The 57,671-nt window shown below is 46.5% G+C and carries 43 protein-coding genes (1 of these 43 only partly in view); 39 read left to right on the top strand and 4 right to left on the bottom strand.

The window, feature by feature from the left end:
* Nucleotides 1–159, top strand: partial view of a YolD-like family protein gene (locus tag MHH46_RS23585; protein ID WP_076191864.1) — the 3' portion only. Its footprint begins 135 nt before the window's first position; only the last 159 of its 294 coding nucleotides appear in the window; its start codon lies beyond the left edge, outside the window; it ends in the stop codon at nt 157–159.
* 125 nt (nt 160–284) lie between these two features.
* On the top strand, nt 285–1,364 hold the full coding sequence (locus MHH46_RS23580; RefSeq protein WP_081387825.1) for a DUF4238 domain-containing protein: 1,080 nt from the start codon (nt 285–287) through the stop codon (nt 1,362–1,364).
* 220 nt (nt 1,365–1,584) lie between these two features.
* Here MHH46_RS23580 and MHH46_RS23575 read toward each other — a convergent pair whose 3' ends face one another.
* The gene (locus MHH46_RS23575) at nt 1,585–2,778 is read right to left on the bottom strand and encodes a transposase (protein ID WP_076191862.1); all 1,194 of its coding nucleotides are present in this window, start codon (nt 2,776–2,778) and stop codon (nt 1,585–1,587) included.
* A gap of 590 nt (nt 2,779–3,368) precedes the next feature.
* Here MHH46_RS23575 and MHH46_RS23570 point away from each other — a divergent pair.
* Nucleotides 3,369–4,961, top strand: a complete 1,593-nt coding sequence (locus MHH46_RS23570) for a sensor domain-containing diguanylate cyclase (protein WP_076191859.1) — start codon at nt 3,369–3,371, stop codon at nt 4,959–4,961.
* A 262-nt stretch (nt 4,962–5,223) separates the two neighbouring features.
* On the opposite strand, the gene MHH46_RS23565 is transcribed toward MHH46_RS23570, so the two are convergent.
* A complete protein-coding gene (locus MHH46_RS23565; protein ID WP_036683328.1) occupies nt 5,224–5,892 on the bottom strand; it encodes a hypothetical protein in 669 nt (222 codons plus the stop codon).
* A gap of 303 nt (nt 5,893–6,195) precedes the next feature.
* On the opposite strand from MHH46_RS23565, the gene MHH46_RS23560 reads away from it, so the two are divergent.
* From MHH46_RS23560 to MHH46_RS23525, 8 genes are all read left to right on the top strand, one after another.
* On the top strand, nt 6,196–6,564 hold the full coding sequence (locus MHH46_RS23560; protein ID WP_036683325.1) for a BlaI/MecI/CopY family transcriptional regulator: 369 nt from the start codon (nt 6,196–6,198) through the stop codon (nt 6,562–6,564).
* A 1-nt stretch (nt 6,565) separates the two neighbouring features.
* Nucleotides 6,566–7,690: a M56 family metallopeptidase gene (locus tag MHH46_RS23555; protein ID WP_076191857.1), complete on the top strand. Its 1,125-nt coding sequence runs from the start codon at nt 6,566–6,568 to the stop codon at nt 7,688–7,690.
* A 224-nt stretch (nt 7,691–7,914) separates the two neighbouring features.
* Nucleotides 7,915–8,361 (top strand): RNA polymerase sigma factor, encoded by a 447-nt coding sequence (locus tag MHH46_RS23550; RefSeq protein WP_076191854.1) that lies wholly within the window; start codon nt 7,915–7,917, stop codon nt 8,359–8,361.
* A gap of 178 nt (nt 8,362–8,539) precedes the next feature.
* A complete protein-coding gene (locus MHH46_RS23545; RefSeq protein WP_256715948.1) occupies nt 8,540–8,674 on the top strand; it encodes a hypothetical protein in 135 nt (44 codons plus the stop codon).
* A gap of 105 nt (nt 8,675–8,779) precedes the next feature.
* On the top strand, nt 8,780–9,097 hold the full coding sequence (locus MHH46_RS23540; protein ID WP_405132520.1) for a hypothetical protein: 318 nt from the start codon (nt 8,780–8,782) through the stop codon (nt 9,095–9,097).
* 62 nt (nt 9,098–9,159) lie between these two features.
* Complete coding sequence (locus tag MHH46_RS23535; RefSeq protein ID WP_076191848.1) at nt 9,160–9,582, top strand: hypothetical protein; 423 nt, start codon at nt 9,160–9,162, stop codon at nt 9,580–9,582.
* The gene (locus MHH46_RS23530) at nt 9,576–9,836 is read left to right on the top strand and encodes a hypothetical protein (protein ID WP_305954154.1); all 261 of its coding nucleotides are present in this window, start codon (nt 9,576–9,578) and stop codon (nt 9,834–9,836) included. The genes MHH46_RS23535 and MHH46_RS23530 overlap by 7 nt, the downstream gene beginning before the upstream one ends.
* Before the next feature lie 191 nt (nt 9,837–10,027).
* Nucleotides 10,028–10,300: a helix-turn-helix transcriptional regulator gene (locus tag MHH46_RS23525; protein WP_076128874.1), complete on the top strand. Its 273-nt coding sequence runs from the start codon at nt 10,028–10,030 to the stop codon at nt 10,298–10,300.
* 141 nt (nt 10,301–10,441) lie between these two features.
* Here MHH46_RS23525 and MHH46_RS23520 read toward each other — a convergent pair whose 3' ends face one another.
* Entirely contained in the window at nt 10,442–10,729 is a 288-nt protein-coding gene (locus MHH46_RS23520) for a hypothetical protein (protein WP_036683320.1), read from the bottom strand.
* Between the two features lie 200 nt (nt 10,730–10,929).
* Between MHH46_RS23520 and MHH46_RS23515 the strand changes: the two genes are divergently transcribed.
* From MHH46_RS23515 to MHH46_RS23455, 13 genes are all read left to right on the top strand, one after another.
* The gene (locus MHH46_RS23515) at nt 10,930–12,738 is read left to right on the top strand and encodes a sensor histidine kinase (protein WP_076191845.1); all 1,809 of its coding nucleotides are present in this window, start codon (nt 10,930–10,932) and stop codon (nt 12,736–12,738) included.
* 3 nt (nt 12,739–12,741) lie between these two features.
* The gene (locus MHH46_RS23510) at nt 12,742–14,373 is read left to right on the top strand and encodes a response regulator (protein ID WP_076191843.1); all 1,632 of its coding nucleotides are present in this window, start codon (nt 12,742–12,744) and stop codon (nt 14,371–14,373) included.
* Between the two features lie 172 nt (nt 14,374–14,545).
* Nucleotides 14,546–15,928: an ABC transporter substrate-binding protein gene (locus MHH46_RS23505; RefSeq protein ID WP_036683312.1), complete on the top strand. Its 1,383-nt coding sequence runs from the start codon at nt 14,546–14,548 to the stop codon at nt 15,926–15,928.
* Between the two features lie 104 nt (nt 15,929–16,032).
* Nucleotides 16,033–16,935: a carbohydrate ABC transporter permease gene (locus MHH46_RS23500; protein ID WP_036683309.1), complete on the top strand. Its 903-nt coding sequence runs from the start codon at nt 16,033–16,035 to the stop codon at nt 16,933–16,935.
* A 14-nt stretch (nt 16,936–16,949) separates the two neighbouring features.
* Nucleotides 16,950–17,786: a carbohydrate ABC transporter permease gene (locus tag MHH46_RS23495; protein ID WP_036683306.1), complete on the top strand. Its 837-nt coding sequence runs from the start codon at nt 16,950–16,952 to the stop codon at nt 17,784–17,786.
* Nucleotides 17,787–17,842: 56 nt separating this feature from the next.
* The gene (locus MHH46_RS23490) at nt 17,843–18,853 is read left to right on the top strand and encodes a glycoside hydrolase family 130 protein (protein WP_143762734.1); all 1,011 of its coding nucleotides are present in this window, start codon (nt 17,843–17,845) and stop codon (nt 18,851–18,853) included.
* A 381-nt stretch (nt 18,854–19,234) separates the two neighbouring features.
* The gene (locus MHH46_RS23485; protein WP_076191837.1) at nt 19,235–21,193 is read left to right on the top strand and encodes a carbohydrate-binding protein; all 1,959 of its coding nucleotides are present in this window, start codon (nt 19,235–19,237) and stop codon (nt 21,191–21,193) included.
* Between the two features lie 88 nt (nt 21,194–21,281).
* The gene (locus MHH46_RS23480; protein WP_256717194.1) at nt 21,282–21,740 is read left to right on the top strand and encodes a TIGR00366 family protein; all 459 of its coding nucleotides are present in this window, start codon (nt 21,282–21,284) and stop codon (nt 21,738–21,740) included.
* A gap of 390 nt (nt 21,741–22,130) precedes the next feature.
* Complete coding sequence (locus MHH46_RS23475) at nt 22,131–24,053, top strand: BglG family transcription antiterminator (RefSeq protein ID WP_076191835.1); 1,923 nt, start codon at nt 22,131–22,133, stop codon at nt 24,051–24,053.
* Between the two features lie 28 nt (nt 24,054–24,081).
* Nucleotides 24,082–24,420, top strand: a complete 339-nt coding sequence (locus MHH46_RS23470) for a PTS lactose/cellobiose transporter subunit IIA (RefSeq protein WP_038572728.1) — start codon at nt 24,082–24,084, stop codon at nt 24,418–24,420.
* A 1-nt stretch (nt 24,421) separates the two neighbouring features.
* Nucleotides 24,422–24,727 carry a PTS sugar transporter subunit IIB gene (locus MHH46_RS23465; RefSeq protein WP_036683292.1) on the top strand — a complete coding sequence of 102 codons (306 nt, stop codon included), beginning with the start codon at nt 24,422–24,424 and terminating at the stop codon, nt 24,725–24,727.
* Nucleotides 24,728–24,730: 3 nt separating this feature from the next.
* A complete protein-coding gene (locus MHH46_RS23460; protein WP_076128887.1) occupies nt 24,731–26,029 on the top strand; it encodes a PTS sugar transporter subunit IIC in 1,299 nt (432 codons plus the stop codon).
* A gap of 18 nt (nt 26,030–26,047) precedes the next feature.
* A complete protein-coding gene (locus MHH46_RS23455) occupies nt 26,048–27,508 on the top strand; it encodes a glycoside hydrolase family 1 protein (protein WP_076191832.1) in 1,461 nt (486 codons plus the stop codon).
* Nucleotides 27,509–27,666: 158 nt separating this feature from the next.
* On the opposite strand, the gene MHH46_RS23450 is transcribed toward MHH46_RS23455, so the two are convergent.
* Nucleotides 27,667–28,320, bottom strand: coding sequence for a GntR family transcriptional regulator (locus tag MHH46_RS23450; RefSeq protein WP_076128891.1), 654 nt, complete (start codon nt 28,318–28,320; stop codon nt 27,667–27,669).
* Between the two features lie 219 nt (nt 28,321–28,539).
* On the opposite strand from MHH46_RS23450, the gene uxuA reads away from it, so the two are divergent.
* From uxuA to MHH46_RS23375, 15 genes are all read left to right on the top strand, one after another.
* Nucleotides 28,540–29,616: a mannonate dehydratase gene (gene uxuA / locus MHH46_RS23445; protein WP_076191830.1), complete on the top strand. Its 1,077-nt coding sequence runs from the start codon at nt 28,540–28,542 to the stop codon at nt 29,614–29,616.
* Nucleotides 29,617–31,227 carry a mannitol dehydrogenase family protein gene (locus tag MHH46_RS23440; protein WP_076191827.1) on the top strand — a complete coding sequence of 537 codons (1,611 nt, stop codon included), beginning with the start codon at nt 29,617–29,619 and terminating at the stop codon, nt 31,225–31,227.
* 221 nt (nt 31,228–31,448) lie between these two features.
* A complete protein-coding gene (locus MHH46_RS23435) occupies nt 31,449–32,828 on the top strand; it encodes a sugar ABC transporter substrate-binding protein (RefSeq protein ID WP_076128897.1) in 1,380 nt (459 codons plus the stop codon).
* Between the two features lie 150 nt (nt 32,829–32,978).
* Nucleotides 32,979–38,060 carry a pectinesterase family protein gene (locus MHH46_RS23430; RefSeq protein ID WP_076191824.1) on the top strand — a complete coding sequence of 1,694 codons (5,082 nt, stop codon included), beginning with the start codon at nt 32,979–32,981 and terminating at the stop codon, nt 38,058–38,060.
* A gap of 81 nt (nt 38,061–38,141) precedes the next feature.
* Nucleotides 38,142–39,890: an S-layer homology domain-containing protein gene (locus MHH46_RS23425; RefSeq protein WP_076191822.1), complete on the top strand. Its 1,749-nt coding sequence runs from the start codon at nt 38,142–38,144 to the stop codon at nt 39,888–39,890.
* A gap of 38 nt (nt 39,891–39,928) precedes the next feature.
* Nucleotides 39,929–46,666: a pectinesterase family protein gene (locus MHH46_RS23420; RefSeq protein ID WP_076191819.1), complete on the top strand. Its 6,738-nt coding sequence runs from the start codon at nt 39,929–39,931 to the stop codon at nt 46,664–46,666.
* 154 nt (nt 46,667–46,820) lie between these two features.
* Nucleotides 46,821–48,623: a sensor histidine kinase gene (locus tag MHH46_RS23415; RefSeq protein WP_076191817.1), complete on the top strand. Its 1,803-nt coding sequence runs from the start codon at nt 46,821–46,823 to the stop codon at nt 48,621–48,623.
* Nucleotides 48,616–49,887, top strand: coding sequence for a response regulator (locus MHH46_RS23410; protein WP_076191815.1), 1,272 nt, complete (start codon nt 48,616–48,618; stop codon nt 49,885–49,887). The genes MHH46_RS23415 and MHH46_RS23410 overlap by 8 nt, the downstream gene beginning before the upstream one ends.
* Before the next feature lie 164 nt (nt 49,888–50,051).
* Entirely contained in the window at nt 50,052–50,996 is a 945-nt protein-coding gene (locus tag MHH46_RS23405) for a carbohydrate ABC transporter permease (RefSeq protein ID WP_076128908.1), read from the top strand.
* A complete protein-coding gene (locus MHH46_RS23400) occupies nt 50,989–51,828 on the top strand; it encodes a carbohydrate ABC transporter permease (RefSeq protein ID WP_076128910.1) in 840 nt (279 codons plus the stop codon). Before MHH46_RS23405 ends, MHH46_RS23400 begins: the two co-directional genes overlap by 8 nt.
* Nucleotides 51,829–51,858: 30 nt before the next feature.
* Nucleotides 51,859–53,418: a glycoside hydrolase 43 family protein gene (locus tag MHH46_RS23395; RefSeq protein ID WP_076191812.1), complete on the top strand. Its 1,560-nt coding sequence runs from the start codon at nt 51,859–51,861 to the stop codon at nt 53,416–53,418.
* Between the two features lie 46 nt (nt 53,419–53,464).
* Nucleotides 53,465–54,448 (top strand): glycoside hydrolase family 43 protein, encoded by a 984-nt coding sequence (locus tag MHH46_RS23390; protein WP_076191810.1) that lies wholly within the window; start codon nt 53,465–53,467, stop codon nt 54,446–54,448.
* Nucleotides 54,449–54,648: 200 nt separating this feature from the next.
* The gene (locus MHH46_RS23385) at nt 54,649–56,694 is read left to right on the top strand and encodes a carbohydrate-binding protein (RefSeq protein WP_076191807.1); all 2,046 of its coding nucleotides are present in this window, start codon (nt 54,649–54,651) and stop codon (nt 56,692–56,694) included.
* A gap of 40 nt (nt 56,695–56,734) precedes the next feature.
* Nucleotides 56,735–57,013 (top strand): hypothetical protein, encoded by a 279-nt coding sequence (locus MHH46_RS23380; protein ID WP_076191805.1) that lies wholly within the window; start codon nt 56,735–56,737, stop codon nt 57,011–57,013.
* 169 nt (nt 57,014–57,182) lie between these two features.
* Nucleotides 57,183–57,515, top strand: a complete 333-nt coding sequence (locus MHH46_RS23375; RefSeq protein ID WP_405132519.1) for a hypothetical protein — start codon at nt 57,183–57,185, stop codon at nt 57,513–57,515.
* Nucleotides 57,516–57,671: the final 156 nt, after the last annotated feature.

Genomic DNA, 57,671 nt, shown 5'->3' with positions numbered 1-57,671 from the left:
TGGTTAAAAGTATTTTATCCTAATTATGATAGAGTGCTACACGGTATCGTAATGACTGTAGATTATCAGTTACAACGAATTGAATTGAGAACTATTGGAGATCAATCAGAATGGATAAAAATAGAGGATATCTTAAACGTAATTGAATCGAAGGGCTAGGCCTTAGTTTGTAATTTTGGGTTGATATAGAATTGTAGTTGAAGCAACTGAAGATGATGATTTGACATTAATGGTAGGTGATTAAATGGGTGAAATAGTGAAAAATCAACATTATATTCCACAGAATGTTCTTAAACATTTTGCTGATAAGGGTAAAGTTTCTGAAGTGTTGGTTGAAAAAAAATGCCGATCCGTACCAAATCCCTTATCGAAATTCTATGTCAGAACGCTTTACAAATGAGCATTCACAATTAGCGACCAACGCAATAGAAAACTTTTTTCAAAAAATTGAGGATGACTTTGGGCCAGCTATTGTTGAAGTATTACGTTTACTAAGGCAGGTTGATTGTGGTGAGGGGAAATTAAGTAGTGTTGAAGAGTATATCCGTTCCTACCTTAATGCAATAATAATTTATTACTATCGAAGTGGTGCGTTATTGTATGAATTTGAACATGAGACTACAAGTAAAGAGAATCGGATTTCAACGATGCTTAACAAATTATCGAATACGAATTACATAAACAATCTTAGCGAAACTATCAGAAAATATTATGATTTTGCTATTATTAGAAGCAAATCTGGGAATTTCTTAATCAGCGATCAGTACATCTCTACAGCTGCATTAAGAATTAAAAGTAGATTCTCTGATATTAGTAATAGACATTTAGGACTTATTGAGGTTCTAATATTAGTACCTCTTTCCAATGAGTATTATGCAATTTTCTATCATGGACATAAACCAGAATATATTCGACCTCAATCCATAAATTATCTTACTGACGAACAAGTACTCGAAATTAACAAAGTTATCATAAATAATTCCTATAAAAAATGTGTTGGGAAAGAAAAGAGTACACTTCAAGAGGCCCTACCTTATTTTGAATGGCGATCTCCTTCTGCAATTTATATTGGCCACAACTCTGGCAAAGTAAGTGGATCAACACTAAAAAATGAAGTCTTCTTTTATGAGAAGGAGAAGAGAGCTTGGGAGCTTTTTACTGATCCTATGCATTTTAGAGACTTCAATAATTTGGGCAGAAATGACTATTGTGGTTGTGGGAGTAATAAAAAGTTTAAGCTATGCTGTTTTGAATATTATGTGGAAGTCAAACGAATATGGAGAACTATTAATGATAAAAATCTAGTATTTAAAATCGGAGTACATCCACGTGCGCAAGTTGAAGAAAGTATATTTTCATTTTGAGTTGAGAAAAGTGAAATCAAGTATACTTTTATTGATAGGCGTAAGTTTATGGTTCTGATCTTTTAATTAAGCGTTGAGTTTTATGATCTTATACCTATTTGAGCATTTTGCATAATTCAATTTTCGATTCTAAGGTCGTAGTCTAACCACTTCCAAAGCCCCGTTTTGTGATTTCGGTTATAAATGGTCAGACGGGCAGAATTTCGGAGAATCATAAATTTTAAGCGGCGTTTTGGACTCGTTGCTTCGCAATGGCAAGTGCAGCAGCAAGTAACACAATCGCATTTAAATATTGGTGGGTTGTTACCTTTTGAATCCCCCAGACATGGAGCTGGTCTGCGGTTAAATAGGTCTTCATTCGAGAATTACAGCGTTCTACACTGGTCCGTTTATTGTAAAGCTCCTTCCAGCCTCGGCTTTCTCGATGCGGTAGAGCGTAACGTCTAAGATCCGTTTGGCTGTCAACTTTGACCACCATTCCATAATTAGAGGACGAACAAGCGGCCATGCCTAAAGGACAATTCACATGTCCTGTCGCATGTGGACAACGGAATTTCAAAGATGTCTTCTCTTGCCCCCAATACGTCATGGGAAAGCCCATCGAACAACAGGGCGTACCTTTGCGCGTAATTCCTGCTGGCGGTTCCTTTTCATTCCGTGGATTCAGCGGAATAATGGCTTGTGCCTTGACGTTCCGGGCTCCCTCGTAGTTTTTCATTTGGTCGTAGCCCGCATCCAGCATGAAGAATTTCACTTTGGATTTTGCAGCAGCCAGCGTCGTGAGTGCAGGCCCTTCGTCTCCGTCGTTCACATGGGCAGGGGTTACCTTCAGTGCCATCGGAAGTTCACTTTTGGCATCGACGGCCAGATGCAGCTTATAGCCAAACCACTTGATTTTATTGCCGAAGGTGTCAAACTTTGCACCCCAGTTGGCATTGCCAGTGAGCTCGCTTTTTCGCTTGGGTTCTTTTTTCTCGTAAGCGTGAATGGATGCGCTGTCGATGGCGACATGAGTGCCGTCGATGATTCCAGCTTCTTGGCACTGAGTCACAAGATCCTCAAACAACTGCTGGGCAAGGCTTTTCTGAGTCAACTCGGTAAAAACCCGGCTTAGAGTGGAAATCGAAGGGGCAGGGATGTCTAGCCGAAGTCCACATTGGTAACGGAAACGAAGGTCAAACTCCAGTCTGCGTGCGAGGCCAGTGAACGTATCGATGTTCTCCAAGGGAGCCGCGAGTAAGGCACGAAGAATGCCTTGCCGACAGTGCCCCTCCGCTCCTCGGGGTGAAGGTTTTCTCAATTCTCTCGCATAAGGACGCAGGTCGAGAGCGCTGAAAAAGATGGGAAGACGTTCTTTGGAATCCATTTTTTGAAGCTCTTCAAAGGAAAATAGACTTTCTTGGAGAATATACAAAGGGGGCTTCCTCCTCTTGAGTGTTTTGGTTTCGTCACCAAAAAACTTCTCCAAGTTGGGGTGAAGTCCTTTTTTATATCCAAAATTCCTTTGTGTAGCAAGGACTTAGATTAATGCAAAATGCTCAAATACATGCCCTGCTTAATTTTCTTCCGCATTTCCCTTGCGAATCTGAAATCTTCCTTATAACGAATGGGTAGGGTCCATAGATTGTCCCCTTACCGTCTTTGGAAGTGAAATGAGCAGGATCGTAAGGCTCTGCTCATATTTTTCTGCTAACATTTTTGCTAACATGGCTGCATATCCAAATATCTGAACGCAGAGAGTGTGGAACACAAAAAAGGTTCTGTATATCTGGGAATCACATTCAAACACACAGGACTCAGGGTAATAACACTCCTTTTCAGAGCTTGTCTAATCACAAGCTCTGGAGGGAGTTTTTTAATATGTAAGATTTCATGAACCGCCGTATATCAAACGGTACGTACAGTGAAATGAGAGATCCGAGCCCATTGATTACTGTCGAATAACATCTTAATTTGTTGTATTATTGATTAATCTAGTTTTCAAGAACCAAGGAGGGTTAAAGTTTGCTTACACTGAGAAGAGCCGACCCGGGTCAAAGTAAAAAGCTCAGTCTTACATCGCTGCTTACGGGCTTGGTTACGCTGGTGGTTCTACTAACCTCAAGCATCCTTCTGATTGGCTCTTACGAGTCCAAAAAACAGTCCTTGATGGAGACTACACTCCATCTGAATTACTACAACGCTGACCGAATGACCAAAACAATGGATTCCTTATTTCAGTCCATGCGCAGCAGTTTGGAATACAGTGCTGACACACTCTCCGATGACGAAACCTCAACGCCGAAGCAAGTGGATGATAATTTGGAACTGATGCGCAATAGTAGCAATTACTTCAATTCTATCGCCGTGCTCGATGCCGACGGGCTGATCCGCAATGTAGTACCGGCTAGTTTGGGGTCAGTAGGAAACCATATTACTTCTAAGGTCGGTTTGGAAGCTCTGGCGTTAAAAAAACCTTACATATCCTCCCCCTACATGACCCAAACCACCAATAGACTAATCGTTTTTATGAGTCAGCCGATTTTTAGCAAGAATGGTACATATCGCGGTATTTTGAGCGGCACATTTTATCTGCAGGAGAACAATATTTTGTCTATGATTTTTGGCGACAATAACGTGGACGATTCTGGCTCCTATTATTATATTGTGGATTCCAGCGGGCATCTGTTGTACCACCCGGATAAGCAGCTCATTGGGGAGGATGTCAGCAATAACAAGGTTGTGCAGAAACTCATGAATGGGGAGAGTGGGGAACAGCAAGTGCGTAACACCCGTGACGTTGAAATGCTTGCCGGATACTCCAGCGTTCCAGCCAACGGATGGGGAATTGTGGTCGTTTCGCCGATTAGTGTCATCCATCATCAACTGATGGGGCACCTTCGGACCATTCTCTGGTATTCGTTGTTTCCGTTCATTATCCTCCTGATGGGCGTCATTCTCGTAGCACGCAAGCTGGCCCGGCCTTTTGTGTACCTGGCAAATCTGGTGAGCAGGATGGGCAAGGAGAAGATTGAATTGCCAGAAGCGAAGCCGCAATGGAGCCGAGAGGCAGATCTGCTGACCAAGGCTGTGTTGCTTGCCGTGACGGATATTCAGAAGCAGACGGATCAACTGACCCAAGAGGCTACGACGGATGCTCTGACCGGTTTAATGAACCGGAGATCGTTAGAGTATACGATGAGTCAGTGGATTGACTCAGGACAACCGTTTTCGCTCATTGTACTGGATGTAGACAAATTCAAACTCGTGAACGACACTTACGGTCATCTCATCGGCGACGAAGTGCTGAAACATGTAGCCAAAGTTATAGTTACCTCGGTTCGTCCAGACGATGTTTGCTACCGCTACGGCGGTGAAGAGTTCATCATCTTGCTAGCCCACACAAGACCTGAGGAAGCTTTCATCATAGCTGAAAGAGTCCGGCGGGCAATGGAACAAAGCAGGGGGCCAATCGAGACACAGGTTACAATCTCTCTAGGAATCGCCCATTATCCTTTTCATACATTGGAGCGGGAGGGGCTGCTGGAGAAGGCGGATCAGGCGTTATACTTGGCCAAGAGCAGGGGAAGAAACCAGACTATGGTCGCTGATGTTTGAAACAATGGCTCGAAATATAGAAGCATATAAACCTCCTTTGCTATATCTGACTAAATCAGATGAAGTAGAAGGAGGTTTTGTCAATGGCTATACGTTTAACAAAAGTTAAAAAGGCAGCAATAGCAATAATGGAAGAAGCATTAAACAGTCTATCAATTAGAAGAAAGCGAATAACCTCAATGAACAAGCAGTCCTTGATTACCCATACATATCAATCTACGTTTCAAACATCTACCCGACACTACAGAATCAGATGATGAGTTTAGCCGTCAACTACGCTCATTTGCGCATATCCTGTTGTGCTGTACGTGCTAGCCCGAGCCCCATATGCAGTGTTTGAATTCAGTTTAGTGAGATATAGTTTTCCACCTTGCGGTAAGTTATTTGCATAACCTACATCCGAACCAGTGTTAAGATTTGTGAAACCGGCATTATAGCTTGTCCCTGGTAAAGAATCACCTATCATTGTGACTCTATTAGCGCTGGAATAAAAGGTGTAAAACGGTAGTGACGCTCCAGAATTTGAGGGTTCAAATAAGTAGACAAACCCAACATAATTCGCGGCTAGGGTATGAAAATCATAAGTTTGAGGCTTAGTTAACTGTTCTTTTCGTACATCTTCTTTCAATTTAGGAACATCCCAACCTGGAAAAAGGTCCGAAAATTCTGGAAGTTCTACTAACATTCCATCGGGCAACTCATAGCCAACCTGACCATCAACAGTCCAAGAAGTACTGTATATTATAGAATTCCTTGCATTCAAGATGTCGTCTTTCCATTCCGTAGGAGCTGCGTCAACATCCTGATAAGCGAGCTTCTCTTCCGACAGGGAAGCGAAGTAGTTCTGCTGATTACTTGCAAGCGCAAAGCTTGGAGTGAGGAGGAGGAGGAGAGCCAGGGCCGAGAAAACAAAGAGAGATTTCTTTTTCATTAATTAGTAGCCTCCATTCTAAAATTGGGAATTTGGTTTTTCGTTCAACGTGAAAGTATTCGTTAATTGTTCATCGGAATTGCCTCCGTTTCATTAGTGTTAAACTATGAAAATGCTTCTTCATAATATATATGTCTTAATGTATCGAATTGGGGACAAAGATTTTCAAAAATATCCCAATATTGTTTTTGTGGGTGATAAATAGGATAAAATATTTCTATTTTATAGATTTGACATGAATTCAAGACAAATGTAGAATATCATTGTAGACAGTTGTCTTAAAGGAGTTGATTAATAGAAATAATGAGAAAATTGCCAGATGCAGAGTTTGATATCATGAAAGTTGTGTGGGCCAATGATTCACCTATAACGACTAATGTTATTATGCAACAGCTTGGAAATGATAGGAAATGGAAAGCGCAAACGGTCATTTCTCTTATGTTACGGTTGGTTGAGCGTGGCTTTATTCGAACTGAAAAAAAGGGAAAAGAGCGCACTTATTTCCCTTTAATTAACAAAGAGGAGTACCTGAAATTTGAAACAGGCGACTTTATGGAGCGTTTTCATGCGAATTCATTCGTTAGCTTGGTTGCTACGCTATATGCTAGTAACAAAGTAAAGGACAGTGACCTCGATCAATTGGAAAATTGGCTGAAAGATAAGAGGGAGTGATATGCAGGGATTTTTAGTTACCGTGCTCCAATGCTCTGTATCTATGTCATTGCTGACGCTTGTGTACGCGGCAATACAGCCCTTTATATCCAAACGATATGTCGCAAAGTGGAATTATAGGGTTTGGCTGCTGCTTGCGGTAGGCTGGATATTCCCCTTTCGTCCACAGATTGACCTATTAGTTCTCCCTGTGACCATGCCGGATCTTCCTGCAACGCTTGTTCCATCCATAATCCGTACTGTCCCCTTAATGGACTTTGGGGATAGGGGGGATGCTTGGGCAACAATCTCTTTATGGTGGGTGCTTACAGCGATTTGGGGGTGCGGTATTGTAATCATAATACTGTATCATGCTCTACGGCATAGTCGTTTTATGAAGACGGTACGTCGTTGGAGTGATCCTGTAACCGATGCGAAGGTTCAAGGGATTTTAGACAGTGTAAGGTCGGAACTCGGGATTAAAAAGCATATAGGTTTATGCGTATGTGAAAGCGTTACAAGTCCTATGTTCATTGGCTTTATACAGCCTGTCATTTTACTGCCGCGAGTGAAACTATCAGATGATGAAGTGTATCTAATTCTAAAGCATGAGTTGATTCATCTTAAACGGCATGACCTCTGGTGCAAGGCCATGATCTTGATTGCAACCTCGTTTCATTGGTTCAATCCAGTTGTCTATCTTATGGCAAAAGCGGCAGCGGAACAATGTGAAATCTCTTGTGACGCATTGGTTTTACAAAACGCAGATCATCAACGGCGAATACAATATGGGGAAATCATTATTACTGTTGCGAGGAATGGGGCGAAGCTCCAAACAGCATTATCAAGTAATTTTTATGGAGGGAAAAAAGGTTTGAAAAATCGCATTTCTTCAATCATGGACCTAAAAGAGAAGAAAAATGGTGTTCTATTCCTTTGTGTGGCGCTGATAGCAATTATATGGATAGGGTCCGCGTTAACCGTTTCAGCTAACGCAGATGAACCTCAAGCATCTACTACTACCGAAGTTGTTACTTCGTCGTATGACAGAAATGACAATATTGATAGCGATAGTGAAATTGTTAATGAGGTAACACGCCTCAAAGAGCTATTGCGCCGCTATGCAAATAACCTAGGATATAAATGATGAATAGGAAGAAGGCAACCTTTTAGAGGGTTGCTTTTTTATTTTTAATTTTTTTTGAAAAAGTGTTCCTATTATCTGTTTATAGGGTAGTATTGAAATACCAATATTTATATGTTTATATAAAATTATAACTAAAGTAGATTGTATTTCATAAAAAGGAAATGGTGGTGAGAAGGCGGTGCTAAATGATAATCAACGTCGCACCATAAAAGTATTATACGGAAATGTATAGTTCATTGTTGGCATATGCACAAAGCAAGTTGAATGACCGCACACTGGCCGAAGAAGCCGTTCAGGACACATTTAGAATCGCATGTGCTAAAGCCGACAAATTTCTATTTTGTTCCAATCCGAAAGGCTGGCTATTTAATACATTAAAGAATGTTATTAAAAACAAAGTTCGCAGTCGGGCATACCTTAAAAATATAGTAGTAACTTCATTCGAAATAGATGAAAACGTTATCTTTGAGGATAGTGACGTACTTGATGTTGACTTTATATTTTCTGACTTAACCAATATTGAAGACTATAAATTACTTAAAAAAATTACTCTGGAGAAGTATTCAATGATGGAGGCGGCTAATGAAATTGGGATTTCTGTAGAGGCCTGTAAAAAACGGGTTCAGCGAGTAAAGAAGAAGTTAAAAAAAGTTTTGAAAAACATAGTTTAACCAGCCAGCAATCATGAAAATAATATAAGTGTTCTGGCGCAAAAAAACAGTGGCGCAGCAAGTATTGTATTCAACCTTGTTATGCAGGAGAGGTTACGGCTATCGTGGAGCTGCTTAATAAGCAGAGAAATGGATAGGACCGGTAACATTTGTTCATCATCTGAAGGATGCGTTCATTATGCCTGGTGTACATGATAACCATGTATTTTTTACCGGTTACATGTCCATGCACCGTGGAGTGGATCTGACGAATGTCGCTACAATCCAAGAGGCTTTAGAGTTGCTAAAACAAGAGGCAAAAAAAACCTTATAGCAAAATGTATACGCTTACGGGTGGAGTGAAGAGTGTTGGGGCGAGCTTCCGGGGCAAAGCTTATTAGACGAAGCTTTTACTGACAGGGCTGTAATCGCCATTAATTTGACGAAAAGCTATTGTTGGATGAACAAGCTTGCCCAGGATAAGTATCAGTTTCTCCCTAACCAATGCAGCGCGGAATCACGCGCCCGTCTCCTTCATGACATGATGCAGGATCAGGAATTAGTCAGACAAGAGTTTTTGGACTTTGTCCGAATGCTTGCTAAGCGGGGTGTAACTTCGATAAAAGATATAGGCTTTGACAGGCATAGCGGTTTGCTGCCGGTCCTTGAAGAGCTGGAAGCAGCGGGAGAGCTGCCGTTGCAGGTCCATTTCGCGCTTGGATGCTTATATGGCTGCTGTGGCCGGAAAAGAAAATGAAAGCCGGTTTTATAATTACAAGTCCATGCTTGAGGCCAATGTTCCGATTACGATGGGTAGAAATGGAAACGGTTAAACTTAAAATAAAATGGTCCCTTCCTCATAGTTATACATTGATTTTTCTGATTATCGTGGCTATTGCCGGATTAACCTGGATTGTCCCGAGCGGCCAATTTGACCGCCAGGAAGTGCTGGTGGATGGTTCCTCGAGAACAGCCATCATCCCGGGAACCTATCATACCGTTCCTAAAATCAGTGAGCAAGGGGATTTGAGACAAGGATTTGCCCAAATTGCCAGTGCGCCGTTGGAGGGAATCATCAATGCTGCTGATGTCGTCGCCTTCGTCCTGATTGTAGGGGGAGCTTTTAGAATTATTCTGCAGACGGGGGCGATTGACCGGGCACTGATGGCTTTAGCCGGAAGACTCAAAAGTGATTCCGATAGCCATGGTGATTTTCAGCGGTATTCCAAAATGATATTCTAAACCGCCAACACTTCATCAAGGAGAACGATGGGATAGAAGTAAGTTTCTCGAATCGGGATAAATTAATTATTGGCGGCTTCATCTTTACTTTGGGGCTTATTGTCTGGGGAATACTGAGCAAAGGCTGGTATATGACCGAGATCGGAGCGCTTTTCTTTGCACTTGGTATTTTTTCGGGGATTGTAACCCGGGTGAGTCAAAAGGAAATTGCCGAGAATTTTGTTAAAGGTTGCGGAGAATTTATCTACGTGTGAGTTGTAATTCATCTTGTCAGCGTTTGTAACGATTTTTGGCACAAGTATCTTAGTCCTGATGGTCAAGAAACCCTTGATTTATCAGGGCTTTTTTAATGGTTTTCCTTGAGTATTATTAAAGATACTCTAAATGGCTAAAACTGATTTTAGGTTCAAAAGCTCGTGGATCAATTGTTGGCACAAATCGTAGTGTGGAGGTACAACTACGAAAAATACATAATCTTAATCAAACGGATTTTGCTAATAAAATCGGTGTTTCTCAAGGCAGCCTTAGTGATTTGGAATCTGGAAAAGGTAAGCCGGCAGTAGAGACGGTTTTCTCAATTTGCTCTGAGTTCGGTTGTTCTTATGAATGGCTTTTAACCGGGAAGGAGCATTCAACTATTGGTGAATTAAGTGGTACAGTAGTGGAGTTATTGCAGACTGTTAAGGGGCTTAACCCTAGAGAACAGCTAGAACTGTGACAGATCGCAAAAATTAAGCGTGATTTACTGTAAAGATGATCAAGCGGAAATAAAAACGTAAAATTGAAATTTTGACGTAGTTTTACATCTTCACATCCAGATGTCGAAGCAGCAAATGGAAGCAGTATATTGTTACCAGACCTATACATGGAATACCACATGAAGCAGACCAGATTGCCCGCCGCCATAATAAGTGAACACTGCGTTGCCGCCAGTATTCAGTTGGGGCAGGACTTCGCTCAACGTTCCCCCCATCTCTGTTTCATGCTTCATAGAATCGCCCTTGAAACCGTCAGTTTGGCTAATTGTATTATTTTTTACGTATGAGGCAACAAAATCAGTGAGCTCTGCTACTGTTGGATCGTTCAACATTTGCCGCAGAAAGGCATCAAACGGAATGGACTGACCGTCACAAGCATAATTACTCAATCGCGCAGCTTCCCGTCAACTTGAGCCATGATTAGTGAATTCGCACCATGTTATGCGGAGGGCCCCCTGCCTATTGATAATAAGGGACGGAATCCGCTAAATAATCATGCTCTGTCTTGACACCGGACTGGAGCAGCCATATGGTACAAGTGACAAGAACATACAAACATAGGGAGATTCATGCTCAAGAAGGGGGAACTATGAATACATTCACAGCCTATGGCCGTACGATCCGGCAGCAGATCGCCGGCAGGTATTACCGGATATCCATCAAACAGAGGATTCTGTTTTCGTTCATCGTGCTGATTACGCTGTCCATCGGTGCAATGGGCAGCTTCTCGTATTGGATTGCCGCGCAGGAGATCGAGGATAATGCCTACGCCGGCAGCCGGGAGACCGTAAGCAAGACGGCACAGCTGCTGGATTCCCGCCTGAATGATGTGGCGCTGTCTGTGCAGTCCCTGATGCTGAGCGATGCGTACCGCAAGATGATGCTCGATGTGTTCAGCCATGATGTGTCGAATTACTATGTCCATCTGTCGGATCTGCAATATGTGCTCTCCCAGGTAACGTTCAATCAGCCGATCATCGAAAACGTGCTGATCGTTACCCCGATTGGCGATTTCTATTCCACTACGCAGATCCGGGCGCAGGATAACTCGTTCTACGGCTCGGAATTATATGATCTGAGCAAGGAGCGGCCGGGCGGCTACTGGGCCAAAGGACATTATGACCGGTTGTTCACGGGCAGCCAGCGGGTGGTCTCTTTCGTAGTCCGGGGGATTTATGAATACCCTTACACGCCGATCAGCAATGTATTTATTGTGGTCAATATCAGGGAGAGCCGGATAGATGAGCTGCTGAATACAGGCGGAGAACAAGCAGGGAGAAATTATTATCTGGTGAGCGGGGAAGGAGAGGCGGTGGTGGAGTCCCGCTGGCCGTTCCGGGGCAGGTTCCCCTGGAAGCCGGTGCTTGCCGAAGCCGGGAAAGCGGCCGATCCGCAGGACCACTACTACAGCTATGGCGGCAAGAAGTATCTGGTTAATTATACAAGCTCAGCGGTATCACCCGACTGGATCATCTCCGGCATGCAGTCGCGGGACCAGCTGCTGGGCAAGCTGCAGCGGGTGCAGCGCATTACCCTCTATGTCATCGTTGTTTTCCTGCTGGCCACCTGGCTGATCTCCAACCAGCTGACATCTGTGCTGCTGAAGCCCCTGTTCAAGCTGCGGCGGCTGATGCGCAGAGTCGAAGAGAACCAGCTCAGCGTGGTGTATGAGAGCCGTTATGAGGACGAGGTTGCCCAGGTCGGCTTTCAGTTCAACCGGATGATGTCAGAGATTAAGACGCTGATCGCGGATGTGAAGACCAAGGAGGAGGACAAGCGGCATGCAGAGATCCGCGCGCTTACGGCCCAGATGGAGCCGCACTTTCTGTACAATACACTCAATACCATCTATTGCAAATCGGTCATGGGGGAGAATGACGATGTAAATGAGATGATCCTGTCGTTGTCGCAGATGTTCCAGATCGGGCTCAGCGGCGGCAAGGATCTGATTACCCTTGCGGATGAGCTGTCCCACGTGCGGCAGTATTTCGCTATTCAGCAGAAATGCTATGAAGGTCTGTTCGAATACACGGTGACGGTAGAGGATGAGGCACTGCTTACCTGTCTGATGCCCAAGATTATCCTGCAGCCGGTGGTGGAGAACAGCATCCAGCATGGATTCAGCGACCGGACTTTAGGAGGCAGGATAGACATCACGGTCAGCCGGGAGCAGGGGCTGCTGCATATTTGCATTACCGACAATGGACGGGGACTTGATGCTGTACGGGTCAAGCAGGGGATGCTCAGTGCTCCGCAGTCGAGGAAAGGTTATGCCCTGTTCAACATCAGGCACCGGCTGGCGCTGTATTACGGGGACGAAGCCCGTATGGATGTGGGCGGCGAACCAAGTAAGGGATCACGGACGGATCTGTGGATTCCCTCAGAAGAGGAGAGATGAAGGATGGACCGGAAGCTGGAGCTGGAAAGGTTCAAATTATGTGTAATCGACGATATTAAAAGTGTGGTGGAGATGGTCTCGAGCAAGCCGCCATGGCAGGAGCACGGTATTGAGGTAGTCGGTACAGCGCTGGACGGTGAAGCGGGGCTGCAGATTATCCGCGAGACCCGGCCGGACATTGTGCTGACTGATATCCGGATGCCAAGAATGGACGGCCTGCAGATGACCCGGGCGATTCTGGAGGAACTGCCGGACTGCAAGATTATTATCCTCAGCGCCTACTCGGAGTTCTCTTATGCCCAGGAAGCCATCCGACTAGGGGCGCTTGATTTCGTCAAGAAGCCCTTTTCCCTGAACGAGATTGTGCAGGCTGTGCTGAAGGCCAGGGAGTTGTGCCGGGAGGAGCGTCAGGAGACCACCAGACTTGCTGTGATGGAGGCCAAAATTAGAGAAAGTCTGCCTATTCTCCGCCAGGAATATCTCATCTTCCTGCTGCACCACCAGACGACAGAATCGGATGCACGTTCCCGCTGGGCCTATCTCGATATCCCTCTGGACCAGCATGATTTCTTCGTGTTTGTCGCCGAAATCGATCATTTCACGGAGAAGCTGAGCGGCCAGCCTGTGCAGGAGGTCGAGCTGCTGCGGTTCAGCCTGCATAATATTCTCGAAGAGACGATTTCCGCCTGGACCCGCGGCGTTATCATCCGGGAGGCGACAGACCGGTACGTCTGCATCATGAACGGCTCGGACCCGGATACGGCCGCGCTGGTTACGGAGGCCTGCTGCACGAATGTAAGCCGATTCTCCCGGCATACGCTTTCCATTGGCGTGGGGCTGGGCGTAGCGGCGATCCAGGAGCTGGGTGTAGCGTACAGGCAGGCGATTAGCGCGCTGGGTTATCATTTCTACACCGGAGGAAACGGGGTCTACATTTACAGCAATATTGAGAATAAACCGCTCGCACTTCACAGCTACTCCGCCGCCGTTGAGCAGGAGTTACTGTTCGCCCTGCGTTCCGGCAATTCTGCCAAAAGCCTGCAGATGCTCGATCAACTATTCGCGGAGCTGCTGGACAGCGGGCTTTTGCCTGAGCCGTGTTATGTGGAAAGCGTCGGCTATGAGCTGGGCTACAGGATCTGCCGGGTCCTGCTGGAGCAGTTCCCCTACGGGCAGGTGGAGCCGCTGGAGCGCAGGATTACCGTCATGAAGAACCGGGTGCATCCTTCCCTGCAGGATATCCGGGACCTGCTGTCCGGGCTGTGCCGGGAGGCCTGTGCGCTGGTTACGGAGGTCCGTTCCCTGGAGTCCACACGGATTATCCGCCAGGCCGCCGCTTATATCGATAGCCATCTGGATACGGGGCTGTCGCTGGAGCAGGTGGCGAAGCAGATTAACCTCAGCCAGGGGTATTTCTCCAACCTGTTCAAGAAGGTGCAGGGGATTTCGTTTCAGCAGTATGTGATGCACGAGAAGATGGAGAAGGCTAAGGCGATGCTGATCAGCGGCCGGCAGGTTCAGGAGATCGCCCAGGATCTCGGGTATGAGCACAGGCGCTATTTCAGCGAGGTGTTCAAGAAATATACCGGAATGACCCCGTCCGAGTTCAAACTGCATTATCTTGGAAAAGAATAAAAATGCGCAGGGGAGGCATGTCCGCAGGGCGGAGGTGGCCTCCCTTCACTGTATAAAGCTCCTGCAGAAATCTGCCCTTAAAGTGGGCTTACCCGCCTTATCCGGATGCGCCAATCCGTCTATAATCAGGTTGTAAGCGAATACAACAGGGATATATAAGGGGGAACTACCAATGATGAAGCGTATGCTAATAACATCTCTGAGCCTGGTCCTGGCACTTGGCCTGACAGCCTGCGGCAACGGTAACGGTGGCAATGCTGCAGAAGGTAAGGGAGACGGGAAGACAGGCGGCTCGGGGGACAAGACCAAAATCAGCTACTGGACCGGCGACCGTCATGATGCGGATTTCGTGAAGGACAAGGTAGCCGAGTTCAACGCAACCAATACTGACGGGATTGAGGTGGAGCTGGTTGTCAAGGGCGACGACTTCGATACCGCACTCGATCTGTCCTTCCAGACCTCCGATGCGCCGGATGTAATCCGGGTGAAGGAGAATACCATCCAGACCTTCTACAAAAAAGGCTTTCTCGCTCCCATTGACGAGTTCCTCACCGATGAGCTGAAGACGAAATTCCCGGTCATGCCGGATCTGAATGAATTTGACGGCAAGCGTTACAGTCTGCCGAATTATGGAACAACCATGCGTCTAGTATACAACAAGGATCTGTTCGCCAAAGCAGGCGTTGAGCATCCGCCAGCTACCCTGCAGGAGCTGGTGGATACCGCTAAAAAATTGACGGAAGCCGGTAAAGCGGACGGCGCTTACGGCTTCGCCCAGAACTTCAAAAGCCCCGGAAGCGCGTTTGCGCGTTCGGCGCGGGTGATTGCGGAGATGAGCGGCTACGGCGGTTTCGGGTATGATTTCAAGACGGCCCGCTACGATTTCAGCGGCTTCGAATCGATCATCAATGCCTTTAAGCAGATCCGGGACAACGGCAGCATGCTGCCGGGTGTGGAATCGCTGGATATTGATCCGCTGCGGGCGCAGTTTGCAGAGGGCAAAATCGGAATGTATATGTCCTACTCCTCGGAGCCGGGCGTCTACAAGAATCAGTTCCCGGCCAAGATTGACTGGGCAGCCGCTCCGGTTCCGACCATCGACGGCACCGTGAAGGGGGCTTCGGGCTTCCTCGGGGGCCAGTGGCTGGCGCTGAGCTCGAAGTCGGAGCACAAAGGAGCAGCCTGGAAGTTCATGGAGTTCATGTACGGCGATCAGGTGCTGACGGATTATCAGGAAAAAGGCTTTGGTATCTCCATGGTTCCATCCGTCAGCGCAGTAGCCAAGACACCGGATGTGAACGGCATTGAAGGCTTCCTGCCGAACAAGCACGATGGAGTGTGGCCGGTCTATCCGTCTGTAGCACCGGAAGGGATGAAATCGGATGACGCCTTCTTCAAGTATATGCTGAACGGCGGCGATCTGAAGGCAATTATCGCCGATCTGAACAAACGCTATAACACTGCACTGGACAGCGTGATTGCGAATGATGGCGTGAAGGCCGAGCCGGATGCCGGCTTTGACCCCGCCGCATTGGGCGGCAAGTTCGCCAAGTAGATGGAAGGTCAGGGATAGAGATATAGGCCAAAGCAGAGGGATGAGGAAGCAGCTTTCCCATCCCTCTGCTCTGGCCGCAAGGGAGAGGAGCCGGAAGAAACCAGATGAACAAAACAAAACAAGCCTTATTTTCATACAGCTTTATCTTTCCAAGTGCCTTGCTCACGTTGGTCCTCGGGATTTATCCGATTGCCTGGGCGTTCCGCTATATGTTCTATGATTACAAAGGGTTCGGAACGGCCCGGTTTACCGGGCTGGCCAATTTCAGCCGCATCCTGAAGGATACCCAGTTCTGGGATTCGGTGGTGAACACGTTTGTCTATGCAGGCGGCAAACTGCTGATCACTATTCCGCTGGCTCTGCTGCTGGCCTCCATATTGAATCGGGGGCTGCGGGGCAGACAGCTGCTGCGGGGGATTTTCTTCATGCCGACCGTCATCAGTACCGCCGTAATGGCCGTAGTCTTCTTCACGATCTTTAACTCGTATAACGGGATTCTCAACCAGTTCCTGATCCGTTCGGGCCTTTCCGATTCCGGTGTGGACTGGCTGGGGCCGAAATATGCCATGCTCACCGTCATTTTGGTTGCGGCTTGGGGGGCGGTCGGCAATTACATGCTGCTCTTCCTCGCCGGTCTGCAGAATATCCCGGAGGATGTTTATGAAGCCTCTTCCCTGGACGGAGCAGGCAGACTCCAGCAGTTCCGCTATGTCACCCTGCCGATGCTCGGGCCTGTCATGCAGATGGTCATTATGCTGGCGATCATTACAGCTTTGAAGGGATACGAGAGCATTATGGTGCTGACCGAAGGCGGTCCTGTAGGCAAGACAGAGGTGATGTTCCTGTATTTGTACAAATTATTTTTCCCTGTCGGCGGAGGCAGCGCGGCGGTCCAGGTCCAAGAGTTCGGATACGGCAGTGCGGTCGCCTTCGTGTCTGCGGTCATCGTCGGGATCATATCGCTCATTTATTTCTACGCATCCAGACGTATGAATCAGACCGATTGAGGAGAGAGGCTATTATGAGAATAAGAACCATACTGGGCAATATCATCCTGTGGATTTTTTTGCTGGCATTTGCTTTTATCACCCTGATTCCGGTTGTTATCACCATTCTCGGCTCCTTCAAGACAAATGCCGAACTGACTGCGGGAGCCACCTTCCTGCCGGATAGCTGGCACTTCTCGAACTATGCCGAAGCCTGGGCGCAGGCGAATTTCTCCAGATATACGCTGAACAGCCTGATTGTCTCTCTGGCGGCGGTGGTTGGCACGCTGCTGGTATCATCCATGGCGGCTTATGTGGTGGACCGGATGGATTTTGCAGGCAAGAAACTGTATATCGGCCTGCAATCCTTCACTATGTTCGTGGCAGTAGGGGCGGTCGTGCTGCGTCCGCAGTTTGATCTGATGGTCAAGCTTCATCTGCACAGCAGCCTGTGGGGGGTCATATTGATTCTGATCTCCGCCCATGCTTCGATCTTCTTCATTCTGTCCAGCTTCATGAAGGGGATTCCCCGTGAGCTGGATGAGGCGGCGCTGATGGACGGCAGCTCCCCCGGCCGCACCTTCTGGCGGATTATTCTGCCGCTGCTCGGACCTGGACTCGGCGTAGGTGCGCTGTTCACCTTCCGCGGCGCGTGGAATGAATATCTGCTGCCACTCGTGTTCACGATGACGAAGCCGGAGCTGCAGACGCTGACTGTCGGGCTGGCGAACCTGAAATACGGGATTTCGGCCGCTTCCCAGACCCACTATATGATGGCAGGCGCCTGCTTGTCCATTCTGCCGATTCTCGTAGCCTATCTGTTCGCCAACAAATCCTTCATGCAGATGACAGCCGGTTCCCTCAAAGGGTAGCGGTCCGGCCCTGCGCAACCCATATTCCATATTTAACATTCAAGGAGGTACATCCCATGACTCAACACGCTCCGGCAATTCTGCAATCTGCCCCGTTCATCCGGCGGTATCCGGGCAATCCTGTGCTGGATGCAACGAAGGTTCCTTACCCCACCGCACTGGTATTCAATGCCGGTGTAACGAAATTTAACGGCAAGTATGTGATGATCTTCCGTAATGATTACGGCTCACTGGTAGATCAGACGCTTGAGCCGCACCACACCACGGATCTCGGCATTGCTTACAGTGACGACGGGCTGAGCTGGACCGCCGGCCCGAAGCCAGTGTTCAAAATTCATGACGAGGAAATTATCCGCGCCTACGACCCGCGCCTGACCGTGATCGGCGGCCGTTGTTATATGTGTTTTGCCGTGGATACGCACCATGGCATCCGCGGCGGAATTGCCGTTACCGATGATCTGGAACACTTCGAGGTGCTCAGCCTGTCTACACCGGACCTGCGCAATATGGTACTGTTTCCCGAGTTGATCGGCGGCAAGTATGTCCGGCTGGAGCGTCCCTTCACGGTATACAGCCGCGGCGGCCGGGACCGCTTCGATGCCTGGATCTCCGAGTCGCCGGACCTGAAGCATTGGGGCAACTCCAGCCTACTGCTCGCCGTCGAGCAGGTGCCGTTTGCCAATGACAAGGTTGGCCCGGCCGCACCTCCGGTCCGGACGGATAAGGGCTGGCTGACCACCTTCCATGCGGTGGATGTGGACCCGGCCAGAGGCAAGCAAGGTTGGGAGGACACCTGGAAGAAGCGCTATACCGCCGGAATTATGCTGCTGCATCTGGAGGACCCCCGCAAGGTGATCGGCATGAGCAGGCAGCCGCTGCTGGCACCGGAGACAGACTATGAGATTGGCGGGGGCTTCCGCAATCATGTGATTTTTCCGGGAGGGATGATTCTGGAGGATGACGGCGAGGTCAAGATCTATTACGGCTCTGCGGATACGGTGGAATGTCTGGCAACGGCCCATGTGGACGATCTGCTCCGGCTCTGTCTGGAGCCGGAGCATAGATAAGATTGGAAGCAGGCTGAGGGCGGAAATGCGGAGTAACAGTAGGGCCATGTGCCATGATTGGAGCGGCTTACGCGGAGATTGTGCATGAAGTGCAACAATGCTAAATCAATAGCAGTGACCGTGGGGAGATTGTGCATAAAATGCAACAATACAGCTCAGTAGTAGCGACCAACGCAGAAATCCTGCACAAGGTGAACAAAACCGGGGCCGTATTTTAAAAGGAAACTTTGCTGATGCAGAAAAGGTTAGTATTACTCTGCCACTTCCGAAGCTGAACAGGAATATGACGACTTTATGAAAAGAGTAATAGAGCATCACTGGTGAAATCATTATTCACTGATGACAGAGTATTTTCTGAAGATATGAAAGAGGTGTTTATTTATGCTAAAAAGGTTAAAACTATTAAGTTTAATTGTTTGTATGCTCGCCAGTCTTTTAGCTGTCGTTCCTTTGACAGCAAGAGCGGCGGGCACAATTGTAAGCTATCCATTACCGTCGATCTATACCACGACCAGTCAATACACGGTAACAGCAGACTCTACAAATATACCGGTAATCGACACTTCGGCGGTATTTGTAAACTATAATTATTGTAATTTCTCTTTTTCAGGAACTACTACAATCACAATAACAGCAAGCGAGACAATCAATACCTATAATATTTCTCCCAAAGCTTTGGGAATCACTGCAACAAAGAGCGGAAATACACTTACATTTACACTTTCATCACCAACATATCTTATAGTTAAAATCAACAACCTGAAAGATCTGGTTATTGCGGCAGATGCTCTTGAAACCAATGTTCCGGCTTCATCCGGTACAGGTATATACAATGTTAAAACCGGGTACGGTGCCGACAGTACCGGTGCCGCTATGGCTACAACTGCAATACAAAACGCCATAAATGCGGCTAACGCAGCAGGTGGCGGTATAGTATACGTTCCAGCCGGTGTTTATAAGTGCGGAAACCTTGTTTTAAAAAGCAATGTTTCGGTTTATCTGGAGGGTGGTTCTGTTATAAGGGGTTCAGGAAATCCAAGCGATTACACTACCCATTTTCATAAGAATTCTCTGGGTAAGGATGGAACATGGTTTATTTATACTGAAACAAATGCAAACAATATTAAGATATACGGCAGGGGGACTATTGACGGCAATGGCCATTATATGAGAAATACAAACAATTATTTGAACAATATTCTTGTACCCTTGCAGTGCAGCAACTTCACGGTTGACGGCATAACAATAAGAGACAGCGGTGGCTGGGCTACAATAGTTACAAGATCTAATAACGTAACATTCCAGAATACAAAGCACTTCAACAACAATGAACTTGATTATGAAAATGATGCAATCGACATTCAAGAGAGCCAGAATGTACTCATAAAGCACACTGTAGCAGTATCGGAGGATGACACATACTCATTTAAGACATGGGATGTAGAAACTACGGATATAGCTGCAAACTGGCCTGGAAGTCCTGAAAGCCAGTCAAATGTAGTTGTGGATGATGCTTTGGCTTGGAGCAGATGTGGAGCATTTAAGGTTGGAGATGGAGTGAAACAGCTTCAGGATGGCATAGTTGTTAAAAACTCTTATGTATACCGGTGCTGGCGTGCTTTAGCAGTAGGTCATCTTTATGGAACTCCAGCAGCACAAAACATCATATTTGACAATATAGATGTAGAAGGCTTCTGGCCAAGATCCGGTGTTCACTCCAGATGGTTTGATCTTTCTGCGAAAACCGGTCCGATAAAAAATGTGGTCTATAATAATATAAATTTACGCGCTTTAGGTGAAGTTTCAATAATGAAGGGTTGGAGTGACACATCTACTGTCTCCGGAGTTACATTAAACAATGTTCGCGTCGGTGGAGTTGCGGCAACTACATTGGCAGAATTGAAAATAACAGATACTAACAGCTATGCTGCAGCTCCAAAATTCAACACATTGAAATTTGAAGCGGAAGGCTATAACCTTAGTTCAGGTGTTATTTCCTATGAGGCAAGCACTGATGGTGGGCTGGATGTTGGTGGAGGGAGTAATGGCGACTATATAGCATTTAAAAATGTAGATTTTGGTAGTACAGCTAAAACAAGTATTGATTTGAAGGTTGCATCCGCTAATTCCGGCGGAAGAATAGAATTCCACTTGGACAGTCCTACGGGCACTATGCTGGGTTATTGGACAGCAGAAAACACAGGCGGATGGCAGACATGGTCAGTCAAGAATATCCCGCTTAATGCCGGGACCGCCGTAGGGACCCATACCGTATATGTAACTTTTGTTAAGTCAGATTCAACCACAGTTGCAAATTTAACCTGGTTCCAGTTCAAATAGAATGGAAACGGTTTGATTTAATTGCAATAAGATGGATCTAGCTATTGTTGTGGCAGAATCGCCGAATTGAGGCCTTTTTAATGCCAAGATGAAATATAACTCACACTACGCTGCTGTGATCATCGGTTTGGCCCGGGGGATCCTCATCGTTGCAGAGAACGGGATGATTATCGATACCATTTTGAATGGCCTGGCTACTATGCTTAAGGGTTTGCCGAATTACTTGTTCACCACCATCATGCTGGTCGTGCATAATATTATTACGTTCTTGGTTCCTTCTTCATCCGGAGAGGCGGCCTTGACGATGCCTGTGCTTGCACCATTAGGCGATCTTGTGGATGTTAACCGCGAAGCGGTAGTAACCGCATACCAATTTGGAAATGGATTAACGAATCTCATTTCGCCAACAGGCGGTGTGCTGCTGGCAGGTTTGGCCATCGCCCGGATCAATTTTGGACAATGGTTAAAGGTAATACTCAAGCTGTTTCCGATTCTTTGGCTGGTGGCGGCAATCTTTGCTGCAGTTTCCTCAGCTGTGGGCATGTAGTGGATAACATATTGCAAAGCCATGCGGGATTTCCCGCAGAAGATAATCAAAATCCCAAGGTCATACTGACCTTGGGATTTTTGACTCTACATATTGATCCTATTCCCCTCACATCACATCTGTAGAAGATGAATCAATCATTCTCCTAATCTATTATTGTTTATTTTAATAATTAATCGCAGTCTCCTCGTTGTTGTATATTTCCTCCTGATTTGTGGCCACAAATAATGTATGCTAAGAATTTAATCCGTTATTTACCTATCCGTCAGTTTCTGCCGTTCCAAACAGCAGAATACAAACTGTTCAGAAGATAACGCTTCCACGTATGATGTATTCATAACCAGCTGAGTGCTTCATCCGATACTAGTATCACAAATGAGGGAATTTAAGGTGAGAGAATATACGATTGTTAATATTTTATATACCCGCAAGAGTCCTGTGCGCATGAGTGAGCTGATTGCCGAAGTGGGGTTGTCCGAACGGACTCTCCGTGACGTGATCCGTGCACTCGACAAAACAGGAGAGGCGAATGGTTTCGGTATCCGTATGATCCGCGGCCAGGGTTATCTACTGGAGATTGGCGATGAAGCCAAATTCAGTAGCTACCAGGAAAAAGGAATGCTGCAGCTGGATCAGGTGGATCTCGATAATAAGCAATCACGCCAGCAGTATTTACTATTCTATCTCTTGCAGAACGATAGCTATCAGTCTATGGATAACATGGCGGAAGAAATCGGCGTTAGCCGTTCTACTATTATTTCCGATCTGAAGGAAGTAGAGCAGCGACTTGCCGCTTTCCGGCTTAGCTTGAAACGTCGGGCTCATTATGGCATGAAAATCGAGGGGGAAGAGCAAGACTTCCGTAAAGCCTTTTCTTACTTTATCTTGCAATCGGGTCATACGCTGCAGCATACGGAGGATTTTCATGCTTTTAGTCAGGACTTCGATGCTGAGCAGCTTAAGGGATTTCTACTGCAAATCCTCAAGGAAAAAGAACTGAAGATCTCGGATGTGTTTCTGGATAATATCTTGACCCATCTGTTCATTCTTCTTTACCGGGTTTCCAAGCACAATTTCATTGTGGCTGGACAAGCCTTGCAGGGAACACCTGAGCCGCTGTATCAGGATATTGCCGGGAGTATTGCAGATTTCATCTCCTCTCAATACCAGATTAAGCTTCCGGCGGATGAGATTGATTATTTGGCGCTGCACATTTCTGGCAAGACCATTATGGAGCGGATGTCGGAAGAGACCAAATCGCATCTGCGGGAGGGAATCACGGCTATTCTGGAGCGCTTGGACCGCGAGTTCCTTACTGGATTCACTCAAGATCAAGAGCTGCGCGAAGCACTGCTATTGCATATGTTTCCGCTGCTGAACCGGTTGTATTACAATCTTCAGCTCGGCAACCCATTGGTGGAGGATGTTTACAGCCAGTATGCCAATGTGTTCGTCATTTCCTTCCGCTTCGCTGAGATTGTAGAGGAGCAGTACGGGTTTCGGATGTCGCGGGATGAGGCAGGGTATGTCGCGTTGCATTTTGCCACCCATCTGGAACGGATGCAGCAGCGCAATCTGGAGAAGTTCAAGCGGATTGCCGTGATCTGCTCGACAGGAGGGGGCAGTGCCCAGTTAATCCGGCTGAAGCTGGAAGCGGTATTCCCCAAAGCGTCGGTGATCACAGCCTCCATCACGGAGGTGGAGGAGATCAGCAGCAAGCCTGTGGATCTGATTCTCTCTACTGTACCGCTGGCAACAGAGATTAAGGAAAAACCGGTGATCCATATCAAACAGCTGCTGGATGATCAAGAGATTCAGCGGATCAAAGAGATATTGTCTTTGCAGATTAATCGCACAGAACCGTCCTACAAGCTGATGGATTTCAAGGATTTGTTCCGCAGGGAGCTGTTTCATCTGTCTGGTTCGGACGAAGATTACATGGAGCTGTTAAAGCAGCGCTGCCGGGAGATCGTGGGCAATCATTATGCAGCTGACGATTTTCCCGAACAAGTGCTGCTCAGAGAGCAGAAATTCACCACCATTTACAAAAATGGGGTGGCCGGCCCGCATCCGATGCGGATGAGCGCGATCCGCGACTGTATCAGTGTAACCGTGTTGAAGAAACCGCTGATCTATGAGGGTAAGCCGGTCCAGTTGATTTTTCTGATCAATCTGGGTCCGGGGCAGTTATTCCTGCACAAAGAGATCAGCAAGCTGCTACTGGTTCTAATGGAGAAGGAAGACAGCCGTAACCGGCTACTAAACACGAATAGTTATGAGCAATTTATGAATGAGATAGAGAACCTACTATAAAAAAATGACGATACGGAGTGGAGAACCCATGGATTATGAACAAACGATTATGCAGATTATTGCCAGCAGCGGAGAGGCAAGAAGCCTTAGCCTAAAAGCGGTAAGAACCGCACGCGCCGGAAACCTGGAAGAAGCGGGCGAGATGATTAAGAACGCCAAGACCAGCCTGACCAAAGCACATAAAGTGCAAACGGGGCTGATCCAGGCTGAAGGCCGGGGTGAAAAGACAGAAATTACGCTGCTGATGATTCACGCGCAGGATCATTTGATGAATGCCCTGACGGTTAGAGAATTGGCTGTGGAACTGATCGAAGAAATCAAAGAACGCAAGGCGCTCGAACTAGAATTGAAAGGATCGGTGAACTAAGATGAAAAAAATATTGCTCGCCTGTGCAGGCGGATTCTCGACAAGTATGCTGGTGGAACGGATGAAAGAATCGGCACGGACACAAGGGGTTGAAGTGGTTATTGATGCGGTGGCGGAGAGTGACATCGCCGATCAAAAGCCTTTTGACATCATTATGCTTGGACCACAAATGGGACACGCCGAAGGCGATCTGGCCGCAGAATATCCGAACATTCCAGTAACTACGATCGATATGATGGACTATGGCATGATGGATGGGGACAAGGTGCTGGCTACAGCACTTGAACTGATGGAGAAGGGGGCTTAAGTCATGGCAGGCGGCGCAGAATGGAGAGCCAAGATCCAGAAAGTCAGCACGAAAATCCAAAAAAACACCTATATCAGCGCTATTTCCAACGGTCTGATGGCCTTGATGCCAATTTTGATTCTGGGCGCTATTTTTTCCCTGATTAATGCACTCAAGCTTGATCCTTATCAGAATTTCCTGGAAAGCACTGGACTCAAAACTTATACTTCGATTCCGGCAACTGTAACCACCGATTTGATCGCACTCTACGCGGTGTTCTCCATCGCTTACAATTTCGCTACCCAACATAAGCAGCAAGGCTTTTCGGCAGGGATTTTGGCGCTGATGAGTTTCTTGCTAGTTACACCAAAAGGACTGCTGGATGATGGCGTGACCAAAGCATTTGGTTACTCCTGGTTAGGCGCCAAGGGATTGTTTGTGGCAATCATCCTGGCACTGCTGGTAGGTAAGATCTATACCTTTGTATTGGAAAAGAAATTCTATATCAAAATGCCGAAGGGTGTTCCGCCCACGGTCGAGAAATCTTTTGCCGCGCTTACGCCTGGTTTTATCGTAGCGGTTCTGATGCTGGTGCTGACGGCGATTTTCGCCGCAACGAAATATGGCAATATGCACGAGTTTGTCTTCTCGATTATCCAGCTGCCACTGACTAGTCTGGGGGGTACCTGGTGGGCGATGCTGATCTGCATCTTCGTAATTCACCTGCTGTGGTTCTTTGGAGTTCACGGCACCTTGGTAGTCTATTCCGTTGTCGGCCCGATTTGGGTGGCTTTGGGACTTGAGAATCTGGACGCTTACCAAAGAGGTGTGGAAGGTACGCATATCATTGGTTCACCGTTCTTCCCGGTTTATGTACTGATCGGTGGTGCGGGGGCAACGTTAGGTCTCATTATTGCGATGTTGTTCGCCAAATCTACACGTTATAAGACACTTGGTAAACTGGCAATTATTCCAAGTCTGATCGGTGTCAATGAGCCGGTGATTTTCGGGATGCCATTGGTGCTGAATGTTCGGTTTATGATTCCGTTTATCCTGACTCCGCTGGTGAGTAGTGGTCTGGCGATTCTTCTGACGACGCTGGGTATCCTTCCTGTGCTGCACGGGATTCAGGTACCGCTGGGCATTCCGGTGCTGGTTAATGGCTGGATGAACGGGGGCTGGCGCGTAAGTGCGTTCCAGCTGGTTATGATTGGCGCAAGCTTCATGATCTACTATCCATTCTTCAAAAAAGCCGATGCCGAAGCGCTGGAGCAAGAGCAGCAGGCTGAAGCTAAAGCGGCAGCAACCGCTGCCACCCATTAATAAAAGGAGGCTCAACCGATGACTTATCCATTTCCGGAAAACTTCCTGTGGGGCGGTGCGGTAGCCGCCAATCAGGTCGAAGGCGCGTATAATGAGGGCGGCAAGGGTTTGTCCACTGCTGATGTAGTCAAATATTGTCCTCCTAAGGAACGGCAGAGCCTGGAACAGCTATTGTCCATGTCCGGTCCACAGCTAGAAGAGGCCATACAGGATGATAATCAGGGGAATTACCCCAAACGCAGAGGGATTGATTTCTACCACCGCTACAAAGAAGATATCGCCTTGTTCGCTGAGATGGGTTTTAAGGTGTTCCGTATGTCCATCTCCTGGCCTCGTATTTATCCGAATGGCGATGAGCAGGTACCTAACGAGGCAGGACTGCGATTCTACGACGATGTTTTTGATGAGTTGCGTAAATATAATATCGAGCCGCTGGTCACCATTTCCCATTATGAAATGCCGGTGCACCTAGTCACCAAATACAACGGCTGGGAATCCAGAGAACTGGTTGAACTGTTTGTCCGTTATGCGGAGACTGTGTTCACCCGTTACCGGGATAAGGTGAAGTATTGGCTGACTTTCAACGAAATCAACTGTACACTCAAAGCGCCGTTTCTGGGCGCAGGGATTATTCTGGATGGCAAGTCAAATGAGAAGCAGGTTGCTTTTCAGGCTTTGCATCACCAGTTCGTAGCCAGTGCGCTTGCGATTAAGCGGGGCCGGGAGATCAATCCGCAGTTCCAGATCGGCTGCATGCTGGCCCGCAAGCTGCTCTACCCATATTCCTGTCATCCCGGTGATGTACTGAAAGCACAAGCGGAGAACCAAATGGCAATGTTCTGCTCCGATGTTCAGGTTAGAGGCTATTATCCTTCTTATATCCGCCGGCATTTGGAGCAGCATGGAGTGACAATAACCATGTTGCCGGGAGACGAAGCTTTGCTGCGGGACAATCTTGTAGATTTTCTTTCCTTTAGTTACTACATGTCCTCAGTAGTCAGTGTAGATGAGAGTATCACGGCTACGACGGAAGGTAACCTGTCCTCAGGGCTGAAGAATCCCTTCCTGAAAACTTCCGATTGGGGCTGGCAGATCGATCCAAAGGGGCTGCGGTTTGTGCTCAAGGAGATGCATGACCGCTACCAGCTTCCTCTGTTCGTAGTAGAGAATGGTCTGGGTGCTGCAGATGTGCTCGAACTGGATGGCACGATCCGTGATCCATACCGGATAGAGTATCTGGCCCAGCATATTGAGCAGATGGCGGAAGCCATTGCCGATGGCGTGGAGCTGATGGGCTACACCAGCTGGGGCTGTATTGATCTGATCTCGGCTTCCACCTCGGAGATGCGCAAGCGGTACGGCTTCATTTATGTTGATCAGGATGATGCAGGCAATGGAACGCTGCTGCGTCTGCGTAAGGACAGCTTTTACTGGTACAAAAAGGTCATAACCTCTAACGGAGCAAATTTAAGCTATTAGTGCGGCGTTATAATCCTTGTTCATTTTTTACGAAAACCTTGAGAAATCAAGGTTTTTTTGTTTTTTTAATAGGGAATAGAGATCGTGTGTGCTTCTTCTTATAACGAAGTTTTATCCGGGAAGGCACTTAACTTATGGGCAAGCTGCCTTTTAGCTGACTATTTCTTTAAATATTCCGAGAAATTCTCCTGAAAATCCAGTGAATGAATATCTTCCCGGAGATGGTGGTGGATTAGCGGGCCGATTTTGGCGGTTTCTTTTTGCACCATAAGCTCAAGAATGGATTGGTGTTCGTTCCAGATTTCTTCCAGCTTGTCGGTCTTAAGCATGTGCAGTCTGCGGTACCTGAGATAATGTACATTCGACTGCTGGATCAGAGTCCACAGATACTCACGTCCAGCAAGCCTGTACAAGGCCCGGTGAAACTCGTCGTCTAAATTAAGGAAAGAATCTACAGCATTCTCCTGCCCGATGACCTCTTTCTGTTTCTTAAGAATTTCTTTAAGCTCGTGCACTCCTGGTAGTAAAAGCTGTGCAGAAAGATCCTTGAGGATCTCCTTTTCCAGTGTGCAACGCAAGTATGTGATTTGTTCAACAGATTCAAGATCAATAAAGGAGACAATATTACCTTTTTTCGGATAGATATCGGTATAAGATTCCAGTGCAAGCTGTTTGAGAACATCACGCAACGGCGTACGTGAAATCTGAAACCGCTCAGACAAGGCTGTTTCACTCAGAATGGTGCCTGGCTTTAACGCCAGCGTGAGGATTTCTTGCTTCAGTGTGTTTAGAATTTCAGCTTTAATTGACATTTCTGTTCCTGCTTTCAATTGTTAATGACAGATACAGTACTAGTATACATGATAAGTTCGTTCATTAAAATCATTGGGATGAAAATAGGGTGGATATTCCTTGATTTCAGGATAAAATTCCTGATCAAATTGTGATTGACAAAGAATTGTTCTTATTCTATGATCAAGTAAATCTTGTATACAAGATAGTTGAAAACGAATTCACAGGAGGGTTTATCAATGAACATGACGTGGAGATGGTATGGCGAGGGCAATGACAATATCACGCTGGATCATATTCGGCAGATTCCGGGTGTTATGGGGATTGTCTGGTCTTTGCATGAGAAAGTAGCCGGAGAAGTGTGGGAAATGGAACGGATCCAAGAAGTGGCGGATCAAATCACCAGCAAGGGTTTCAGCACGGCTGTAGTAGAAAGCGTCAACGTTCATGATGATATCAAAATCGGCTTGCCGACCCGTGATAAATATATCGATATTTATATCGACACCATTCGTAAACTCGCCAAGGTTGGCGTTAAGGTGATCTGCTATAATTTTATGCCTGTTTTCGATTGGACCCGCACAGAGCTGTATAAAGAGTTGCCTGATGGCTCGAATGCTCTCTTTTATGAAAAGGCTGCCATTACCGATAATCCGCGTGAGATGGTGGACCGGATTCTGAAGGGAGCTGGAAAGTTCACGATGCCGGGCTGGGAGCCGGAGCGGCTGGAAAAGCTGGATGAGCTGTTTGCGGCTTATGCGGATGTGACGGAAGATAAACTGTTCGACAACCTTCAGTATTTCCTGGAACGCATTATTCCAGTATGCGAGGAAGTGGACATCAAGATGGCTATCCATCCCGATGATCCGGCTTGGCCGATCTTTGGACTGCCGCGTATTATCCGCAATCGGGATATGATCCGCCGCTTTCTGGATTTGGTGGACAGCCCGTACAACGGTTTGACGTTCTGCACAGGGTCACTCGGCACGAATCCGGATAACGATCTGCCAGCGATGATCCGCGAGTTCCATGATCGTATTCATTTTGCCCATATCCGCAATGTGAAGGTATTTGAGAACGGTGATTTCATTGAGGTGTCGCACCGTGGGCGTGACGGAAGCGTTGATGTGGCCGAGGTGGTCAAAGCCTATCATGAGAACGGATACATTGGTTATGTACGTCCGGATCACGGGCGGCATCTGTGGGGGGAAGAGAAGAACTGCCGACCGGGTTATGGCTTGTATGATAGAGCTATGGGCATCATGTATTTGCTTGGTGTTTGGGATAGCTTGGATAATGTCAAGGAGGCAAAATAAATGCTGCATCTGACCAGAAGCAGTATCCAAGGGGAAAAAGCAGCTTGGAAAGCTGCTGGTGTGAAGCTTCCACAGTTCGACTATGAGCAGGTAGCAAACAATACACAGCTTAAACCGGAATGGATTCATTTCGGTGCAGGTAATATTTTCAGAGGATTCGTGGCAAATGCTCATCAGAAGCTGCTGGATGGCAGGAAGTCGGATACAGGTATTATTGCGGTGGAAACCTTTGATTTCGAAATGATTGATAAAGTCTACAAGCCCTACGACAATCTGACCCTTTTAGTGCTGATGAATGCTCGTGGTGATTTCCAGAAAAGAGTAGTCAGTAGTATTGTGGAGGGAATCGCAGCGGACAAAAACCGCGAAGCGGAGTACCGTAGATTGATCGAGGTGTTCGAGAATCCCAGCCTGCAAATGGCTAGCTTCACCATCACGGAGAAGGGATACTCGTTGACGGATCCGCACGATAAATATCTTGGCATTGTGGAAAAGGATATTGTGAGCGGACCGGAGCATCCTGTTCATGTCATGAGCATTGTTGCTTCGCTTGCTTATCGAAGATATCTGAAAGGCCAATATCCGATGACCTTTGTCAGCATGGACAACTGCTCACACAATGGCGACAAGCTGAAGAACGGTGTTGTGTCCATCGCTAAGGAATGGGCCCAAAGAGGACTTGTTATAGAAGACTTCGTGCGTTATCTGGAAGATGAACGAGTAATAACCTTTCCATTGTCCATGATCGATAAAATCACACCACGTCCTTCGGAGAGTGTACAGGCAGCGCTTCTGGAACAGGGAATTGGTGATATGGATGTGATCATTACCTCCAAAAACACATATACCGCTCCTTTCGTAAATGCTGAGATCAGCGAATATCTTGTAGTGGAGGATAACTTTACGAACGGACGTCCACCACTAGAGGAAGCCGGAATTATTTTTACGGACCGGGAGACAGTCAACAAGGTGGAGACGATGAAAGTAACGACCTGCCTTAATCCGCTGCATACGGCGCTTGCTGTTTCCGGTTGTCTGCTTGGCTACACCTTGATCGCGGATGAGATGAAGGACGATACTTTGCGGAGGTTTGTGGAGATAATCGGTTACAAAGAAGGTCTGCCCGTCGTAGTGGATCCGGGGATTCTCAGTCCAAAGCAGTTCCTGGACGAAGTCCTTACGGAGCGTTTTGCCAATCCATTTATCCCCGATACTCCGCAGCGGATTGCTACAGACACTTCGCAGAAGGTAGGTATACGGTTTGGTGAAACTATTAAATCCTATATTCGACGGGAGGATCTCGATCCAGCGCAGCTAACGGCGATTCCACTGGCTATCGCTGTGTGGTGTCGTTACTTACTTGGAGTGAATGATGCTGGAGAAGTCTTCACATTGAGTTCAGATCCGTTACTAGAAACACTGCAAGGTTACCTGCAGGGAGTTTCGCTTGGAGACCAAACTGCAAGTGTGCGCCCCATTCTTGAAGATGAGCGACTTTTTGGGGTTCCGTTGTACGAGATTGGTCTAGGTGATAAGATTGAGATTATGTTCCAGGAAATGATGGCAGGCCCAGGAGCGGTACGGAGAACATTAGACAACTATTTAAAGTGAAAGCTAGGCAGTTAAGTAGATTTGTTTTATTATAGAAGAAAATAAAGCGAGAAAAGTCCCGAGGCAATCAATCGGGGCTTTTTTTTGTATGATTTTAAAAAATCCAAACAAAGTGTGAAAAGAATCTTATGTAAAATGAGAAGGACGAAAGTTAAACTAAACACATGACGAATAACCGGTGTTCGTCAACTGAGCGACGAATTTTGAGGGGGTTCAACACCATGTTCAAAAGAAAAAAAAGCTGGGCACTTGTCATGGCTTCGGTCATGTTGGCTGGAGGCGTGTTAAGTGGTTGCGGAAGCAGTAACAATAACAACAACTCGTCGAATGCCAGTCCCCAGCCAAGCAGCTCGACTAGCGACAGTGGTACTGAAACGAAAGATTCCGGCAAGAAGACAACGCTTACGTTCTGGGCTGCGGCTACTACACCGGACCGTGATGTATTCTGGCAAAAAGTTACGAAGGAGTTCATGGCTGAGCATCCGAATATTAAAATCGAATACTTGGGCGTGCCTGGAGATTTGAACGGTTATATACAAAAGCTGAATGTCGCTATTGCTGCTGGACAAGGGCCGGACCTGATCAATAACTTTACGTCCGACTTTATTGCACGCGATGTGCTTGAGCCAATCGATTCTTATTTCGATAGCTGGGAAGGAAAGGACAAGATCACAACGGGTTCGGTTACCTCAATGAGAGCAGCGGATCCGGTTGACAAGAAGTTATATGGATTGCCTTATGGCGTTCTGCCTTGGATGGAATGGATCCGTTCGGATTGGCTGAAGGAATCAAATCTACCGAATCCGGACACATGGGATCAATTCTTTGACAACGCACAGAAGTTGACTGACAAGTCCAAGGATCGTTACGGATACTCTATACGGGGTGGAGCCGGAAGTGCAACCTCGCTGGAATATCTTATGTATTCATACTCGGGAATTACGAACTATTTCACGCCAGAAGGCAAAGCCACGATCAACGATCCACTGAATGTAGAGTTTCTGGAGAAATACTTGAGCGGTTATAATGTCAATACACCTGAAGATGACTTGAACAAAGGTTGGACGGAATTGGCTGCTTCGTTCCAGTCCGGCAAGGTAGGTATGATTTTCCATAACCTTGGTTCCGCAAGCGCTCACAGTAAAGCATTCAATGACGATTTAACCAAGTTTACAGCTGTTCCATTCCCTATGGGTGCCAAAGGCTATCGCGTTCACCCCGGCGTTACACCATCGGTGATGATGATGACAAAGAACTCCGAGAATAAGGAAGCAGCATGGGAATTCATGACGTATTTCGTAACGCACAATGATAGTGAGTACGGAGAGCTCTATGGCGAAATTCCGACTTATCTTGATGCTTTGGATGCTGATTGGATTGTAAACGTGCCTTACGTGAAGACGGGCGCAGACCTGATGAGCTCACCGGACACGAAGTTTACCGATAATCCCGTTTATCTGCCGGGCTATAACAAGGTTCAGACGAATATGGAGCCTATGATCCAGAAGGTAATGGCCAAAAAGATGAGTGCCAAAGAACTATTGGATGAATGGGCAAAGCAGCTTGAAAAAGAAAAAGCAAGTTTTGACTCTTCGAAATAAAACAGTTAATATCCCCGAACAATAAATAATCTCAGCAGGCGGGCTCTTGACGATACTTGGGCCGCCTGTCTTTTGAATGACAACTCCCTAATGATTAATGCCACTAATTGACAGCGTTTTCATCACCTGCAAATGAACAGGAGGTAAGTTATGAAAAGAATTAAGAGTGTCCTTATTGCATTATGCGCTTTATTGCTCATCCCGATCGTACCTGAAATCGCCTTTGCCGGAGAGACCAACACGGCTTATGCCGCTGCGAACATTAATGATTCCTTATCGGCTAATATTTACTCCCCGACGGATTTACGAATGGCACCTGCCTCTAATACGGATACAACCGTAGTGTTAGCATGGGAGAAACCGCTATTTTATTCCAACATTACTAAGTACAATATTTATGACAGTGATGGAACCCGGGTTGGTTCGACGGACAAAACTTACTATAAGTTTTTAGGATTAACTCCAGAGAGGACATATACCTACACGGTACGAGCCCAGGATACATCTGGCAACGAATCTTTAGATAGCAATACGGTCCAAATCACAACTAAAAAGACGGGCATCAGGTTTAATGTTAAGGATTATGGAGCATCCGGAGATGGCAACACATTGGATACCGTGGCAATTCAAACCGCGATTGACGCGGTTACTCCAGGAGACACTTTATACTTTCCACCCGGGAAGTATGTGACTGGCGGATTGTTCCTGCACAGCAATATGACTGTATTTGTAGATGCAGGGGCTCAAGTGATGCCTAGTTCACACAAGGCTGACTTCTTGCCGTTCGTAACGGCCAGACACAGTATTGAGGAACCCGAGGCTTATCAAAGTTTATTTAACGCCGGAGTTATGGATCATGACAAGTACGATGATTATAGTGTAACTGATATTACATTCCTTGGACCCGGAACAATTGGTGACGAGGAGAGCGGCTTGAAGCTGCGTGAGGAATACGATAACGACAAGGTTGAAGTTGGAACAACCTACGGTGGTGGACATCTGCTATCTTTTAATAACGCACACAATGTCTATATCGATGGATTGAAAATCCGCAATGGAATGATGTGGACCGTAGTACCTGTATACAGCAAAGACATCACCGCCTATAACCTCGATATTAACACCACGCAACATAATGGAGACGGCTTTAATCCGAATTCTTCCGAGAGCGTTTACATTTTGAATTCTACCTTTCAAACCGGGGACGACGGCAGTGCAATTAAATCCGGGATCAATCAAGAAGGCCGGGATATCGGCAGACCCTCCAGATTTATTTATTATCGCGGAGATACCTTTAGTGGTGGACACGGCGGGGTCGTTATCGGAAGCGAGATGTCTGGCGGAATAAGCGATATCTACGTGGAAGACTGCAATCTGATTCCCCTCGACGTCAAGTCGAACACTGTGGCACCGGGCTTTAAGATCAAAACAAGCACATCCCGGGGCGGCTACATTCGGAACATTCAAGTGAGGGATTCGCTTATCAACAAGATTGATCTGAATTCCAACTATGACAAGCTTCCTGTTCCTGATATTTACCCACCGGACATGAGTAATTTCCGGTTTACCAACCTGCGGAACAACGATATCTCTGGAACGGATAACATTATTTCGTTGACAGGGGCAGCCTCCACTTCAACAGCTGATAACGCTTTGAAGAATTTGCAGTTCATTAATTGTGCTTTTGCTAAAGCTCAATTAGCCTACACGGAGAATATCTTTTTCACCAATAGCAGCTTGCCCAAAGGAATTAGCGCTACGAACAGTGCGAATATCGTTCAGGATGGTGTGGTCGTAACTGATAAAGCCTTCCCGGTTCACGAGGATTTCACTGAATATAAAGCCGGGGATACGCCGGGCGGATATTGGAGTGCTTCGAGCTATGCCCCGGGTCTGATCACTATTGCGGCGGACGGAGATTTGAATCCGAACAGTATTTTCCTTAATGACCAGGATAGCGGTTATGTAAGTGCATCCCGTGGTTTTGGTTCGCAGACGGGAACCTTATCGGCAGAAGTGCATATGAAGTTCCCGGCCCCTCCCAACTTAACGAACGGTGTGCCGAACGGTACTTATGCGAACAAACCTACCTCGAATAATCGGGTATTTCAGCTGCTCGGATCGAATGGTAAAGTAGCCGTCTGGTTAAACACTGAGAATTCGGGAGCATTAAGTTATGTCATCAACGGAAAAACATCTCCTATCATCATTCCTGCGATCCCGCTTGATAAGTGGTTTACAGTCAAGACTGTGGTAGATTTTCCAAACAAGCTTGTGGATGTTTATTACAACGGAACGAAGGTGTTAAGCAAACAGCCATTCTATGATTCAACCCTGGCGATGGCGGATATTAGCACCTTCAAATCCATAGGGCCTAATAATAATACGACAGTGGCATCTCAAGTTTACTTGGATAATCTGTACATTAGTGCTTCTGAGGAAGCTACCAGCGGTTATGGAATCCAGCTAACACACTCAGGTTCGACGAATTCAATCTCCGATCAAGGAGGGCGTTTAACCTTTAGTGCCACCAAAACTACGGGAGAAACTTCGCAGGTTACATGGGCTGTCTATAATAGTGATCTGACCCCTACAGATGTGGCTACAATCGACGATAATGGAGTACTGACCGCTAATAGCAATGGTAAAGTCATCGTCGCAGCGACGATGAATGACGGAACAGCGATTATCGGATTGATGCCAATCACCATAACAGGACAAGAAACAGTTGTTGGCTATAAGTCCTTACAGGTAACGACCGCATTAGGCACGAAGCCTAATCTGCCGAATCAGATGCCGATTTTGAGAGAGGATGGAGCGGTAAGTTATGCTCCGGTAATCTGGGATTTAGTTCCGGCGTCTGAATATCAGCAGATAGGAGCATTCACTTTACAGGGTACAGTAACGGGATATTCAGCAAGAGCTGAAATTCAAGTGGAAGTGGTTTCGGCTGGCATGACCGGTTATCGGCCTGTCATCGCGACAACTGCGAAGGGCATCGCACCGAGTTTGCCAGATCACGTAACGGCGATCTTCAATGATCAAATGACCAAATCTCTGCCAGTGTCCTGGGAACCCATCTCTCCAGACTTGTATGCGGATACAAATATTGACGGGTTCAAGGTTATGGGTACGGTACAAGGGTCGGACCTACCGGTTACTGCGCATGTATATGTTCTGTCTGATATCGCTCCAGACGCGAAGGTTATCGTCGTTTCTGCAGATGGAAGCGGAGATTATAAAAGTATCCAAGCTGCTGTCGATGCAGTCCCGGACCAGAACCGCAATCGCATCATTATTTTTGTGAAAAACGGCTTGTATTATGAGAAAGTTCTTATTCCAGATACCAAGCCTTACATCTCTTTAATGGGTGAGAGCAAGGATGGAACGATTCTCACCTACGATGATAATCCGAAAAAAACGGCCCCGGATGGTACCTCGTTAGGTTTGGGCACTTATACGGATTATACGCTCATGATTAAAGGCCATGATTTCTATGCCAAGGATCTAACGGTCATTAATTCCTCGGGCTCCGGAGCAGGTCAATCCGTTGCCGTCGACGTATATGCGGATAAAGCTTTTTTCGAAAATTGCAACATCATCGGTTATCAGGATACACTGTTAACCCGCAATCTGACCGATAACGCGGATCCTAACAACTATGCCAATAATGCAACCATTCAATCCTATCGTTCCTACTTCAAGGATTGTTTCATCTCGGGTTCGGTAGACTTTATCTTTGGTCCGGGTATTGCTGTTTTTGATAACAGCGAGATTCATTCCAGATTGGCTGGGCATGTGACGGCAGCTTCCACTCCTGAGGGACAGGAGTATGGCTATGTATTCTTGAACAGCAAAGTGACCGGCGAAGCGTTGCTTTCGTCTATATCCGCTGTTGATTTGGGAAGACCATGGCGTTCATATGCGAAGACTGTATATCTGAACAGCTATATGGGAGATCACATTGCTCCAAGTGGCTGGAACAACTTCGGCAATTCAAAAAACGAAGCAACCGCATATTACGGTGAATATCAAAGCTTTGGTCCGGGAGCAAATCCGCAGGCTAGAATGAACTGGACCCATCAATTAACGGACATGGAAGCCGAAGCGTATACATTGCACAGTATTTTCAGCGCAACGAGTGCGATCAACGGGAAAGAGGATTGGGATCCTACCCAGCTCGCTTCCGACAATCCAATCGAATCGCTTCTGCTAGTTCATGTTGAGACACCAGTAGGTGTGGCTCCTATTTTGCCAACAGTTGTAGGCGCTGTTTATGCAGATGAAACAGTGAAGCAAGTGCCTGTCGTTTGGGAAGCTATCAACCCTGAGTTATATGCGGTAGAAGGGCGATTTACAGTTACGGGCGCTGTCTATGGCACGGAGTTAAAGGCCGAAGCCAAAGTTACTGTTCGATCGGGAAGTTTTTTAACCGGACCGGGCTCTGTGGAGAAGGGGCAGTCCTTTGAAGTCGTATATGGCATGTCTCGTGTTACAAGTGATGTATATGGCTTGGATTTGACGCTGAACTACGATCCTGAGCAAATTCAGTTCTTGGCAGCGGAATCCTTGCTGGATGGAATTCGTGTCATCGATTCCTTTGATAATGAGGGACAAACACGGATTCTCATGGCAAGCACAACCCCAGGGGTTGGCATGAGCGGCGATTTGCCGAGAATTCTTCAACTTCACTTCACTGCAAAAGATGTAACGGAAGCGACGGTTGCTTCATTAGAAGCGACCCGCATTATTATGAGCGATGGCGAAGGTAATGAATCTTCTGTGGAAGGCACTGCTTATCAGGTTAACATTACTGTGACTGATACAGGTTCGGGAGATGTCATTAGAACAGCACTCCAGTCTATCCTTCACGAAGCCGCCAGCACTTTGGCGTCGGCATCGATGGGTACACTTTGGGGGCAATATTCGCAGTCTGCTATTGCTATCTTTAAGGATTCCATTGCGAACGCAACCGTTGTCTTAAACGACAGCGATGCTACACAAGAGGAAGTGAATCTAGCGGCTCAAGATTTGTCTACTGCACTTCAAAAGCTCGCTACAGCGATGAATCTCGAGGCCGGCATGGATGATCTTCTTCTCCTGAGCTCCAAATATGGCATCACTTCAAGTGATAACGGTTGGAGTGAGGTAAGTAGGTATGATCTGAACAAAGACCAGCAGATCGACATCGTCGATCTGGCTGGAATGGCCCATAAAATCACTTCAAATTAAGTTTGCTAAATCTGGAGGGCGCTGACTCAACGGCAGCGGCGCTCTCTCCTATCTTGCTATTGAAAGGGTGGATGAATCGAAATGGCTAAACTCAGAATCGCGATGCTTATGCTCCTTGTCTTTTTTCTAGCGAGACCTGTGGTAACGCAGGCTAGTAGTGAACCCAACTTCCAAACTGTGTTATCAAAAGAAAGTCCTATCCTCAACAGTACCTTTACTGTTGAGATTGCAGCGAACCTAATGACGGATTTGTACGCGTACGAGTTGAATCTGACCTATGATCGCTCAAAGCTGGAGTTCGTGAGTTACACAGCAGGCGAGGGCGGCTTCAACATTGACGCCCTATTGACGAATAACGGCGTGCGGCTAGCGCATACAGAGCTTGAGAAGAAATCTGGCAAGAACGGAGATCTAAAACTGGCCACAGTTACTTTCAAAGCGCTTGAGAGTGGCGATGTCAAAATCGTTCTATCCCGTGTGAAGTTAGTAGATTCGCAACTGTCTGCGGTTAACTATACCCCTGATGCATCGGCGATCGCGCATATTGTTAGTATCGATGACAACAACGGAAACAACGGAAACAACGGTAATAATGGAAACAACAGTAACAACGGAGCGGAAGGAAACGGCAGTTCGATCCAGCCTACAACTCCGAGTAATGTCAACGGTTCTACGATCAAACCGGTGATTCGTTATGACGCAGCTGCACAATCGGTACAATCAACCGTGGATCTAGAATCACTGCAGAAAGCTCTTAACCAAACTACCGCCAACGACAAAGGAGTAAAAAAAGTAATCATTGAAGTCGAGTCGAAGCCCGGGGCTAAAGAGTACGTTCAGACGATTCCAACTTCGGCTATATCCAATGATGTCAAAAAGGCGGAAATTGAAATTGTAACACCACTGGCTAACCTCACTCTCCCTGATAATATGCTGCAAGCTGGGGTTACCTCCAATGAACAAATAAGTCTTCATATCACAAGTGTTGATCCTAAATCCTTGCAGCCGTCCGTGCAAAACCAAATCGGCAACCATCCCGTCATTCAAGTAACTTTAACGTCGGGTGGCAAGATCATAACCTGGGATAATCGCCAAGCTCCGGTCACAGTCAGCATCCCCTACGTTCCTACTGCACAAGAGCTGCTTAATCCAGAGCATATCGTTGTGTGGTATGTAGACAGTCAAGGGAAACTTACTTCGGTTCCTAGTGGTAGATATGATGCGAAGTCCGGTCGCGTCAGCTTTAAGACTACACATTTCAGCATGTATGCAATTGGTTATACGAATAAATCCTTTAAGGATCTTGAGTCTGTGGCTTGGGCTAAAAATCCGATCGAGGTTATGGCTTCCAAGGGAATTATTAGTGGTGTGTCCGATACAGAATTCCGCCCATCTCAAGCTGTTACTAGAGCCGACTTTTTGGTATTGCTCGTTAGGACGCTAGAACTGAGCGGAAAAGCTGGAGATACCTTCGCGGACGTCCCATCCCAAGCTTATTATTACGAGGCCGTTGGCATTGCTCGGGCACTTGGCATTGCGGAAGGCTCAGGAGACAACTTGTTCAAACCGCTTGAGCCAATCACCCGTGAGGACATGATGGTCCTAACCGCCAGAGCCTTGAAGGCGTCAGGTCAACAGGTTACAGGTGGAGATACATCCGTGCTTCAACCGTTCAGCGATGTTGCGAAGATTTCTGCCTATGCGTCTGAATCTGTCGCAAGTCTAGTGAAAGCGGGTTTGATTCACGGGAATGGCCGCCAAATCGAGCCTAAGTCTACGACGACACGAGCGGAAGCAGCTGTGTTAATGTACAACATATATAACCTCTGATAGTATTCGTGCACTTCTATTCTAAGGAGGAAGAAGATATGAACAGGACCGCACCCTGGGGGCAAGAAGACACCATAAGCCGAAAAGTAACGGCTATAGCCATAATCGTGGCGATGATAATGAGTCTTTTATATGGTTATTCTCCGCGAACCGCTGCGGCCGCTGCTGCCAGCTGGCAGGCGAATACCACTTATACGATCAACGATTGGGTCATCTATAATGATCTGGAATATCAGTGTATACAAGCACACACCTCGGAGGAAGGGCTGAAACCTTCAATTGCGCTGGCGTATTGGGCGAAGAATGGCAAGCCGATTCCGGGCAAGCTTGAAGCCGAGAACTGGGACAGCATGCAAGGGGTTCAGAACGAGGCAACCACGGATACTGGAGCCGGTTTAGATGTGGGCAATATTGAAGCCGGAGATTGGCTGGAATACAAGGTAAATGTGGCTTCCGCAGGAATCTACACCGTAGATTTTCGTCTTGCTACGAAGTATTCAGATAAGGAGCTTCAATTGCAAGATAGCAGAGGAACTGTTCTGGCAGCGGTTTATGTGCCAAATACGACCGGTTGGCAAAAATGGACGACCGTAAGTGTGTCGGCAAATCTGAGTGCGGGTCCGCAAACCCTGCGCATCACGACGAATACCGGCAACTTCAATATTAACTGGATGATGTTCACTGATGTATTATCAGCCTCGACCCCGACAGGAGTAACCGGCAAGGCTGGTGATACACAAGCGATGCTTAATTGGCCGGCGGTTACCGGAGCGATTTCGTATAATGTGAAGCGTAGTGAAACAACTGGCGGGCCCTACGAGCTGATTAAGAACATGGATTCCAACCGGTATGTAGATAGCAAATTGATGAACGATAAAACCTATTATTATGTCGTCAGTGCAGTAACCGATTCCGGCGAAAGCCCAAATTCCATGGAAGTAGGCATCACGCCAATTCTGCTACCCGACATACCAGCTGCTCCGACAGGGTTGACGGGAATAGCAAGGGACAGCCAAGTGACCCTGAAATGGGAGTCTGTCGAAGGTGCGGAGCAATACCATTTGCTCAGAAGGGATGACGGAGGGGCTAAGTATTCGGTCATCGCGTCGGATTTGACGGCAACCCAATATAACGACGCCGGATTGACTGACGGAATGGTATATGAATACACCGTTCAAGCTCAAAATGCGGGTGGCTTAAGCGAAAATTCGGTCTCCGCTAAGATTTCTCCAGTTACCCCTTTAGCGAAACCAACTGGATTGATTGCTGTTCCTGGTGATGCCCGCGTGGATATAACATGGAACCCTGTGCCGGGAGCCTCCTCGTACTCAGTGAAGCGAAGTGTAATATCGGGGAGAACGTATTCGGTCGTGGCTAGCAACCTGACCGCTCCGGAATTTACTGATAGCACCGTACACAACGGAACGAATTATTATTATGTTGTATCTGCCTTAAGTGCTCAGACGGAAAGTATGAATTCCGATCAAGCACGCGTATCTCCGGTTCATTTCCAGCAGGGGGTACCTTCTTCGCCGAATGAAGTAACAGCACAAGCGGGAGTTAGCAAGGTTAACTTGCAGTGGACCGAGGTTGCTGAGGCTGATTCATACCTCGTTAAACGGGCGGCTTCGTTGGCGGGACCCTTTACAACGATCGCTAGCGTAACCCAAACAAACTATCTAGACAACAGCATAACAAACGGTCTGACCTATTATTATGTTGTATCTGCTGTTAATGCGAGGGGCTCGGGAGCAGATAGCCTGATCCAAATCGCCACTCCAGCTAAAGTAATTGTAGTTGCGAAGGATGGAACGGGAGATTATACGACCGTTACGGATGCTCTGAATTCGATTCCAACTGGGAATTCGACCCGGCGGGTGATCTATATCCAAGACGGTATCTATCATGAAAAGGTAGCCGTGCCGAATTCTAAGCCATTAGTTAGTTTAGTTGGTGAAAGCAGAGACGGAACGATTTTGACCTATGACGATTATGCTAATTCCGGAATAGGTACTGGAAACAGCCACACGTTGTTAGTTTCTGCCAGCGACTTTACGGCAGAAAATATGACGATTCGCAATACTTCGTTTGAGAGAGGAAATGTAGGTCCCGCAGTCGCACTTAACGTAACGGGCGACAGAGCAATTTTTACGAACGTTTATCTGGCAGGGTTCCAAGATACCTTGTACGCAAACGGCGGGCGACAGTACTTTAACCGATGCATAATTGAAGGGGACGTCGACTGGATCTTTGGGAATGCTGCGGCTTATTTCTACGATTCGGAGATTAAGTTCGTTGGTGGCTTTGGCGGTCATATGACGGCAGCCTCTACGGATGAGAAAGCTGAGTTTGGCTATGTTTTCATGAACTCGCGATTGACCCGCGGTACTTCTTCTTTGAAGGAATCGGTGACTCATGATCCTTGGAGACCGGAATGGGATATCGACACTAAGCTGGCTGCTACTAACGGTTTGCTAGATCTGGGTAGACCTTGGAGAGCTAACGCCAACGTGAAGTACATTAATACCTGGATGGATGCGCATATCAAAGCAGTAGGTTGGGATAATTGGGGAAATCCTTCTAACGAATCGACGGCGCGGTATGGTGAATACAACTCTTCGGGACCAGGTGCCAATGCGAAGGGCCGCTATCGCTGGTCGAGCCAATTGACATCTGACGAAGCCAATCAATACACCGTTCAGAATGTACTGAAAGGAGCGGATGGGTGGGATCCTACGCTGTTCGGCACGCTTCCTGGGCATGAACAGAATGAACAGCAACCTGCTTCTCCAACCGGACTGAGTGTGACTTTCCCGAGCGGTGTTGATGCGACATTAGGCGATTCTCCCGTAGCTCTGTCGTGGAACACGGTTGAAGGAGCAAGTTCTTATCGTGTCTATCGCGGAAGCGAAGCGGGTGGTCCTTACTTGCCGATTGCATCCGATCTGATTCCGTCATCCACTTCCCCGCTGGCAACGATCCAAGGTGAGGATTGGACAGCGATGTACGGTGTCAAAACTCAGAATACGAGTGATGAAGGCGGAGGTCTAAATGTCAGTTATATCGATCCGGGAGATTGGATGGATTACGCGATACAGGTTCCTGCGGGTGGATTCTACACCTTGGATCTGCGCGTCTCTGCTCCGGACAGCGGTAAACAGCTTCAAATAAAGAGTGGGAATGGCAGCGTGCTGAGCACCGTAGATATTCCGCAAACCGGTGATTGGCAGAGCTGGACAACGGTCAGTGTGAATGTCAATCTTCCCGCTGGGAATCAAACTTTACGCCTTTATTCCGTAACGGGGAGCTACAACTTGAACTGGCTCCGCTTGACGGAGGGAGTGAAAGATAAGGTTCAATATTCGGATATGGTTGTGAACACAGGAGCTCCTTTTTATTATGTAGTAACTGCTGTGAATGCCAATGGAGAGAGCGTCTATTCAACTGAAGTATCTTTGTCTTCAGCTCCGGTGAAATTTGATCGTAATCATGTGAATCAAGCGAATCTGTCTGTATCCGTTAAACGCTCGGGAGACACAATGACGGGAATTATGCTCGGAACCCATGCACTGAATAAGGGGACCGATTACACTGCCAATGGAAGTATTTATACTCTTCGTGATGTCTTCTTGTCTCAGTTGCCGATTGGAAAAAATACACTAACTTTCACTTTCGCTTCCGGTACTAAAATTCTGTTAGCCATAGAAGTTGTGAATTCCACCATGCTGCCGGGACAGACCCTATCGAACATACCGACACTGGAGCTTTATAGCCTTGAGGGGGTAGCTCCATTTTTGCCAAGCATCGTTCCCGTTCAATTTACGGATGGATCGGAGAAAGCATTGGCTGTCGTGTGGAGTTCAATCGATCCAGCTAAGTATGCATCTGTGGGGAACTTCACTGTGCAGGGAACTGTAACGGGCACCGATGTAAAGGCGACTGCGAAGGTTAGCGTCAAATCCGCGGATTCCGTGGGGGTTGTAACGGGCGGGGATGACTTGCAAACGTATCAAAAAGATCTGCCATTCGATATGCCAGCGATTACGCTTCCAACATTTCCAAACGTAGATTTTAATATTGAAGATTATGGCGCTGTTGGAGATGGTATAACCAAAAATACGGCGGCATTCGCAAAAGCAATTGAGGCGGCTACACTGGCAGGTGGAGGGCGTGTCGTCGTACCTGCTGGTGTATGGCTGACAGGAAGTATCCAAATGGCAAGTAATATTGATCTGCATGTAGAGGCTGGTGCACTCATTCAATTTAGTCCCGACTATGATGACTACAATTTGGTGAATGCAAAATATCAACCGATGCTGGCGGCATCGGGGCTCAGCAACATCGCGATCACAGGAAAAGGTGTTATCGATGGCAATGGGCAATATTGGCGTTATGTGAAGAAGGGCAAGGTCACAACCACGCAGTGGAATTATCTGTTGTCCTTGGGCGGAGTGTTGACCGATAACGGCAGTGTTTGGTATCCGTCTCAACAAGCTGTTGGGGTATATCGTCCTATCATGGTCGACATCTATAATAGCAGCAATGTGTTAGTCGATGGACCTACCTTTATGAATTCACCACAATTTGCGACTAGCTTTACGAAGATTCGGAATCTGGTGATCCGTAATTCAACGGTCAATAACGACGCTTGGTACCAGAACGGAGACGGTCTTGATGTCACTTCTTCGCAGAATGTTGTTTTATATCACAACACGGTGAATGCCGGAGATGATGGAATCGGGATGAAGGCCAGCTATGACCCGAGTCCGACAAACGCTTTGTCCGAAGTCGTAATTGCCGACAACATTGTTTTTCGTGGCCATGGCGGATTGTCTATCGGAAGTAACACATCCGGAGGCATTCATAACCTTGCGGTTCGCAACAATCAATATATCGGAACGGATAATGGGATCAATATTAAAAGCTTTGTTGGTGGTGGTGGTCCTATCGAGAATATCTATATCGATGGTCTCCATATGCAGAATATTGGTTATACGGCATTATCCATTAATGATTTCTATACGGGGCACAGCGAAGCAGTGGATAATGCGCAGCTGGAAGTCGATAACCGGGTTCCAGAGGTTAAAAATATCCACATTCGTAACGTTACGGTGGACGGAGCTTCGGAAGCAGTGTCCATCGATGCACTGGCCAATGTGCCTCTGCGTAATGTGGAGTTGACCAATGTAAAAATGTCGACTCAAACTGGATTCGTGTCCAGTAATACGACTGATATTCAATTCAATCATGTTCAGATCGTTCCGGCGAACGGAACCCTCTATACCATGAACAATGCAGCCGATATTTTATTGAATGACGTTCTTTGTCCGCCTGGCACAAGCACCTTTATCCATTTGAAGGGATTCGCGAGTAATATCCTATTGCAGGATACGGATTTTTCGCAGGCGGGGATACCGTTTCACTTGGATTCAGGCATAAGTCCTTCAGTTATTACGGTCTCTAATCCGGGTTCCATTCAGATTCCTAAAGCACCCGCAAACGTAAGTGCAACTACGGGCAGGGCCGAAATCTTGCTACGCTGGGATGAGGTTGCCGGAGCTGATTATTATGCAGTGAAGCGAAGCGTAAATAGCTCAGAGGGGTATGTAACCATTGCCTCCAATGTCACGGACAGCACTTATTTGGACAATGCCGATCTTACTGCTGGTAATTATTATTATGTGATTACGGCAGTTAATGTTGGAGGTGAGAGCGATAACTCTAACGAGGTCAGCGCGATTGTAAATGCTCCGTCCTTAAGTCTTCCCTATGCTACGGTTATGGGAGAAGGAACAACGTTTGCCGGCCAACAATTTGGTTTGGTTTATGGCTTAAATAATGATTACGTTACAGAAAGTGTCAGCACTGTTGTTTATGGTCAAGAGTTGACGTTTGAATATGACCCGGACCTAATTCTTTACGATTCGGTAGAATGCTTAGCGGATGAATGGGGAGTGGAATCCGTCGATAAGGATGAGGTGAATGGAAAAATCACAATCAAGCTCGCAAGCACTGGAGCTGGTATCCTTCCAAGCGGAGACATGCTCAAAATGCTCTGGCATTCATCAAACCTGAACTATGCCGGCGATAAGACGGCCTATCTTCATTTGCACCCCGTTTTGATTGCCGATGGTAGCCAAACGGTATCAAAGCTATCTAATACGATCTATGGCATGAAGATCATGATAGACAAAACGGTCCTGGCCAGCAGGGTTGATGTAGCGAAGAGCCTTACGGCAGATCAATACAATCCATCCACTTGGTTAATCTTGCAAACCTATCTAACCTCTGCGAAAGTGATTCTTGCTGGATCGCAAGCTACACAGAATCAGGTGAATGCAGCTGCCTCGAACTTGCAGTTGGCTATGGATGGGTTAGACGGCGCCTCGGACAAATCGGCTCTGGCATTAAAGATTGCTATAGCACAAGCAACATCCGATTACGCCACTATTGGCAGTAAATGGGGGCAATATACGAAGACGGTAGTGAATGAGCTTAATAATGCAATCGGTAAAGCTATGCAGGTCGTGAATAATCCGAACGCAACTAAGGTTTCTGTGGAGCAGGCAATCATTGATCTGGATGCGGCGCTGGCAACTTTCTTGAGCTCGGCCAATCCAGCAAGTATCGGTGATTTGGCTATTCTGTCCGCTCATTACGGTATAAGCTCCGCACATACGGATTGGATCCGATATCAGATTTATGATCTGAATAAAGATGGTCTTTTGGATATTGTGGATCTTGCGGCGTTAGCCCAGCTTATACTACATCCATAAAGTAGCCACAGACGAGTCCCAATCAGGGGCTCGTCTTCTTTTTTTGAGAAATTGAATAAAAACAAACAAGGTTTGATAAAAAACAAACCCATCTCTTCGAGCTAAGAGTTATTATAAGAGGAGAATCCGAAACGACTTCATTTGGGGGAAATACATGATCTCGTATCTTTCTAGAAGCCCAATCAAAATTAAGCTGCTTATCTATTTTTTGCCTATTCTTGTGTCATCCGTTGCGCTTACCGGTTTTTTTTCCTATTTCACTGCCGTTAAGCAGCTCGAACAAAACGCTTATTATTTGCTAAGCGATACGACCGAGCAAACGGGCTTTTTTCTTAACGACAAGCTTTATACGATCTTCGAACAGCTGGTGTCAATCGAGAACAATTCGGCTTTTCAATATATTTTATTAGATAATGGACAAGACGAAGGAGAACATCGCTACGATGATATCATCGATCTTCATAAACAGTTCGAGGAAGCCTACCGGAATCATTTGCAAGTCATCGACTCAATTTTTGTCACGTTTAATAATGGCCGGACCTTCAACATACAGAAGGACTTTATTCCCCGGCATGTCGGTGTGAATCTTAATGAATGGCTGGCCCGATACAACCAAAAGGATGCAGAAAGCAGTTATTACTGGTTGAATACGCATGAGGATCAAGTGTTTACTACTGTCACGAAACGTAATGTTGTAAGCGTATTTAAAATTATCGGAAATCTTGATTCCGAGGTCAGTGGCATGGCTCTCATTAATATGAAGGAATCCTATCTGCTCGACATTTTACAGAATGTCAATATTAGTCCCAATGGCTCGCTGGCTCTGATCAGTCCAGATGGGGTGATGTATTCCAAGCCGTTATCCAAAGAGTACGCTATCGGCGATGAGATCGTGAACGATATCCGTAATAACGCTAATCACCAGGGAGATTTAAGGGCGGCCAGCAAGTCGGACCAACGTATGATGATTCACTTTACAACGTTATCGCTGAACGGGTGGAAGCTCGCCGCCATTGTTCCTGAAAGCGATATCTTAGCCAAGGCAAGCCAGATTAAATCGATAACGCTTACAATCGTAGCTGTTATTCTCGTAGTTTTTATTATTATGGCAACCTATTTTGCGAGCAGCCTGACGAATCCCATCCGTTATTTGTCCAAACAAGTGAAGAGTTTTAGACAAGGGAACCTAAATGTTAACTTTCAGCTGAAAGAGCAAAATGAAATTGGTGTATTAGCCAGTGGGTTGGAGAATTTGGTTGATTCGGTTCGCCAATTGCTGGAGCAAGTTAAGGATGAACAGGAACAGAAGCGGCAAATGGAGTTATTAGCATTGCAGTCGCAAATTCAACCACATTTTCTATACAACACTCTCGGATCTATCAAACATATGATTGATTTGGGTGAGAAGGAAAAGGCATCGACTATGGTTAGTGCGCTGGCCCACTTTTTTCGGATCGGCATTAGCAGAGGGCGGGAGGTCATAACGCTTAGAGAAGAGATTGAGCATGTTCAAAGCTACTTGCAAATTCAAAATATCCGTTACCAGAAAGATTTTGAATTTGAGATTCAAGTTGAAGAGAGCATTATGCATCTTCCTATCATGAAACTGACCTTGCAGCCTATTGTCGAGAATGCCATCTATCATGGCATCAAAAACAAGAAGGGAAAAGGGATCATCAGAATAACAGGAAGGCCAAGCGGGGATGCAGCAATAATTGAAGTCTTCGACGATGGTGCAGGGATGGATGTAGAGAAGGTACAGGAGATGAATACTTCTATTCAAGCGCAGAATGTTCAAGAGGCTCCAGTGACATTCGGGCTGCGTAATGTTCACCGACGGCTGGCGCTGCAATTCGGCTACGGGTTCGGGATTCGGCTGGATAGTGAAGAAGGGGTTTATACCATAGTGACTGTAAGGATTCCATATACGATAAATGAGGTGACGAATCGTGCATAAGCTGGTCATTGCAGACGATGATGAATGGATTAGGGAAGGGCTTCGCAGGAATATCCATTGGGATCAGGGAAACATTCAGGTGGCAGGAGTTGCAGTGGACGGGAAGGAAGCTTGGGAACTTATCCAAAGGGAGAAGCCGGATCTACTGCTCTCGGATATTCGCATGCCTTTCATGGATGGACTGAAGCTTGCCGCCCAAGTGAAGGAGAATGGTTTGGATTTGAAGATTGTCTTCTTAACGGGGTATGATGATTTTTCTTATGCTAAGGAGGCGCTACAGCTTCAAGCGTTTGATTACATATTAAAGTATGAAGATAACGATAAAATCCTGCGGACAATCATGAATGCGTCTGAGGCACTGGAGGAAGAGCGGAGAAAACGTGAGAAGGATATAAAAAGCCATGGTCTTATCGTGAACCAATTTTTTAGCGAGTTGATCTCTGGGTCGGGGAATGAGGAAGCGATTGATAGGGAGGCGAAGCTGCTCGGTTTAACGTTTTGCGGCTCGGTGTTCGTGATGGCTGTTCTGAGCTTGGACGGCGTCGGAAGGTTTCTTAAACCCAATAAACCCGTCGATCTGGAGCTATTATTGTTCACTCTCAAAAACCTTTGCAATGAGGTGCTAGAATCTGCAATTTGCGACGGGGTTCAGGTGTATGCGATTCAATATAACCACCGGATCAATCTGTTGTTCAACTACCGAAACGAGGGTGCGGAGAAGCTGAAGCAGGATACCGAGCTTATTGCCCGCCGCTTAACAGTGATGATTGAGCAATATCTCAAAGTTCACGCCAAGATCGGTATAGGCAGTATTGGTGAAGGGTTTAAACATATTGGCGTCTCCTATGAGGAAGCATTGATTGCGACACAGATGAAGGATGTCCGGATGGATCAATCGATTATTTTCTATGATCAGGTCAAATATTCAAGCAATTCGCATCAAGCTATTCTTCGCACAATTATGGATTATATCGCAAATCATTATCAGAATGAGAATCTGGACTTAAAAGAAGTAGCGGAGACGGTCCACATTACACCATCGTACGTCAGTACTTTGTTTAAAAAGTATACGGATGTTAATTTTTGTGAGTATATTGTCCAAGTGCGAATAGATAAAGCTACTGAACTGCTTGTGCATACCGATTTAAAGGTATATGAGGTTGCTGAGAAAATTGGGTATGTGAATACCCAGTATTTTAGTGTTTTGTTCAAGCGGCATACAGGGTTTACCCCGATGGAGTATAGACAGCAGCATAGCTCGTAATAGTTGGAAAGCGTTCACAAACAACCTTATTCCAGTCAGTGATTGGGGTGAGGTTGTTTTTTTGCTGCTATTTTTTATTTTCAAAAAAACAAACAAACTTTGCAAGATATATTATTTAGCTAGCTTCATGCATAGCCTATTATTCTTATTGAGGTGATTATTTCATGAAGGTGAAACAACAATTAGCAACAGGACAAGTGACGGGAACGTCCAAGAGAAAAAACAAGATGATCGGCAGCGACAGGATATTTCCTTACGTTCTGATCATCCCGACTGTCGTTCTCATGGCGGTCATTATGTTCTACCCTATTTTACAAGTCTTCCAACTAAGCTTTCAGAACTATGACTTGACTCGGCCGATGGATGACGGTTTTGCCGGGTGGAGTAACTTTAAGCAGATTTTATTCCATGACGATCTGTTCCCAAGCTCGCTATGGATAACCATCAAGTGGGTGGTTATTGAAGTCGTTCTTCAGCTCGTGTTTGGCTTAGGTGTGGCCCTGCTGCTTAATCAGGCCTTCCGGTTTAGAGGCGTTATACGTTCGCTCGTGCTGATTCCTTGGGCGGTATCAGGCGTTCTTACGACAATGCTGTGGTCGCTCATGTACAACCAGCATATCGGAGTCATTAACGATCTTTTGAAGAGGTTAGGGATTATTCACGAGAATATCGCTTGGCTGTCGAACACCCATACCGTATTCGGTTCGGTTGTACTGGCCGAGTTGTGGAGAGGGATCCCGTTCTTCGCAGTCGCGCTGCTTGCTTCCTTGCAGTCTATTCCGAAAGAAGTCTACGAGTCCTGCGAAGTCGACGGTTGCGGAAAGGCAAGAAAGTTATTTTCCATTACCCTGCCTTATCTTAAGGAAAGTATTATTTTCACTACGATGCTAAGAGCCATCTGGGAGTTCAACTCTATCGATATGATCTTCACGATGACAAACGGCGGTCCAATGAATATGACAACCACTCTCCCGATTTATATGTTCCAGACGGCAATTTTGAACGGGAATTATGGCTATAGTTCGGCTATGGGGGTCCTTTCCTTCGCTGTTCTAATGATTTTTGTGGTCGTCTATATGAAATTAAGCAGAGGTGGCCAAAATGAGTAAGCTTAAACGTTTTTTAACCACTTTGTGTTTGTTCTATATTCCTATGACTGTTACGTTGTTGTTTGTCCTGCTGCCTTTTCTTTGGGACATCTCAACTTCCCTTAAACATGAGAATGATATTATCAGCTCCACGATTCGTTACCTTCCGCATCCAATTACGTTTGATAATTTCATAAAGGTGTGGAGTGTCAACAATTTTTCGAGATTTTTTGTAAACAGTCTTTTCATCTGTACGGTGTCGGTGATTTTTATTACATTGCTGTCGATTTTCAACGGCTATGCTTTGAGCAGATTTAAATTTGTTGGAAAAAATGCTTTTATGCTTATGATGCTGGGCACTCAGATGCTTCCGGTAATCTTATTCGTCATCCCGTTGTTCCTGATTTTTAAGAGCATGGGGATTATGAATACGCCTTTTGCGATCATATTGTTCTATATCGTTTCACAGGTTGCGTTCAACTCGCTGTTGATGCAAGGGTTTGTATCTGGTATTCCGAAGGAAATTGACGAAGCTGCTATGGTCGACGGTGCAGGAAGATTCCGGGTCTTGTTCACGATCATTACGCCAGTGATTCTGCCGGGGATCGTAGCGACTGCTCTATTCGCCTTTATCGGCTGCTGGAATGAGTTCTTGGTTGCTTTCTCATTCCTGACAGATGCGTCCAAATTTACGATCCCAATCGGACTGAAGTATTTGATCGGCCAGTACAGTGTAGAGTATGGATCGCTCGCAGCAGGCAGCATTATTGGATTGATACCGCCTATTGTGCTCTTTATGTTTATTCAGCGTTATCTGATTCAAGGTCTGACAGGCGGTTCGGTCAAAGGATAAAAAGGAAAAGGACATGGGGAGGATTACTATATGAATCTTGGAGAATACGCAGAGCCTTGGGTTTCAGATCAGGGAGACGGAACTTATATCAATCCAATCCTGCATGCGGACTATTCGGACCCGGACGTAATTCGCGTCGGTGATGACTTTTATATGACCGCTTCTAGCTTCGGGCACATTCCCGGATTGCCGATCCTGCATTCGAAGGACTTAGTCAATTGGGCAATCATCAATCATGCTGTGCTGGAGATGAACTTGGAGGGGTATGACCGTCCGCAGCATGGCAATGGCATTTGGGCACCTAGCCTGAGATTCCATGGCGGGAAGTTCTGGATCTTCTATGGCGATCCAGATGTCGGCATCATGATGACTTCGGCGGTGGACCCTGCCGGAGAATGGACGCCATTGCATCTGGTTCAGGCAGGCAAAGGCTTAATTGATGCTTGTCCCTTCTGGGATGAGGACGGACAGGCGTATTTGATTCATGCCTATGCGAAGAGCCGCAGCGGCATTAAGCACAAGCTGCGGCTGTGCCGAATGTCCGCTGACGGTAAAGGGCTGCTGGACAAAGGCCGGATTATCTATGATGGAACCGAAAATCATCCGACTCTGGAAGGACCAAAGTTATACCAGCGCAACGGATATTATTATATCCTTGCTCCGGCAGGGGGCGTGGCAACCGGATGGCAGACAGTGTTCCGTTCCCGAAACATCTGGGGTCCTTACGAGGACCGAATCGTTCTGCAACAAGGGCAGACCTCAGTAAACGGCCCGCATCAAGGCGGACTAGTGGAGTTGGATTCGGGCGAATCGTGGTTTATCCATTTCCAGGATAAAGGACCTTATGGCCGGGTCGTTCATTTGCAGCCGGTCAGCTGGGTAGATGACTGGCCTTTGATGGGAGAGCTTCAAGCAAGCGATGGAGCTGGAGTGCCAGTGATACGTTACCGAAAGCCTGAGGTCGGGAAGGCATACGCAGTGTCAGTGCCTGCAACTTCTGACGATTTCGAGTCTTCAACGCTTGGATTGCAGTGGCAGTGGCAGTCTAACCCCAAATCGTCTTGGTATAGTCTCGAGGCAAGAGAGAGCTATCTTCGGTTAAATGCTGAACATAAACCCGTAGACAACAAAGGGCTATACCATAGTCCGCAGCTCTTGCTGCAGAAATTCCCAGCACTTTCGTTTACAGCAGCCTGCAAGATTGACCCTTCGGGCTTGGGAATAGGGGAGTCCGGAGGTTTGATGATTTTTGGTTATCGTTATTGTTGCTTGGTGGTACGAAGATTAGAGGATCAAGAACTGAAGGGGATGCTAGCCCTATCGCTTATGCAAGGAGATGATACGGGAGAGACAGAAATGTGGTCATATCCTTTGATAGACACGGATAATCTCTTCCTGCGGGTCGAGGTATTAGAGGATGCGACTTGCCATTTCGGCTACAGCTTGGAGGGTACAGACTTCACTTCCGTACCTGTAGAGTCATTTCAAGCTATAGAAGGACATTGGGTGGGAGCTAAGACAGGTCTATTTGCCGTAGGTTCCGGCAATGGAGGATATCTTGATATCGATTGGTTCCGAATCACCAAGTAAGTGAATAACCAAGTAACCGAATAACCCCAAAACAAAGGAGAAGCTTATGCTGAATGTTTCGAAGCGGAAAGAGCCTCTGGTAAAACATATTTACACTGCTGATCCGTCGGCTCATGTTTTTGAGGATAAACTATATATTTATGTGTCTCACGATCTTGAAATCAGCGTTCCCAACAACTTAGATGGAGATCATTATGCTATGGAGGATTACCATGTTCTAACTATGGATGATAGGTCAGCAGAATTCGTAGACCATGGTGAAATACTCCATATGAAGGATGTCCCGTGGGTATCCAAGCAAATGTGGGCTCCAGACGCTGGCTTCCGAAACGGCAAATATTATCTTTATTTTCCGGCGCGGGATCTCAGCGGGGTGTTTCGGATTGGTGTGGCGACAGCGGATTCACCGGCGGGACCTTTTACGCCGGAGGCGGATTACATGGAGGAAAGCTTCAGCATTGATCCGGCCGTATTCAACGACGATGACGACGAGGTTTATCTGATCTTAGGAGGGCTTCGCGGGGGGCAGCTGGAGAAGTGGAGTACGGATACCTACATGCCTGATGGCACAGGGCCGGCTCCACACGAACCTGCATTGGGACCTCGCGTGGCAAAGCTAAGCAAGGATATGTTGTCCTTTCAGGACAAATTAATGGAAATCTCCATCATTGATACTGAAGGACGTCCTATTCTGGCAGGCGATGAAGAAAGAAGATTTTTTGAAGGTCCTTGGATGCATAAATACGAGGGGAAATACTACCTCAGTTATTCTACAGGGAACACACATAAAATCGTCTACGCCATTGGAGACAATCCGCTGGGACCCTTTACGTTTCAAGGCACACTTCTGACCCCGGTGATCGGATGGACAACGCATCATTCCATCGTGAACTTTCGGGACAAATGGTATCTATTTTATCATGATAGTTCTTTGTCGGACGGTGTGAGCCATAAGCGCTGTGTGAAGGTTACTGAATTAAAGTATAATGCGGACGGAACGCTGCGAATGATCGATCCAAATTTAGTATAGATAGAATTGTATGGCAACAAGGAATGGTTTTGTAGGATTCCCCTCTGGTAGGCAGTGGAAACAGACCTCATGGTAGATGAGTCTAATCACAGTCAATCGGAGGGGATCTTTTTATATCATGATTGGATGCGCTTTCATTAAAGGGGGTGATCATTCAGGTAAGGTCGTTTCACTAAAATAAGTAGGAGGGATCGGATCAAATGATTAAAAAAGTGCTACGTAGTTTAATGCTGGGAAGTTTATTGGTGACTTTAACTTGTTCTAATCTAGCAGGCAAAGCAGAGGCGGCAGCGGTAAATATAATTCCTAACGCGTCTAAGGTTGAGCAGGGTTATGACAGCAGTTTTTTATCAGTTCCTGGTTTTGCATCATTAGGTGTAAAAGATAGAAGCAGTTATGCAGGTACCTCATATTATCGAACGGTCAGCAGTGGCCGAGAGTTTTTACAAGCAATCTTGGATGCAGGCAGTGGTGCTGTAAAAGTTATTGAAGTTACAGATAATCTAAACTTAGGGTGGACTGAATTAGCACTAAATTCTACTGAAATTTCAAAATATAGCTTTGTTACAAAATATCCTGATCCATCAAACGGATTCACGAACCCACTCTTAATAACCTCCGGTGTATCCAAATTAAACATAGCCAATATTGATGGATTAACGATTTTTTCAGCTTCAGGTAAAACTATTAAACACGCAGAATTAAAATTGCAGAGCTCAGTGAACGATATTGTCATTAGAAATCTCAATTTTGATGAAATGTGGCAATGGGATGATACAGGTGAGCACAAAGAGGTAGGCTGGACTTTTATCAAGGTAAATGGCGCAAACAATGTATGGATAGACCACTGTAAGTTTTCGATAGCCGCGGATGGAATGATTGATATGGAAAATGGTTCAACGAATGTAACTTATTCTTGGAACGAATTTGGTCTAGCGGCAGCTCAAAATCCAGCGACTAGTAGCTCTATTTATAAGTCAATTGAATATATGGAGCAAAAATATGCAACAGGATCACTGAACTCCTCCACCAGCCTTTATTATAAAATGCGTAACGAAGGGGCTACCAAAAATCAAATTATGGCTTATGCCGCCTATCACTCCAAAGTTCATTTGGTAGGATCGGGTGACAAGGATTATACGAATTATGTGGGTTCTAACGGTGTGGAAATTAAAGATGGAAATCAAAGACTTCGCTTAACTTTAGCATACAATCGTTATACAAATGTTGGGTCGCGTCTGCCAATGATTCGTCAAGGAGTCGGGCATCTATTTAATAATTCTTTTGATAACTCTACACATCAGAATGTACTCGACAGCGTTACTGCAATCTCCAAATACGGCCATGATAAATTATCGCGTGGAATGAACGCCAGAAATGGAGCTTCTATAGCGGGGGACACCAATGTCTATAATGCTTTTAATGAACCGCTGATTGGTGCGGAGCGTCAAGGGGATGATACCGCCAATATGAATGCTCCTTTTGACGTATTGTTTAAGGATGCGATGAACCATAGTTTAATTGTAAATTCTACAGTAACAACTAGTAGCGGAACAACCTATACAGGCAGCAGTTGGGATAATAATGGCGTTAATGCCTTTACTAGCGGAATGAATTGGAATAACAAAGCAACCATTGGCCAGTGGGCTTGGTCATCATCAATAGTCGGAATTGAAAATATGAGTAAATCAAACCCGCCATCTACACCTTTTACATTCACTTATGGGTATAACGAGCAATTGCCTTATGCTTATAAAACAGTTCCTCTATCTGGCGTTGTCTCCACAGTAAATCAATATGCCGGGGTCTCAAAAGTTTCTTGGAACACTGCGGAGTGGTTAAAAACAAATTATTATGATGCCTATTCGACGATCGAAGCAGAACGTTATACCAGCATGTCTGGTGTGAAAAATGAAGCGAGTTCCGAAGGCGGTCAGAATGTCGGCTATATAGAGAATGGCGATTATATCGCGTTTAATAATGTTAACTTTGGAAGCGTCGGACCCACAAGTTTCGAAGCAAGAGTAGCGAGCGGTACATCTGGAGGAACTATCGAAATTAGACTGGACAGCTCAACTGGAACTCTGGTTGGAACTTGTCCGGTAGCGGGAACAGGCGGCTGGCAGACCTGGGTGACTAAAACATGTGCAATCAGCGGCGCCACCGGCACGCATAATGTATATCTAAAATTCACCGGCTCTAGCGGATATTTATTGAATCTTAATGGGTTCAAGTTTATTAAGTGATTTTATTAAGCGAGGTTCTGAGGGGGAGTGAAAAACCTTTATGCTGGGGCGGGCAGATAGACCTCGGCTGGAGTGGAAGCGGCGAAAAGGGAGCGGGAGTTATACCGTAGAATGTGGCGGATGGAGCGGAAGTGGCGAAAAGAGAGGCAAAAATGCCCTAGAATGTGGCGGATGGAGTGGGAGTGGCGAAAAGAGAGGCAAAAATGCCTTAGAATGTGGCGGATGGAGTGAATGTGGTGAAAAGAGAGGCAAAAATGCCTTAGAATGTGGCGGATGGAGTGAATGTGGTGAAAAGAGAGGCAAAAATGCCCTAGAATGAGGCGGATGGAGCGGATGTGGCGAAAAGAGAGGCATAAATGCCTTAGATTGTGGCGGATGGAGTGGATGTGGTGAAAAGAGAGGCAAAAATGCATTAGATTGTGGTGGATGGAGTGGATGTTACCGGATCGAGCAAAACGCGGAGAAATGAGCGGTATAAATCCCGTAGAATGCAGTCGATCGGGCGGATGCGGGGAAATGAACGGTATAAATCCCGCAGAATGTACCGGATCGAGCGAATGTGGAGAAATGAACGGGATAAATCCCGCAGAATGTACCGGATCGAGCAAATGTGGAGAAATGAACAGGATAAATCCCGCAGAATGCAGCTGATCGAGCGGATGTGGCGAAATGAACGGTATAAATCCCGCAGAATGCAGCTGATCGAGCGAATGTGGCGAAATGAACGGTATAAATCCCGCAGAATGCAGCTGATCGGGCGAATACGGAGAAATCTACGGTATAAATCCCGCAGAATGCAGCTGATCGAGCGAATGTGGTGAAATGAACGGTATAAATCCCGCAGAATGCAGCTGATCGGGCGAATGTGGCGAAATGAACGGTATAAATCCCGCAGAATGCAGCTGATCGAGCGAATGTGGCGAAATAAACGGTATAAATCCCGCAGAATGCACCGTATGGACCGGGACCAATACACC

Source organism: Paenibacillus sp. FSL H8-0175 (genome assembly GCF_045040615.1).
GTDB classification, from domain to species: domain Bacteria; phylum Bacillota; class Bacilli; order Paenibacillales; family Paenibacillaceae; genus Paenibacillus_AQ; species Paenibacillus_AQ odorifer.
The sequence above is the reverse complement of the archived record's forward strand: the minus strand, read 5'-3'. Positions and strand labels throughout refer to the sequence as shown.

What these genes read in the sequence shown, in the direction of transcription:
- MHH46_RS23580 (WP_081387825.1), top strand. Translation starts at nt 285, where the DNA reads ATGTTCTTAAACATTTTGCTGATAAGGGTAAAGTTTCTGAAGTGTTGG.
- MHH46_RS23565 (WP_036683328.1), bottom strand. Translation starts at nt 5,892, where the DNA reads ATGAAAAAGAAATCTCTCTTTGTTTTCTCGGCCCTGGCTCTCCTCCTC.
- MHH46_RS23560 (WP_036683325.1), top strand. Translation starts at nt 6,196, where the DNA reads ATGAGAAAATTGCCAGATGCAGAGTTTGATATCATGAAAGTTGTGTGG.
- MHH46_RS23555 (WP_076191857.1), top strand. Translation starts at nt 6,566, where the DNA reads ATGCAGGGATTTTTAGTTACCGTGCTCCAATGCTCTGTATCTATGTCA.
- MHH46_RS23550 (WP_076191854.1), top strand. Translation starts at nt 7,915, where the DNA reads ATGTATAGTTCATTGTTGGCATATGCACAAAGCAAGTTGAATGACCGC.
- MHH46_RS23545 (WP_256715948.1), top strand. Translation starts at nt 8,540, where the DNA reads ATGCCTGGTGTACATGATAACCATGTATTTTTTACCGGTTACATGTCC.
- MHH46_RS23535 (WP_076191848.1), top strand. Translation starts at nt 9,160, where the DNA reads ATGGAAACGGTTAAACTTAAAATAAAATGGTCCCTTCCTCATAGTTAT.
- MHH46_RS23515 (WP_076191845.1), top strand. Translation starts at nt 10,930, where the DNA reads ATGAATACATTCACAGCCTATGGCCGTACGATCCGGCAGCAGATCGCC.
- MHH46_RS23510 (WP_076191843.1), top strand. Translation starts at nt 12,742, where the DNA reads ATGGACCGGAAGCTGGAGCTGGAAAGGTTCAAATTATGTGTAATCGAC.
- MHH46_RS23505 (WP_036683312.1), top strand. Translation starts at nt 14,546, where the DNA reads ATGATGAAGCGTATGCTAATAACATCTCTGAGCCTGGTCCTGGCACTT.
- MHH46_RS23500 (WP_036683309.1), top strand. Translation starts at nt 16,033, where the DNA reads ATGAACAAAACAAAACAAGCCTTATTTTCATACAGCTTTATCTTTCCA.
- MHH46_RS23495 (WP_036683306.1), top strand. Translation starts at nt 16,950, where the DNA reads ATGAGAATAAGAACCATACTGGGCAATATCATCCTGTGGATTTTTTTG.
- MHH46_RS23490 (WP_143762734.1), top strand. Translation starts at nt 17,843, where the DNA reads ATGACTCAACACGCTCCGGCAATTCTGCAATCTGCCCCGTTCATCCGG.
- MHH46_RS23485 (WP_076191837.1), top strand. Translation starts at nt 19,235, where the DNA reads ATGCTAAAAAGGTTAAAACTATTAAGTTTAATTGTTTGTATGCTCGCC.
- MHH46_RS23480 (WP_256717194.1), top strand. Translation starts at nt 21,282, where the DNA reads ATGAAATATAACTCACACTACGCTGCTGTGATCATCGGTTTGGCCCGG.
- MHH46_RS23470 (WP_038572728.1), top strand. Translation starts at nt 24,082, where the DNA reads ATGGATTATGAACAAACGATTATGCAGATTATTGCCAGCAGCGGAGAG.
- MHH46_RS23465 (WP_036683292.1), top strand. Translation starts at nt 24,422, where the DNA reads ATGAAAAAAATATTGCTCGCCTGTGCAGGCGGATTCTCGACAAGTATG.
- MHH46_RS23460 (WP_076128887.1), top strand. Translation starts at nt 24,731, where the DNA reads ATGGCAGGCGGCGCAGAATGGAGAGCCAAGATCCAGAAAGTCAGCACG.
- MHH46_RS23455 (WP_076191832.1), top strand. Translation starts at nt 26,048, where the DNA reads ATGACTTATCCATTTCCGGAAAACTTCCTGTGGGGCGGTGCGGTAGCC.
- MHH46_RS23450 (WP_076128891.1), bottom strand. Translation starts at nt 28,320, where the DNA reads ATGTCAATTAAAGCTGAAATTCTAAACACACTGAAGCAAGAAATCCTC.
- uxuA (WP_076191830.1), top strand. Translation starts at nt 28,540, where the DNA reads ATGAACATGACGTGGAGATGGTATGGCGAGGGCAATGACAATATCACG.
- MHH46_RS23440 (WP_076191827.1), top strand. Translation starts at nt 29,617, where the DNA reads ATGCTGCATCTGACCAGAAGCAGTATCCAAGGGGAAAAAGCAGCTTGG.
- MHH46_RS23435 (WP_076128897.1), top strand. Translation starts at nt 31,449, where the DNA reads ATGTTCAAAAGAAAAAAAAGCTGGGCACTTGTCATGGCTTCGGTCATG.
- MHH46_RS23430 (WP_076191824.1), top strand. Translation starts at nt 32,979, where the DNA reads ATGAAAAGAATTAAGAGTGTCCTTATTGCATTATGCGCTTTATTGCTC.
- MHH46_RS23425 (WP_076191822.1), top strand. Translation starts at nt 38,142, where the DNA reads ATGGCTAAACTCAGAATCGCGATGCTTATGCTCCTTGTCTTTTTTCTA.
- MHH46_RS23420 (WP_076191819.1), top strand. Translation starts at nt 39,929, where the DNA reads ATGAACAGGACCGCACCCTGGGGGCAAGAAGACACCATAAGCCGAAAA.
- MHH46_RS23415 (WP_076191817.1), top strand. Translation starts at nt 46,821, where the DNA reads ATGATCTCGTATCTTTCTAGAAGCCCAATCAAAATTAAGCTGCTTATC.
- MHH46_RS23405 (WP_076128908.1), top strand. Translation starts at nt 50,052, where the DNA reads ATGAAGGTGAAACAACAATTAGCAACAGGACAAGTGACGGGAACGTCC.
- MHH46_RS23400 (WP_076128910.1), top strand. Translation starts at nt 50,989, where the DNA reads ATGAGTAAGCTTAAACGTTTTTTAACCACTTTGTGTTTGTTCTATATT.
- MHH46_RS23395 (WP_076191812.1), top strand. Translation starts at nt 51,859, where the DNA reads ATGAATCTTGGAGAATACGCAGAGCCTTGGGTTTCAGATCAGGGAGAC.
- MHH46_RS23390 (WP_076191810.1), top strand. Translation starts at nt 53,465, where the DNA reads ATGCTGAATGTTTCGAAGCGGAAAGAGCCTCTGGTAAAACATATTTAC.
- MHH46_RS23385 (WP_076191807.1), top strand. Translation starts at nt 54,649, where the DNA reads ATGATTAAAAAAGTGCTACGTAGTTTAATGCTGGGAAGTTTATTGGTG.
- MHH46_RS23380 (WP_076191805.1), top strand. Translation starts at nt 56,735, where the DNA reads ATGCTGGGGCGGGCAGATAGACCTCGGCTGGAGTGGAAGCGGCGAAAA.
- MHH46_RS23375 (WP_405132519.1), top strand. Translation starts at nt 57,183, where the DNA reads ATGCAGTCGATCGGGCGGATGCGGGGAAATGAACGGTATAAATCCCGC.